The organism is Pedobacter sp. AC464, from assembly GCF_979253075.1.
On sequence record NZ_CEEDBV010000001.1, the window covers coordinates 691,632 to 749,302 of the forward strand.

At 41.0% G+C, this 57,671-nt stretch carries 37 protein-coding genes and 1 tRNA gene (1 of these 38 only partly in view); 26 read left to right on the forward strand and 12 right to left on the reverse strand.

The window, feature by feature from the left end:
* Positions 1-4: 4 nt before the first annotated feature.
* The 6 genes from AC0IWT_RS02965 to AC0IWT_RS02990 all read left to right on the forward strand — a co-directional run bounded on the left by AC0IWT_RS02965 (position 5) and on the right by AC0IWT_RS02990 (position 10,271).
* On the forward strand, positions 5-3,385 hold the full coding sequence (locus AC0IWT_RS02965) for a PAS domain S-box protein (RefSeq protein WP_471795917.1): 3,381 nt from the start codon (positions 5-7) through the stop codon (positions 3,383-3,385).
* A 3-nt stretch (positions 3,386-3,388) separates the two neighbouring features.
* On the forward strand, positions 3,389-3,796 hold the full coding sequence (locus tag AC0IWT_RS02970; RefSeq protein WP_056872159.1) for a response regulator: 408 nt from the start codon (positions 3,389-3,391) through the stop codon (positions 3,794-3,796).
* Between the two features lie 22 nt (positions 3,797-3,818).
* Positions 3,819-4,214, forward strand: a complete 396-nt coding sequence (locus AC0IWT_RS02975; RefSeq protein ID WP_471795918.1) for a LytR/AlgR family response regulator transcription factor — start codon at positions 3,819-3,821, stop codon at positions 4,212-4,214.
* 354 nt (positions 4,215-4,568) lie between these two features.
* On the forward strand, positions 4,569-5,651 hold the full coding sequence (locus AC0IWT_RS02980) for an efflux RND transporter periplasmic adaptor subunit (RefSeq protein WP_471795919.1): 1,083 nt from the start codon (positions 4,569-4,571) through the stop codon (positions 5,649-5,651).
* 23 nt (positions 5,652-5,674) lie between these two features.
* Positions 5,675-8,845, forward strand: a complete 3,171-nt coding sequence (locus AC0IWT_RS02985) for an efflux RND transporter permease subunit (protein ID WP_056872162.1) — start codon at positions 5,675-5,677, stop codon at positions 8,843-8,845.
* A complete protein-coding gene (locus tag AC0IWT_RS02990; RefSeq protein WP_471795920.1) occupies positions 8,838-10,271 on the forward strand; it encodes a TolC family protein in 1,434 nt (477 codons plus the stop codon). The genes AC0IWT_RS02985 and AC0IWT_RS02990 overlap by 8 nt, the downstream gene beginning before the upstream one ends.
* 202 nt (positions 10,272-10,473) lie before the next feature.
* Here AC0IWT_RS02990 and AC0IWT_RS02995 read toward each other — a convergent pair whose 3' ends face one another.
* Positions 10,474-10,698, reverse strand: coding sequence for a hypothetical protein (locus AC0IWT_RS02995; RefSeq protein ID WP_082491654.1), 225 nt, complete (start codon positions 10,696-10,698; stop codon positions 10,474-10,476).
* Positions 10,699-10,917: 219 nt separating this feature from the next.
* On the opposite strand from AC0IWT_RS02995, the gene msrA reads away from it, so the two are divergent.
* The 5 genes from msrA to AC0IWT_RS03020 all read left to right on the forward strand — a co-directional run bounded on the left by msrA (position 10,918) and on the right by AC0IWT_RS03020 (position 13,522).
* Positions 10,918-11,406, forward strand: coding sequence for a peptide-methionine (S)-S-oxide reductase MsrA (gene msrA, locus AC0IWT_RS03000; RefSeq protein ID WP_471795921.1), 489 nt, complete (start codon positions 10,918-10,920; stop codon positions 11,404-11,406).
* Positions 11,407-11,501: 95 nt separating this feature from the next.
* Complete coding sequence (locus AC0IWT_RS03005; protein ID WP_471795922.1) at positions 11,502-11,660, forward strand: hypothetical protein; 159 nt, start codon at positions 11,502-11,504, stop codon at positions 11,658-11,660.
* Between the two features lie 442 nt (positions 11,661-12,102).
* Positions 12,103-12,369 carry a hypothetical protein gene (locus AC0IWT_RS03010; RefSeq protein ID WP_471795923.1) on the forward strand — a complete coding sequence of 89 codons (267 nt, stop codon included), beginning with the start codon at positions 12,103-12,105 and terminating at the stop codon, positions 12,367-12,369.
* A gap of 122 nt (positions 12,370-12,491) precedes the next feature.
* Positions 12,492-12,579: transfer RNA gene (locus AC0IWT_RS03015), tRNA-Ser, on the forward strand.
* Positions 12,580-12,697: 118 nt separating this feature from the next.
* Positions 12,698-13,522, forward strand: a complete 825-nt coding sequence (locus AC0IWT_RS03020; RefSeq protein WP_471795924.1) for an ion transporter — start codon at positions 12,698-12,700, stop codon at positions 13,520-13,522.
* A gap of 5 nt (positions 13,523-13,527) precedes the next feature.
* Here the strand turns inward: AC0IWT_RS03020 and AC0IWT_RS03025 are convergent, their stop codons facing one another.
* Positions 13,528-13,728: a hypothetical protein gene (locus AC0IWT_RS03025; protein ID WP_056872167.1), complete on the reverse strand. Its 201-nt coding sequence runs from the start codon at positions 13,726-13,728 to the stop codon at positions 13,528-13,530.
* Positions 13,729-13,903: 175 nt separating this feature from the next.
* Here AC0IWT_RS03025 and AC0IWT_RS03030 point away from each other — a divergent pair, with 175 nt between their 5' ends.
* Complete coding sequence (locus AC0IWT_RS03030) at positions 13,904-14,074, forward strand: hypothetical protein (protein WP_471795925.1); 171 nt, start codon at positions 13,904-13,906, stop codon at positions 14,072-14,074.
* 20 nt (positions 14,075-14,094) lie between these two features.
* Here the strand turns inward: AC0IWT_RS03030 and AC0IWT_RS03035 are convergent, their stop codons facing one another.
* The 5 genes from AC0IWT_RS03035 to pxpB are packed head-to-tail and all read right to left on the reverse strand — an operon-like array spanning position 14,095 to position 20,349.
* Positions 14,095-16,662, reverse strand: a complete 2,568-nt coding sequence (locus tag AC0IWT_RS03035) for a M1 family metallopeptidase (protein WP_471795926.1) — start codon at positions 16,660-16,662, stop codon at positions 14,095-14,097.
* Between the two features lie 10 nt (positions 16,663-16,672).
* On the reverse strand, positions 16,673-17,854 hold the full coding sequence (locus AC0IWT_RS03040) for an NRAMP family divalent metal transporter (RefSeq protein ID WP_471795927.1): 1,182 nt from the start codon (positions 17,852-17,854) through the stop codon (positions 16,673-16,675).
* Positions 17,851-18,612: a 5-oxoprolinase subunit PxpA gene (locus tag AC0IWT_RS03045; protein ID WP_471795928.1), complete on the reverse strand. Its 762-nt coding sequence runs from the start codon at positions 18,610-18,612 to the stop codon at positions 17,851-17,853. Before AC0IWT_RS03045 ends, AC0IWT_RS03040 begins: the two co-directional genes overlap by 4 nt.
* Before the next feature lie 10 nt (positions 18,613-18,622).
* The gene (locus AC0IWT_RS03050; protein WP_471795929.1) at positions 18,623-19,621 is read right to left on the reverse strand and encodes a 5-oxoprolinase subunit C family protein; all 999 of its coding nucleotides are present in this window, start codon (positions 19,619-19,621) and stop codon (positions 18,623-18,625) included.
* On the reverse strand, positions 19,618-20,349 hold the full coding sequence (gene pxpB / locus AC0IWT_RS03055) for a 5-oxoprolinase subunit PxpB (RefSeq protein ID WP_471795930.1): 732 nt from the start codon (positions 20,347-20,349) through the stop codon (positions 19,618-19,620). The genes AC0IWT_RS03050 and pxpB overlap by 4 nt, the downstream gene beginning before the upstream one ends.
* 211 nt (positions 20,350-20,560) lie before the next feature.
* On the opposite strand from pxpB, the gene AC0IWT_RS03060 reads away from it, so the two are divergent.
* Both AC0IWT_RS03060 and AC0IWT_RS03065 read left to right on the forward strand, forming a co-directional pair.
* A complete protein-coding gene (locus AC0IWT_RS03060) occupies positions 20,561-20,875 on the forward strand; it encodes a hypothetical protein (RefSeq protein ID WP_056095640.1) in 315 nt (104 codons plus the stop codon).
* Positions 20,868-21,548, forward strand: coding sequence for a competence protein CoiA family protein (locus AC0IWT_RS03065; RefSeq protein WP_471795931.1), 681 nt, complete (start codon positions 20,868-20,870; stop codon positions 21,546-21,548). The genes AC0IWT_RS03060 and AC0IWT_RS03065 overlap by 8 nt, the downstream gene beginning before the upstream one ends.
* Here AC0IWT_RS03065 and AC0IWT_RS03070 read toward each other — a convergent pair.
* On the reverse strand, positions 21,545-22,261 hold the full coding sequence (locus AC0IWT_RS03070) for a DUF481 domain-containing protein (RefSeq protein ID WP_471795932.1): 717 nt from the start codon (positions 22,259-22,261) through the stop codon (positions 21,545-21,547). The two genes, AC0IWT_RS03065 and AC0IWT_RS03070, sit on opposite strands and share 4 nt — an antisense overlap.
* 140 nt (positions 22,262-22,401) lie before the next feature.
* Here AC0IWT_RS03070 and AC0IWT_RS03075 point away from each other — a divergent pair, with 140 nt between their 5' ends.
* On the forward strand, positions 22,402-23,406 hold the full coding sequence (locus AC0IWT_RS03075; RefSeq protein ID WP_471795933.1) for an LLM class flavin-dependent oxidoreductase: 1,005 nt from the start codon (positions 22,402-22,404) through the stop codon (positions 23,404-23,406).
* Between the two features lie 2 nt (positions 23,407-23,408).
* On the opposite strand, the gene AC0IWT_RS03080 is transcribed toward AC0IWT_RS03075, so the two are convergent.
* Positions 23,409-24,068 carry a DUF4142 domain-containing protein gene (locus tag AC0IWT_RS03080; protein ID WP_471795934.1) on the reverse strand — a complete coding sequence of 220 codons (660 nt, stop codon included), beginning with the start codon at positions 24,066-24,068 and terminating at the stop codon, positions 23,409-23,411.
* A gap of 62 nt (positions 24,069-24,130) precedes the next feature.
* Here AC0IWT_RS03080 and AC0IWT_RS03085 point away from each other — a divergent pair, with 62 nt between their 5' ends.
* Positions 24,131-25,663, forward strand: a complete 1,533-nt coding sequence (locus tag AC0IWT_RS03085; protein WP_471795935.1) for a SulP family inorganic anion transporter — start codon at positions 24,131-24,133, stop codon at positions 25,661-25,663.
* Positions 25,664-25,694: 31 nt separating this feature from the next.
* On the opposite strand, the gene AC0IWT_RS03090 is transcribed toward AC0IWT_RS03085, so the two are convergent.
* Entirely contained in the window at positions 25,695-26,702 is a 1,008-nt protein-coding gene (locus AC0IWT_RS03090; protein WP_056872177.1) for an SDR family oxidoreductase, read from the reverse strand.
* A 337-nt stretch (positions 26,703-27,039) separates the two neighbouring features.
* On the opposite strand from AC0IWT_RS03090, the gene AC0IWT_RS03095 reads away from it, so the two are divergent.
* The gene (locus tag AC0IWT_RS03095; protein WP_056872178.1) at positions 27,040-27,240 is read left to right on the forward strand and encodes a hypothetical protein; all 201 of its coding nucleotides are present in this window, start codon (positions 27,040-27,042) and stop codon (positions 27,238-27,240) included.
* Positions 27,241-27,246: 6 nt separating this feature from the next.
* Here AC0IWT_RS03095 and AC0IWT_RS03100 read toward each other — a convergent pair whose 3' ends face one another.
* Positions 27,247-29,829: a hypothetical protein gene (locus tag AC0IWT_RS03100; RefSeq protein ID WP_471795936.1), complete on the reverse strand. Its 2,583-nt coding sequence runs from the start codon at positions 29,827-29,829 to the stop codon at positions 27,247-27,249.
* Positions 29,830-30,054: 225 nt separating this feature from the next.
* Between AC0IWT_RS03100 and AC0IWT_RS03105 the strand changes: the two genes are divergently transcribed.
* From AC0IWT_RS03105 to ligD, 8 genes are all read left to right on the forward strand, one after another.
* Positions 30,055-39,444: an Ig-like domain-containing protein gene (locus tag AC0IWT_RS03105; RefSeq protein WP_471795937.1), complete on the forward strand. Its 9,390-nt coding sequence runs from the start codon at positions 30,055-30,057 to the stop codon at positions 39,442-39,444.
* Positions 39,445-39,480: 36 nt separating this feature from the next.
* Positions 39,481-40,482, forward strand: a complete 1,002-nt coding sequence (locus AC0IWT_RS03110) for a PorP/SprF family type IX secretion system membrane protein (protein ID WP_471795938.1) — start codon at positions 39,481-39,483, stop codon at positions 40,480-40,482.
* Positions 40,483-40,489: 7 nt separating this feature from the next.
* Positions 40,490-42,481: an OmpA family protein gene (locus AC0IWT_RS03115; protein WP_471795939.1), complete on the forward strand. Its 1,992-nt coding sequence runs from the start codon at positions 40,490-40,492 to the stop codon at positions 42,479-42,481.
* A gap of 341 nt (positions 42,482-42,822) precedes the next feature.
* Complete coding sequence (locus AC0IWT_RS03120; RefSeq protein WP_471795940.1) at positions 42,823-43,812, forward strand: DUF2235 domain-containing protein; 990 nt, start codon at positions 42,823-42,825, stop codon at positions 43,810-43,812.
* A gap of 157 nt (positions 43,813-43,969) precedes the next feature.
* Positions 43,970-44,173, forward strand: coding sequence for a hypothetical protein (locus AC0IWT_RS03125; RefSeq protein ID WP_471795941.1), 204 nt, complete (start codon positions 43,970-43,972; stop codon positions 44,171-44,173).
* Between the two features lie 290 nt (positions 44,174-44,463).
* On the forward strand, positions 44,464-49,560 hold the full coding sequence (locus AC0IWT_RS03130) for a hypothetical protein (RefSeq protein ID WP_471795942.1): 5,097 nt from the start codon (positions 44,464-44,466) through the stop codon (positions 49,558-49,560).
* Positions 49,561-49,578: 18 nt separating this feature from the next.
* On the forward strand, positions 49,579-53,577 hold the full coding sequence (locus tag AC0IWT_RS03135) for a hypothetical protein (RefSeq protein WP_471795943.1): 3,999 nt from the start codon (positions 49,579-49,581) through the stop codon (positions 53,575-53,577).
* Positions 53,578-53,823: 246 nt separating this feature from the next.
* Positions 53,824-56,547: a DNA ligase D gene (gene ligD / locus AC0IWT_RS03140; protein WP_471795944.1), complete on the forward strand. Its 2,724-nt coding sequence runs from the start codon at positions 53,824-53,826 to the stop codon at positions 56,545-56,547.
* Positions 56,548-56,598: 51 nt separating this feature from the next.
* Here ligD and AC0IWT_RS03145 read toward each other — a convergent pair whose 3' ends face one another.
* Complete coding sequence (locus AC0IWT_RS03145; protein WP_471795945.1) at positions 56,599-57,186, reverse strand: DUF4142 domain-containing protein; 588 nt, start codon at positions 57,184-57,186, stop codon at positions 56,599-56,601.
* 180 nt (positions 57,187-57,366) lie between these two features.
* Between AC0IWT_RS03145 and AC0IWT_RS03150 the strand changes: the two genes are divergently transcribed.
* Positions 57,367-57,671, forward strand: partial view of an aldo/keto reductase gene (locus tag AC0IWT_RS03150; RefSeq protein WP_471795946.1) — the 5' end (the start) only. The gene runs 532 nt beyond the window's last position; 305 of the gene's 837 nt are visible here — the first part of the coding sequence; the start codon lies at positions 57,367-57,369; its stop codon lies off the right edge, out of view.

Genomic DNA, 57,671 nt, shown 5'->3' on the forward strand with positions numbered 1-57,671 from the left:
TAAAATGTTAAAGGATATCTTTCGGGAATTGTTTCGCAAATCGCTAACGGCTGCAATGCTGATAGAGGTGGCAAGCGATTATTTTGGGGTGTTAGAGGTGACAGATTCCTACTTACAGTTAATGGGATTAAACAATCGGCTAATTTCTTCTGATTCTACACCTAACACTCTTGCTCATTTAATAGCTGATGAGAAAAGCTATAATTTAATTCTAGATCAGCTAAGGGAAGCAAAACATTCCAAACAAGTTTCAAGTTTTTCCTTTTTTCACGAAAATCAAGGCCGTGAATTTACTTGTATAGTCGAGCCTTATCATGCTGCCGGGCAGGATTTCTCCTTTATCGTGGTCTCCTTTTCATTAGTTACTGTTCAAAATAGTCAGTCATTGGTAGAGAAAACTGAGTTACCGGAGGATGAATTGATTAACAAGCGGTTTAATCACCTGATTCAAGATGGTTTAGACATGATTGCTATCCTTGATGATGCAGGAAACTACAAATATGTGGGCAATACATCACTTTCGGTCTTAGGCTTCGAGCCAGAATATTTCATTGGTCGAAATGCATTTGAATTTATCCACCCGGATGATGCAGAACAAGCAGTAATAGCGTTATCCAGCATCGCCGGGAAAAGCAGGGTTTTTCTACAGCCTTTTCGTTTCTTGCATCGTGATGGAAGCTGGCGATGGATAGAAACGATTTTAACTGACCTGCGTAAAGAGCCAACTGTAAATGGAATTGTTGCTAATTCAAGAGATGTTACCGATCAGATAGATGCCCGAAATAATGTTTTGCTCACAAACGAACGACTTCGTTACGTAACAAAGGCAAGTTCTGAGGCAATATGGGACTGGGACATAGCAACGGGCTCATTATCATGGGGTGAAGGTTTTACCAAATTTGGTTACCAGGCCGATGAGATGGAAGCTACAATCCAATCCTGGTATGCCAAAATACATCCCGACGATCTGGATAGAGTATTGCAAAGCATCCACCTCGTAATAGATAATAACGAAACAAATTGGTTTGATGAGTACCGTTTGCTAAATGCAGATGGGAGTTACTCCTTCGTAGCCGATAAGGGTTTTGTGATTTTTGATAAGAATGGTGTAGCGTTGCGCATGGTAGGTGCTATGCAAGATGTTACCAAGACTAAAAAAGAGGAACAGCACCTGAAATTGCTCGAATCGGTGGTCTTAAATACAACGGATTCGGTTGCAATTATGGAAGTTGATCCGGAAAAATTTCCAATAAGTGAAATTGTTTATGTGAACGAAGCCTTCTGTAAAATGTCTGGCTACAGCTATGATGAAATTATCGGAAACTCGCCCAGAATGCTGGAAGGCTCCCGAACAGACCAGGAAGAGCTAAAGGGATTAATCCAGAAATTATTGATGGGTTTACCTGGCGAGGCAACATTGATAAATTATAGAAAGAATGGAGAAGAATTCTGGTTAAATTTATCAGTAACACCTATAGCTGATGATAAAGGGCAATTCAATCGCTGGATATCCATTCAGCGAGATGTTACGCAATTAAAAGTTGAAGCAGTAAGACAAAGCCTGCTATCCGGAATAAGTGTATTATTTAACGACCCGGCTGATTTGAAGAAAACGACTGCTTCGGTTCTCGATGAAATTAGTAAATGTGGTAATTTTTGTACAGCCGAACTTTGGCTGCCCGATGCTAATGAAATTCAGCTTAAACTATTTGCAAGGAGCGAGGTGGATGAAAGGATGGAACGTTTTTACGAGGAAACTGCAGATTTAATGGTTTGTAAAAGGGGAGAGGGACTTGCAGGCCGCGTTTGGCACGAAATGAAGGCCGAAGATACATCCATATCGGGTATTAAAGTTGAAGGCAAACGTATTCCTGCTGCAATAAATGCCGGGATAAAACATGTTTACGGCCTGCCACTTATTTATAATGGCAAGCTCGTAGGAGTTTTAGTCCTCGCTGTAAGGGCCAGCCATAAATTGGAAGGTATGGCTATACTTTCCGATAACTTTTCTGAATTTTTAGCAGGTGAGATTAAGCGGAAACTTTTAGAACAGGAACTTGGTGAGGTATTTGAGTTCGCACCCGATATTTTAGCAACGCTCGATTATGACGGTTACTTTAAAAGGATAAATCCGGCTGCGGCAGATTTGTTGGGCTATTCGGAAGCTGAATTGCTGAAAAAGCCCGCTCAGTACTTTGTTCATCCTGCCGATAGATTTGCCACGATAAGAATGATAAAGAAGCTTAGCAGAGGCGATAAAGCAATGAGTTTCGAGAATCGTTATCTAACAAAATCAGGTCAGGTGAAGTGGCTCTCGTGGACAGCAAATGCGGTTTCAGTCGACGGATTAATATTCGCGGTTGCAAAAGACATCACAGAAAAAAAAATGCTTGCAGATTTGTTGCATAAAACCAATAGTCTGGCAAGGATAGGAAGCTGGGAAATAAATGTAGTTGATGGAACGGTCTTTTGGTCTGATGTAACTAAAGAAATAAGGGAAGCCGAGCTGGATTTTCAACCTGATTTAGACACAGGAATTCATTATTTTAGAGATGGTAAAGATAAAGATACCATAAAGGCAAAGGTGCAGGCATGCATGATGCACGGAACACCCTGGGATGAAGAACTTGAAATTGAAACTTTTAAAGGCAACTTTAAATGGATTAGAACAATAGGGCAAGCCGAAATGGTAGATGGAAAATGTTTCAGGATTTTTGGAAGTTTCCAGGATATCGATGCAAGAAAACGTGCAGAATTGTTGAACAGTGAGATTTTGGCAGAGGTTGCAGAATCAGAGAAACGATATAGCGAACTTTTCCATTTTAGTCCGCTGCCGATGTGGGTTTACGATTTAAATACTTTATACTTTCTGGATGTAAACCTCGCTGCCATAAGGCATTATGGATACAGCAGAGAAGAATTTCTCTCAATGACAATCCGTGATATCCGGCCTGAAGCTGAAATTCCGGCGCTGGAGCAGGCTTTGGAACAGATAAGAAGTGGACAATTGCTTTACAACAGAACGGTATACAGTCATCAAACCAAAGATGGCAACATTATCAAAATCGATATTCGAAGTACGCCAATGCTTTTTAAAGGAAGAGATGCAAAACTTATCGTTGCATCAGACATTACCAAAGAATTGTTGTATATAGATGCGATTGAAGAAAAGAACACCCGGTTAGAAGAAATTGCGTGGATACAGTCGCACACGGTTAGGGCACCATTAGCAAGAATTATGGCCCTTGTAGATATGCTGGGCAATGAAGCAAAGCAAAACGTAATTACAAAGGAAGACATACAAAAACACATTCAAACTTCTGCTGCAGAACTCGATAGTATTATACGGGAGATTACAGCAATGTCTGACAAAACAAATTTATAAGGAATGAGTGAGAGAGAAATTTTAGTTATTGATGATGACCCGATCATATTGATGATTCATCAGGCGGTTTTAGAATCGGCCCTGCCAGATTCTACCTGCAAATATTTTGAAGATGCCGGCGATGCACTCCTCTACATGGAAGAGCAAAAAGAACAGTGTAAAAAATTTCTGCTTCTGCTGGATATTAATATGCCAATGATAAGCGGCTGGGATTTGGTTGAAGAAGTAAGTGCCAGCGTTTTTAAGGAAAATGTTTCGGTGGTAATGGTTACTTCCTCTATAAACGAACGTGATAAACAAAAGGCAAATACCTACGATAATATTTACGATTTTATTAGCAAACCTTTGAAGGAAGAGCACCTTGAAAAGTTGAAACAAATAAAAGAAATTACCGATTTTATTGCGCAGTAAAAAATTTTAATCTCAAAATAAAATGAAACCATCTGAAAAAACAGCCTATAGTTGCGTAATTCTCGACGACGACCCATTAAGTGTTTTCCTGCTTGAAAGTTATTTAACTAATGTTGATAAGCTAGCTTTAAAGGGCACTTTTACCGATCCGGTGGCTGCAATGGCGGCATTTCAAAATTTTGAGCTAATCGATTTCCTGTTTCTTGATATTGGGATGGAGGTATCTGGACTAGATTTAGCAAGGATGCTGAAAAAAAAGGCCAGGTATATTATTTTTGTAACCGGGCATGAAGAGTACGCTGTGAAAGCCTTCGAAAATGGTGATGCATACCTGATAAAACCTGTTGACTTCGATACTGTGCTAAAAACGATTAATAACCTGATTAGTAAAAACCTGACCAGGAACCGTTTAAAATAACAAGACATGTTTATCAAAATTATTATTATTGATTAAGCGTCGTCGTTTGCGCTTAATCGTATGTCTTTAAACCTACCTCATCTGCATTAAAACATTGTTCCCAAATCTGCGACAATTTCTTCAAAAATTTACTTTTAAAAACACTTTTTACGCTAAACCTAAGTGTAAAATTTACACCTGAATTTTAACTTCATTATAACTTCATAATTCTATAGTTATTTCGTATCAGAATTAATCAACGGATAGCCCTAGTTTATTGAAGTCTCTCGTCTGCACTTGCAGTATCGTCTTTTGTAGATTAACTATCTGAAGGTTAATAAGAAAAATAAATCAGATAAAACTATCAGTAAAAAGATGAAGAGAAATGTCATGTTCCTTGGCCTGTGTGCTTTACTCTACGTAACAGGTTGTACCGAGAAAAAAGAAGAAAAAGAAGAAGTAGCAACATATGCGGTAACTTCGCCCGTAAAAATTGATACCTCTTTTACGAAAGAGTATGTTTCGCAAATTAAATCTGTGCGAAATATCGAAATCCGTGCCCTTGAAAAGGGTTACCTCCAAAACATTTATGTAGATGAAGGGCAGCATGTGCATGCGGGGCAGGTTCTGTTTAGAATTATGCCTAAAATGCTTCAGGCTGAACTTTTGAAGGCACAGGCAGAAACTAAAGCTGCAGAAATTGAGCTTGAGAATACAAAATTACTGACCGATAAGAATGTTGTTTCTAAAAATGAACTTGCAATGGCAAAGGCAAAACTGCAGGGCGCTAATGCAGAAACAGCGATGGCCAAGATGCATTTGGCATTCACAGAAATAAAGGCGCCTTTTGATGGCACCATCGATCGCATTCCTTTGAAATTGGGAAGTATGGTAGATGAAGGCGCTCTGTTAACCAGTCTCTCCGATAACAGTCAGGTTTTCGCTTATTTCAATGTTTCGGAACCAGAATACTTAAGTTACCAATCGGCTGCAAAGGCCAAAGGACAGCAGGAGGTAGGTTTGTTACTTGCAAATAATGAGATGCTAAAATCGAAAGGTAAAGTAGAAGTTATTGAAAGTGAATTCAACAATGAAACGGGAAATATAGCCTTCCGTGCCAGGTTTAACAATTCGGATAACTTGCTTAGAAATGGCGAAACCGGGAAAATTCAGATGGTTGTGCCTTTAAACAATGCAATTGTTATTCCACAGAAAGCAACATACGATATCCAGGATAAAACATATGTTTTTGTTGTAGATAGCAAAAATAAAGTTCATTCAAGAGCAATTACTGTTGCCAGCGAATTACCTGATTTGTATGTTATAAGCGATGGTTTAACACTTGGCGATAAAATATTGCTCGAAGGTGTACAGAAGGTTAAGGATGATGACAAAATCGCCTATAAATTCCAGAATCCCCAAGAAGTTATCAAACAGTTAAGATTGAAAACCGAATAATCTTAAACCCTCATACTTAATTTATGTTTAGCAAATTCATACAAAGGCCCGTCCTTTCTATAGTTATATCGCTTGTAATCGTGTTTCTTGGTGTGCTGGCAATTAGCTATCTGCCAGTTACGCAGTTTCCCTCTATTTCGCCACCTAAGGTTAATATTACTGCAGAATATCCTGGAGCGAACAACGAATTATTAATAAAATCAGTTGTCATTCCGTTGGAGCGGGCCTTAAATGGTGTTCCCGGTATGAAATATATTGCATCCGATGCAGGTAATGATGGCGAAGCGTCTATTCAGGTAGTGTTCAATCTGGGTACCGATCCTAACCAGGCATCATTAAACGTTCAAAATCGTGTGGCTGCGGTAACGAATAAACTTCCTCCATTGGTTGTTCGGGAAGGGGTTAAAATTACCCGGGAAGAATCTAACATGTTGATGTACATTAACTTGTATAGTAAAGACCCGAAAATGAACCAAAACTTCCTATACAATTTTGCAGATATTAATTTACTTGCAGAGCTAAAAAGGATTGATGGTGTAGGTTTCGCCGATATTCTTGGTGACCGGGATTATGCAATGCGTATCTGGCTAAAACCCGACCGCATGCAGGCCTATAAAATTTCTGTTGATGAAGTGATGAAAGCGCTTGATGAACAGAGTTTAGAAGCATCGCCCGGTAAAACAGGTGAGAGTTCTGGAAAAAGATCGCAGGCTTTTGAATATGTTTTAAAATATTCTGGCCGATTTAACACCAAAGAAGGTTATGAGAATATTGTTTTAAGGGCAAATGCCAATGGCGAAATGCTGCGCTTAAAAGATGTTGCCGATGTAGATTTCAGTGCTTCTGCTTACAACCTATATTCAACATTAAACGGAAAGGCTTCGGCGGCAATTGTGTTAAAACAATCGTACGGAAGTAATGCAAGCCAGGTAATTAAAGATGTTAAGGCCAAAATGGCTGAGATTAAGGCAAGTTCGTTTCCTAAAGGATTGGATTATGAAGTAAGCTACGACGTTTCGAAATTTCTGGACGCATCGATAGAAAAGGTTATCCACACACTTGTGGAAGCATTTATTCTGGTAGGCTTAGTTGTATTTCTTTTCCTTGGCGACTGGCGTTCTACCGTTATTCCGGCTATTGCGGTTCCGGTTTCCCTTATCGGAACATTTGTATTTATGTCGTTTTTTGGAATCACGCTGAATTTAATAACCTTGTTTGCACTTGTGCTTGCAATTGGCGTTGTTGTGGATGACGCGATTGTTGTTATTGAAGCTGTACACGCAAAAATGGAAAACGATCCAAAATTGTCTGTACTCCGGGCAACACAGGAAGCAATGAAGGAAATAAGTGGTGCCATAATCGCCATTACCTTCCTTATGGCATCGGTTTTCATTCCGGTAACATTCATGTCCGGGCCGGTTGGTATATTTTATCGCCAATTCTCCATTACCATGGCAACCGCGATTATCCTTTCAGGTATTGTCGCCTTAACCCTTACGCCGGCTTTATGTGCCATCATGTTGAAAAATAATCATGGTCACGCTAAAAAGAAAACCATTGTAGATAGATTTTTAGATGGGTTTAACCGCGGTTTCGCGAAACTATCGGGCAAATATGAACTGGTTTTAACAAAGGTTGTTAGCAGGAGATTAGTAACCTTCGGGGTTTTAATCTTATTCTGCCTGGGTATTTGGGGCTTGAGTGGCAGCGTACCGTCAGGCTTTATTCCGAACGAAGATCAAGGTATGGTTTATGCAATTATTCAAACCCCGCCCGGATCTACTTTGGAACGTACTGACCAGGTTGCAGAGCGGTTACAAAAAATGTGTGAAGGCATTGATGGCGTGAAATCGGTATCTTCTCTCGCCGGTTATGAAATCCTGACAGAAGGTACGGGCTCAAACTCGGGAACCTGTTTGATAAACCTTAAAGACTGGGATGAACGTAAAGGTTCTGCTCAAGACATCATTAAGGAACTCGAAGAAAAATCTAAATCGATTCCGGGTGCAACAATCGAATTTTTCCAGCCACCAGCAGTTCCGGGTTATGGTGCGGCAGGAGGTTTTGAACTTCGTTTGCTGGATAAGGCGGGTAGTGGCGATTATAAAAAGATGGAAACAGTTGCTAACGATTTTGTTCGCGAACTTAATAAACGCAAAGAGCTATCCTCTGTGTTTACATTTTATAGTGCCAGTTTTCCACAGTATATGCTAAATATTGATAATGATATAGCACAGCAAAAAGGAATTACCATTGATAACGCAATGAACACGCTTTCTACATTTGTTGGCAGTAATTATGAAACCAGTTTCATCAAGTACGATCGCCAGTATAAAGTTATGGTGCAGGCTTTGCCACAATACAGAGCTTTACCCGAAGACATTTTAAAATTATCGGTTAAAAATGATAAGGATGAGATGGTTCCGTTTTCAGCTTTTATGAAAATGCAACGGGTTTATGGCCTTTCAGAAATCACAAGACATAACATGTATAATGCTTCCGAAATTAGCGGTCAGTCTGCACAGGGTTATAGTTCCGGAGAAGCCATTGCCGCTATAACTGAAGTTGCCAAAAAGACTTTACCAAGAGGTTTCGGTATCGATTGGGCGGGTATTTCTAAAGATGAGGTATCGAGAGGTAATGAGGCAATATACATCTTTTTAATCTGTCTTGGCTTCGTTTACCTGGTGCTGGCGGCACAATACGAGAGTTTTATATTACCGCTTTCTGTAATTTTATCGCTTCCCGTTGGGATTTTTGGTGCCTTCCTTTTCCTCAAAATTCTAGGTCTGGAAAACAACATTTATGCGCAGGTAGCCATGGTAATGCTGATTGGTTTGCTGGGTAAAAATGCCGTGTTGATTGTTGAGTTTGCCACACAAAGGCAGGCACAGGGTGCCACGGTTCTAAAAGCAGCCATGGAAGGTGCAGGTGTTAGGTTTAGGCCAATTTTAATGACTTCGTTTGCCTTTATTGCCGGTTTAATTCCACTGATGATTGCCAGCGGCCCTGGTAAAATAGGAAACAGAACGATTGGTTCTGCCGCGGCTGGTGGTATGCTTTTCGGAACCATTTTCGGTGTCGTTATCATCCCAGGATTATACTACGTATTTGGAACAATTGCAGCAAAACATAAGCTGATTAAAATTGAAGAAGAACATCCATTAACTGAAGAAATAGAAGATAATGTTTAAAAGAAATATTTATAAGTGCGTTGGCCTGTTAATTATTTGCGCTACGTACTCGGCATGTAAAGTTCCTGATTTTGCACAACGCGATGAGCAAAAAAACCTGCCAATGGGTTTCAACAACTCATCTGACAGTACAAATACTGGCAAAATACAGTGGAAACAGTTCTTTACCGACCCAAATCTGGTTAGTTTAATCGATACTGCATTGAAAAATAATCAGGAATTAAATATTACCCTGCAAGAGATTGAAATCGCTAAGAATGAAATCAAAGCCAGAAAGGGCGAGCTTTTACCAACTGTGGGCTACAGGGTTGGTGCCGGATTAGAGAAAGTTGGCCGCTACACTAGTTCTGGCGCTGGTGATGCATCTACCGACATTACGCCTGGGAAGGAAGTGCCCGATGTGCTGCCTGATTATGCTTTCGGTTTGCAGGCAAACTGGGAAGCTGATATTTGGCACAAACTACGCAATTCAAAAAAGGCTGCGGTAAATCGCTACCTTTCTACCATAGAAGGCAAAAACTTCGTAATTACCAACCTGGTTGCAGAAGTGGCCAATGGCTACTATGAGTTGCTGGCTTACGATAACCAGCTGGCTATCGTAAAACAAAACATCGCCTTACAAACCAATGCATTAGAGTTGATGAAAATTCAAAAGCAGGCAACACGGGTAACTGAACTGGCGGTAAGGAAATTTGAGGCGGAGGTGTTAAATTCAAAGAGTTTGGAGTTTGATATTGAACAGAACATTACAGAAAGTGAAAATAAGATTAACTTTCTGCTGGGTCGCTATCCTCAGCCAATCGTTCGGGATAAAACAAGTTTTACGGATTTGGTTCCCCCAACAGTGCAGGCAGGTTTACCTTCGCAGTTATTGGCAAACCGCCCGGATATAAAACAGGCAGAATTCGATTTAGCAGCAGCGAAATTAGATGTAAAGGTTGCTAAAGCCCAATTTTATCCTTCATTGGGCATTTCTGCCACAATTGGTTACCAGGCCTTTAATCCTTCGTACCTGTTGAGAACGCCCGAATCTTTAGCTTATTCGTTAGCAGGGGATTTGGCTGGGCCGTTGATTAATCGTAATGCCATTAAAGCTGAATATTTAACAGCCAATGCAAAGCAACTTCAGGCCGTGTTCAATTATGAAAAAACGGTGCTAAATGGCTATATCGAGGTCGCTAATCAACTTTCGAACATCACTAATCTTCAAAAAAGTTACGATTTGAAATCGAAACAAGTCCTTGCTTTAACACAGTCAATCGATATCTCAAATGATTTGTTTAAATCCGCAAGAGCAGATTACTTCGAAGTTTTAATGACTCAGAGAGACGCGTTGCAATCAAAACTGGAATTAATAGAAACTAAAAAGCAACAACTCAATGCTGTTGTAAACATCTACCATGCACTTGGCGGTGGCTGGAACTAATAAAAACGTTTATTATTCAGCAAAGGATGGCTCTTTCAAGCCATCCTTTGTTATTTAATGGTAGAACTAAAATCGAAATGCTTAAAACGCAAGTTTGTTAGCTCGCAATTTCCGGCCTCGGTTGCTAAGGCAGCAAACTGTATTAGCTTGAAGAGTTACAAACCAATATTTTTAGATCAGCTTAACGCTAATCACTTTCTTTTTAAAGCGGCGGACTATAAAATACCTCAAGAACGGTACAGTTAAAACCAAGCTTTTTAAATAGGGATATGATTACCTCATTAACGTTTTCCTGCGAATCTATGCGCAAAATCTTATCGCAGTCGTATAGGTCCAGGTTCCAGTTCACGTTTGGAAAGTTAAGCATTGGCTTTAGCTTGTGCAGTTCAACTTCAGATTGCACATTGGTTTTAAATACAGAAATCATAAGCTTTGGTTTTACTTCAGGAAAGCTTCTTTCATGAAGATTTACCTACGTAGACGAATCAAAAGAGAAAATACTTTAAAATTTAAAATTTATTTAAAAAAAACAAATGAGGAAATAATATGTAGAGTAAAATGTACCCGGAAGGCCATGTATTAAATTACAATTATGTTGCCTTTGCCGATTATAATCCATGTAACTTTAAGATTTAAAAGAAAACATATGAATACAGAAAAAGCGATACTTGCGGGCGGTTGTTTTTGGGGCGTAGAGGAATTGTTCAGACAACAGCCAGGCGTAGTTTCAACAGTTGTTGGATACACCGGTGGCGATGTGCCCAATGCAACTTACAGAAGTCATGGCACGCACGCGGAAGGAATAGAGATTATCTTTGACCCAGCGACATTATCCTTTCGGAAATTGCTGGAATATTTCTTTCAAATTCACAACCCAACCACAAAAAACAGGCAAGGTAATGACGTTGGCATGTCTTATCGCTCTGCTATTTTCTATTTAAATGATGAGCAGCGGGATGTTGCAAACGCCTTGATTTCAGAGATGGATGCGTCTGGGAAATGGCCTGGAAAAATTATTACTGAGGTTGTTCCGGCTGGCGATTTCTGGAATGCGGAAGAAGAGCATCAGGATTACCTGCAGAAAAACCCTTACGGCTATACCTGCCATTATGAGCGCCCCGAATGGACCTTGTAAACTTATGAAACTACATTAAACTTTTCGCACCAATAACTGTCAAAAACATACACACAGCGAAAGACTGAAGTTATTGTTTACTAAACGGTTAGGTTATGAAAAGAATAGTAAATCTATTACTCTTATTAGTTATGGTAATTAATTTGAGTGCATGCGTAGTTAGAACCAGAGCACCAAGAGCGCATTGGGTTCCCGGACATTATAATGTTGGGCCACATGGCGGGCGTTACTGGGTTCCGGCACATCGCTACTAATCCGCGAAGCAAAATAGCAACACAGTGATGTTGCTATTTTGCTTTACCAGCCATTAGTTCTGAACAGACAAATTTAATTTGCAATTATCGAAGCAATCAAATACATTTGGATACAGAAAAGCGTAATAGAGGGTAGCATCGTCTATCGTATTAACCGACTTTTTTCTTAACCTTTTTTATAATGAGTTAGGAGAAACTATAAGCGAACCTAATACAGTTCTTTATTCGTTAATCTTATTCAATTTTGTGGATTGCCACAGCTTAAAAGTGATGCCTTGGCTGACCTTTTGTTAAACAACCCACGCCATTTTAGCCCATTGCAAAAGCAACGGGCTTTTTTTTTGAATAATTGATTTTTGTCAATTCATTTTTAACAACAATTCAGTTTTTGAGTGGGTTTGTAGCGCATCTAGCCGTATTTTTATGGCTATAATGCTCAATCATGGACGAAGTAATCGAAAATCAAAAAATCAAATCGTTTTTTAAAAAAATTGAACTGGAATGGCCCGGCAAAATCGACAGAATAAGCTTTAAAACACAGGATCTGGTCTTTATTCATTTGCAGGATGAGATTTCTCCTGCCGAATTTGCTGAAAGCTTAATGCCTAAAGTAAATTTGTTTGTAGATTTCTGCGGCCCTTTAAAAATTTGCTTTTTAAATATCGATGGAGAAGGCAGCAGTAGCCTGGTATTTAATCGGGTTGCTTAATAACGGAAGCAAAATTGATTAAAGCCATTTAATTTCTCTGGTTATCTTTCAGTTAGCTCAAAATAGTTTCGAAACTAAGATTTTAATTTGCTATTGCAGTCTGAGTTCGTATTTTTGCCGATGGAAAGCTGGCAGAGTGGTCGAATGCGGCAGTCTTGAAAACTGTTGACTGTCATAGGTCCGGGGGTTCGAATCCCTCGCTTTCCGCCAAAGGGAAAAAATTCAAACGAGTTTTTTCCCTTTTTTCTTTTAGAATTTTCCAGAGCTTAATAGCCAATAAACACAAACGCTAATTTAATTTGTTGTCTGTCAAAACTGATGTTTAAAAATGGATGCATCGAAAATAGACCAGCAACGATTTCGGTTGCATGAAATTATTTATGAATCGAACACAAAAGCAGGTAAAGCTTTTGACGTAACCTTGTTGTTCGCGATTTTTGCGAGCATTATGGTGGTTATGCTGGATAGCGTGGTAAGCATACACAAACATCATGGCAACCTTTTTAATATTTTAGAATGGGTTTTCACGGCGCTTTTTACAGTTGAGTATTTTCTGCGTTTAATCAGCATTAAAAAGCCATGGCAGTATGTTTTCAGTTTCCTGGGTTTGATTGATTTAATCTCGCTGATTCCTTCTTATCTGAGTATTTTTATCCCCGGAGCGCAGGCGCTACTGGTGTTTAGGGCGCTTCGTTTACTGCGGGTTTTCAGGATTTTTAAGTTGGGTACCTTTCTTACCGAAATTAATTTTTTAACGACAGCATTAAAAGGCAGCGTTCGAAAAATAAGCATCTTTCTGTTAACAGTACTAACGCTTACTGTAATTTTAGGCTCGATTATGTATTTGGTTGAAAAGCGGGAAAACGGCTTTTCAAATATCCCCGAAAGCATTTACTGGGCAATTGTTACCATTACAACTGTTGGTTACGGCGACATTTCTCCGGTTACGCCTATTGGAAAGTTTGTAGCGTCAGTGGTGATGCTGATTGGTTACGCAATTATTGCCGTACCCACCGGAATTATAACACATGATATTGCATTGGCCGCCAAACAGAAAAAGGAACTTCCCGAATCATGCCCTTCCTGCGGTAGGGAAGGACATGAAAATGATGCGTTGTTTTGTAAGTTTTGCGGTTCGTCGCTATACAGATAACGTGTTTAAGATTTCTTCCGGGCTTTTTTTACATCCGAATTTTCTCCGAGAAGTAATGTTGCCATCAGCTCGAATTTTTCCGGATTTTGGTTGTATTCTTCTTCTATCGTTTGCCATTTCTGAAGTTCAACCTTCGCATTTTCAACTTCAACTTTTAAAAGCTCTATTTTATTTTGCAATAACTTGCTAATGTTTTGATTTGCCATGTTGCAAAATTAATAGCTTCCAACTGCATTAATTATAGTAAGTAGTTATAAAAAATGTAAGTAGCTGTTTTACAGTATTAAAAAAAACAGGATTTAGCTGCTTGCCAGTGTAACAAAATTTTATCAAACAAAATTTAAAATAGCTTGTCTTTTTTATGTACGAAAACTAATAACCATGATAAATACATTCGACTTTTCTAGTTATTTAAAAGGAACAAAACTTGCTGCCGATAATGTAAAAATGCAGGTGATACAGGAAAATCAGGCTGATTTAAAAGAACAGCGGGAACGATTGTTAAAAGGTCTTTTAGACCATTTGAATAATGAAACCGATTCAATTGAATAACATTGCTTTGTTCCGCACAGCTAATTCTTCAACAACTTCTTTGCCTTAAATAAATTGTCTGTAGACTGCAGAATTTTATCTTTAAGCTTTGGGTTATAACCCGGGTGAGTTTTTAGAAAGTCTGTAACAACCTGTTCAGCTTCTGCCGACTGATAACTGCCAAATGTTGCAGATAACCAGGATTGCGGAAAGAAAATATCACCGGTTTTCTGGATTTCTTCTAATAGTTTAAGGCTTTCTGGCAAATATTTTATTGAGGTATTTTGTCTCAGCGGATGGTGCAAATAAGAAAGCGCAGTAGTTACAAACGACTCTTTTGCCCTGTTTTTTCTTTCTTTTAAACTGAAGAAAAAACTATCTCTTACGGCCTCCACCGAAGAAAGGGCTGGTATCAAAAACATTAGCCTGGCTTTTCTGTCGGTGTTCGTAATTCTTTGCAATTGCTGGTTTAGAACGTTTTTGGCTGTGTCAGCTTTTAATGCAATCGATAAAGCCAAACCCGTGTAATCTTCATCAATCAATTTTACACCCACAGGTGCTGTTTGCGTTTCCCAAATGTTATAGATTTTTTTAGCTGCTGAAGCGCTTAAATAAATATTCTGATAAGTATTAAATAAAATCTTTTTGTTATTGGGGGCAGTCTGATGTTCCATTGCCTGCCAAATCGCGTCTTCCAAGGTTTCGCTCAGCGCAAGGCGATCACTCGTCCGGGTAAAGTTCCAATATAAATTTGTTAAATAACCAGTTAAAAGGCGCAAATTCATTTCATTTTCCTCCTTCAATAAACCGATTGTTAAAAATCTTAAAAGTCTCTTGGGATCTAACGATTTGCCTGCCAGCGTGTTCTCGTACGCATTTATATAAACTGATGCACGCTCCAAAGGACTTTTAAGTTCATCGAAGTTTTCCAACATCATCATTTCCTCCGGGAATATTCCGTAACCCATTCCATTGGCATTAAAGAGTACAAATGATGGCTTCGCTAAACCTTTTGCTTCAATTAATTCAATAGATGCATTTTTTATATTAACAGAAATCGTTTTACTGTAGGTGGGGTAGAAAAGTTTAACACTAAATAGCTGAGGCCAGATTCTTGCGTTTCCGCTCTCGGGCTTTTGAGAAATCGTGAAACTACTTATTTTATTATCCTGATAATTTATGTTGTAGTTAAAAACCGGCCGACCGGGCAAATTCACCCAGACTTTATTCCATTCTTCTAAATTAGTTTTACTGTATTTGTTCAGGATAGCAATAAGTTCTGTCCAGTCGGCATTGTTGTAGCTGTATTTTTTTAAATATTCTCTGATGCCTTTCTGGAAATTTTCTTTGCCCATAATCTGCTCCAGTTGTCGCATCATAATCGGTGCTTTGTGGTAGATGATGTTGCCGTACATAGAACCTGCATCCTGCAAATTATCCAACTCTTGCCTAATCGGATTTGCACCGGCAGTTCTATCGATACCATAAGCAGCAGGGTAGTGGTCTTGAAGGAATTTTAAATCGAAGGTATTTTTACCCATCAGGTTTTCGGTAACTTTATCGGCCATAAAATTTGCAAACACCTCTTTCATCCAAACATCATTAAACCACCTCATGGTAACCAAATCGCCAAACCACATGTGTGCAGTTTCATGCGAAATCAGGTTTGAGCGTGAAATAAACTGATCGCGGGTTGCGCCCTCATCTAAAAACAGTGCTGATGATTTATATTGAACTTCCCCAGGATGTTCCATTCCCCCGAACTGAAAGTCGGGTATGGCTGCAAAGCCAATTTTTTTAAATGGAAAGGGTATGTTTGTCCAGTTTTCTAAGAATTGGATTGCGTCTTTGTGCGCAATAAAAACTGAATCTACACTGAGCCTGATCTTTTTGTCGTCAGTTTCTCTGTGAAAGAATTCCATAGACCGGTTACCAAATACCTTTTTTAAAGAACTAAATTTTCCGGCAGCAAATGAAAAAAGATAAGTTGGAAGTAAATCTGATTTATCGAAACTGTAAATATTACCCAAACTGGTAGAAATTGAGTCTTTTTTATTGCCGTTTGCAAGCACTTTCCAATCTTTTGGCACCGTCAAACTTAATAAAAACCGTGCTTTCAGGTCGGGCTGATCAAAACATGGAAAAACAGTTCGGGCATGGTCTGGAACAAATAAAGCGTATAAGTAATCAGAATTTCTATTTAGCGATTCATTGCCTGCGATGAACTGAACGGCAATATTGTTTGATGATTTTCGAAGGTGTTCTTTATCAATTATCAGATGCTCCTGTTCCAGTCTAATTTCACTCGGTTTACCGTTAACGGATACACTTTTGATGTGCGTTACGTCCTGCTTAAAATCCAGCTGTAGCAACGGGGGCAAATCCTCCAAATTAAAAGTGATTTCTTCATTGGCCAAAATATCAGCGCTTTTGTCGGCAGGGATGTTGAAATGAATTTTGTATTGAAGATCGCTAATCATCGCTTTGCGATATTTTGCCAGTGATAAGGAAACCCCAGTTGTAACTGGCGGATTTGGTAGTTTTTGAGCGGATAAACCTGAACTTAGCAGCACCAGGGCGAAAAGGAAACAGATAAAAAATTTCGACATAAATTTAAAATTATGGAGTCAACATTTGGGCAATTGTGCCGTAGCCCATCCAAATCATGGTTAAAACCACTGCGCCGCCGGCAACTGTGAGCCAAAGTGGTTGTTTATAGCCAAAAACAATTTTTGTGCGATAAGCAGCAACCAACATTACGCCGAGGGCAATTGGCAGGATTAATCCATTTATTGCGCCAACGGTCAGTAATACCTTTATCGGCTTTCCAATTATCACAAAAATAAGGCAGGAGATTAATATAAAAACGATAATAATTTCCCGGTTGTACTTTAAGATTAACGGGTGAAAACTTTTAATGAATGAAACCGATGTGTAGGCAGAACCAACAACTGAAGATATTCCTGCTGCCCAAATAACGATACCGAACACTTTATAACCAAACTGGCCGCTCGCCAGTTTAAAAACCGATGCTGCGGGATTTGCGGGGTCTAAATGTGCACCAGTGCTCACCACACCAAGCGCTGCAATAAAAAGGAGCAATCGCATTACCGAAGCCAAACCAATTGCACTTAAGGCACCTTTGTTTACCGCAGACAGATTTTCGATACCAGTTTGACGGGCATCCAGTAAACGGTGAGCACCCGAAAAGGTAATGTAACCACCAACGGTACCGCCAACAATTGTGAGTACAGCTGTAAAACTGAATTGTGTTGGATTTACGGAGCGAATTGCGGCTTCTGCAAGCGGAGGATTGCTGACCCAGGCGATAAATAAGGCAAGAAAGATTTTCAGGATGCCCATGGTTTTAGCAAATGCATCCATCGCTTTGCCCGCTTCTTTGTATATAAATATGCCGATAGCAATAATCGCACTAATTACGGCACCCTGGCCAACACTTATGCCAAACAGTACATTTAAACCTAAGCCAGCGCCGGCAATATTCCCAATATTGAACGCAAGGCCGCCCAAAAAAACAAGAAAGGAAAGAAAGTAGCCCAATCCCGGAAAAACTTTGTTCGCAATATCCTGGGCGGGTTTATCGGCCACCGCAATTATACGCCAAATGTTCAACTGGGCAATGGCATCGAGCACAATAGATAACAAAATAACAAACGCAAAGCTGGCACCCAGCTGTTCCGTAAAAACGGCAGTTTGCGTTAAAAAACCAGGCCCGATGGCTGATGAAGCCATTAAAAAAGCCGCACCAATTAAAACACTCCAGTTGTATTTTCTTTTCATTTTTTATGCGACTGAATAATAATACCGGCAGCCTTTAATTGTTCAGAGATTAGTTTTGCAAACTCTACTGCATGCTGCCCGTCGCCGTGGAGGCAAAGCGTTTCTGCTTTTAAAGCTATTTTCTGGTTATCTGTCGCGACAACACATTGGTCTTTCACCATCATCAAAACCTGGCTCAAAGCCACGTGTTTATCCGCAATGATTGCGTTCTCTTCACTTCTAGCCGTAAGTTGTCCGTTGGGTTGGTAGGTGCGGTCTGCGAAAACTTCCGATGCCGAAGGCAAGCCAATTGCTTCGGCGGCTTTTATCATTTCGCTACCTGCAAGGCCGTAGAAAATCAAACCCGCGTCGAAATCAAAAACGGCCTGGGCAATTGCTTTTGCCAAACCAGTATCAGTGGCCGCCATGTTGTATAATGCGCCATGCGGCTTTACGTGATTGAGTTTTCCGCCGGCAGCTTTAACAAATCCGTGGAGCGCACCAATTTGGTACAGCGTAATTTGATAAGCTTCAGTTGCGCTAATTTTCATAGCCCGTCTGCCAAAACCCTGCAAATCCGGTAAGCCTGGATGTGCGCCGATCGCAACCCCTTTTTTTATGGCCAGATTTACCGTTCGCTGCATCACTTGCGGGTCGCCTGCATGGAAACCGCAAGCAATGTTAGCCGAGGAAACGTAATCCATTAAAATCTCATCGTTAGGCATAAAATAATTGCCAAACGCTTCGCCCATGTCACAATTTAGGTCAATACTCTGCATCAAAAATAGTTTAGCTTAAGAATTTGTTTTTAACCGCGAGTTTAATTTTTTGTAATATTTTTTCCTGCTGAATATACAGCATTTCTGCTTCATCAAAACTAATTTCGGTAAAACGGATGTTGTCGTTTGGTTTTAACTGAGCGCAAAGCGATAGGTCAACTGCGGCAACTTGTCCAATTCTTGGATAGCCACCAGTTGTCTGGCAATCGGCCATCAACAAGATCATTTCGCCATTTCCGGTAACCTGAATTGTGCCCGGACAAACCGCTGTACTTAACAATTCATCTTGTTTACGCTTTGATATTTTATCGCCCGAAATTTGAATTCCCATTCTGTTGCTATTTATACCGACGAAAAAATCTTTAGAAAGAAAGTTTATAATAGAATCAGGGGTAAACCAGGTAAATTCCCCGGCAGGAAAAACCCTTATCGCTTTTTTATCGGAAGGTAAAAGAGAGGAGCGGGGAATGAACCACGCAGGCCAGGAAATTTTAGGTCCTTTAATACTTGCTATTATTTTTTGCGATAAGGAACTGAGATTTTCGCCTCCCGATAGCCTGTCGCCAATTTTTAAACATCTACCTTCCAAGCCCCCGAAACCACCAAGTAAGTAGGTGCTTTTGCTCTCAAGCACATCTGGCACTTCAAATCCTCCGGCTATTGCTAGGTATGTTGTTGCGCCTTCGGGATTGTTTATCAACTTAATTATGGTGCCGGCTGGGATAAAAACCGGTCGTTCTGACGGTATTTGTACGCTATCAGCTACCAGCATTGCACCATCTCCGGCGTAGGCAATTACAAGATCCGTTTCTGCTTTAAACGCTGCCGCGGCATAAGTAAATTCGATTGTTGCAGAATCCTCCTCGTTCCCTAAAGCAATATTTGCAATCCGGGCAGATAAATTATCCATTGCGCCGGAGATAGGTACAGCCTGGGCAAGGTAATTTTTCCGTCCGCCATCTTGAACCGTGGTTAATATGCCTGGTTTTAAAATGCTTATCGTCATCATTTCTCCAGCGCTTTAAATTCTTCGAAGTTAACCGATTTAAATTGCACCTCGTCGCCTGCTTTTAAAAGCGAAGGCTGTGAACGGCCTGAATCGAACATTTTCAATGGCGTTTGTCCGATGATTTGCCAGCCACCCGGCGTTTCCAAGGGGTAAATTCCAGTTTGTTTTCCAGCAATTCCGACACTTCCTGCTGCAACTTTTGCTCTGGGGACTAATTTTCTGGCGGTTGCCAGTCGTTCATCCATTCCACCCAGATAAGCAAAGCCAGGTACAAAGCCAATCATGTATACCTTATAAATTTGACGGGTATGGAGGTCGATAACTTCATCAACAGATAATTTAGCATTCCTTGCAACCTCATCTAAATCCAAACCATAACCGGCAACGTAGCAAACAGGTAGTACAATGCGTTTTGGAGTAAAATTCCGGCCATCCAACTTACTATTATCGCTCAGCGACTTTAAATAGTGCGATACCTTTTCAAAGCCGTTGGCGCCAAATAGCTCACTACTACTACTTACCTCTAATAGATTGTAAAAAATACTTAACGTGGTATAACCCGCAACACATCCCTTAAAACCTGGAAAAGGATTAGCTTCGAGCAGCAAATTGAAGCGGGCGATTTTAGCAGCTGTTGGTTCGGCAATTTCGCTCCCGAAAGTAAGCGTAACTGCGTGCTCGCTTAGCGGATAAATCTTAAAATCAAATTCAGAGAATAAAGTCGACAATGCTATACATTAATGTTTCCGCTCTGAATATATAAATTTCAATCCTTTTTAGGTGCAATTTTATTTCATTAATCAACAGTAAGTTACCGCACCGAGGGTAAATTTATATCCTAAATATTTGCTTGCTAAAAATATTAGTATATTTTTGCCGTTGTAACAGTAGTTTATTTGTTGATGCTATTGTTCCAAGAAGATTAATTGAAGATTATATATGACGGTTACCGTACTTGCCATTACAGAAACTGATTTTGTACCGGATATTTCGCTTTCCAAAATAATGAATGAACGACTTAAGCAAGCCGCTGCCGAACTGCAGGATATTCATTTGCAGGCTATGCTTTCTGTTGGGCAACCGAAAGATGATCTGGTAATTTATATAAGTTACAATCCAAAATATACGATTCGTTTTCGCGTGGTAAATGATGTGCCGGAGGAAGTTGAAAATTTTGTAGCCTACACCTGTGGTAATCTTGGCTATATAAAATGGAAAACCAATGTGGTGAACATTTTTAAGGGAAATGAATAGGAGTGAAGAAAATCTTATTACAGAATTTCCGGATGATGCTGCGTTAAGTCTGCCACCGCTTTGGGTTCCGGAGAAATATCATAAAGAAAGTGTATGGCATAGAAACTGGAAGAAAGCTTTTCCGCTGGAGTACAGGGAAAAAAGTTTTTGTTGCCAAACCACAGGCGAGTTACATCGTGCAGATGTGTATACACCTTGCGGCACCGCAATAGAGTTCCAGAACTCGCCAATAAGCGTTGCTGAGATGAAGAGCAGGGAAGCTTTTTATCCAAAGATGATTTGGATACTGAATGGAAAAAAATTCAAAGGCTTTAAGATTTTAAAGAACCTGCCTCACCCGGATGATCCAAAATTAAAAGACTACGAATTCAGAAAAAGCGACCACCTTTCTATGGTTAGGAAGGCTGATGTTTTAAGGGCGGTTGAAGTACCGAAGGTTTTAAATTTCTACCATCCAGAAATAAAGGGTGTAAGCATTACCTCAAATTTTTATCATTTTTGTTGGAAACAGCCTCACGCTGTATGGTTTTCCGCAACAGCGCCAATAATTGTTGATTTGGGAGGGCATTTTTTATACCGCATGCGGGTGAGAAAGCAACTTTCCGGCGATTATCCGTATCTGGAAATGATTAACCGAAAAACTTTTATAGAGCGCTATGTTTGTTTTGGTTAAAAATATTTATCTACACTTAAACCGTAAGTTAAATTTAAGTTTTCCCGCCCGGTAATGTTTAACTTGTTGTAATTTAAGGCTGTTGTTAAACTAATCCACTTTCTGATTCTAAGGCCTAAGGTTGTTGCAGAACGAATAATGTAATCGCCTTTTCTGGCATAAGAATTTTGCAAAAAGTGGCTTCCATCTATTGTGATGATATCTTTAATTAAAAAATGATATTGCAACCTTAGCGAATTTCGAAGTGTTGTATAATTTTCCAGTTCAACCAAACTGCTTTTATCAAACAAAATTCCATTACTTAAATTGATGTACGCATTCGGTTTATCGATAAAGTTGTAAGCGATGCCAACACCGGCAAGTAATTGGTTTTTAATCTGCAGGGAATAACTGGTGTTGTAATTAGCCAAACCCCAGTAGTAAAAATGCGGGAAGGTTTTGTACAGGTTAAAGTTCATCGTTGTTGAGAAATCGTTGTTGCTTAATGCACTGTTTTGCTTACCGTAAAGCCATGTGCTGCTGCTGTTTAAAACGATACTTTTCTTCTTCAGAGCAAAATTCAGATTGTTATTTAGAAGGTATGCGTTCTCGTTATTTGTTCGGTTTACCGAACCCGATGATGACAGCACGATGTGGTAATTGGTAGAATCCGTAAACTGGCCGAAGGCGTTTGAACCCACAATGAAAAGCAAAAAACTCAAAAGTAACTTCATACCTCCTTTAACAGATTTTTTCTGCCTGATGTTTGCTAATTAATCAAACTAAGTACGAACTGTTTCCATACCGTCATTTGTTTTACGATAACCTTTGAATGGATATATAAACAATATTTTTGTCCTTTATTATTCCCAATATGTTAGAAAATACCTTAAAAAATATACCTTATTCAGTTCTCGATCTTGCCACTGTTTTAGACGGCCATACTGCTGCAGATACCTTTAAAATGAGTTTAGAAATTGCACAGCAGTCAGAAACTTTGGGCTACAAAAGATATTGGTTTGCCGAGCATCATAACATGGCTGGAGTTGCAAGTTCTGCACCGGCGGTTTTGATAGGTTTTATTGCCGGTGGTACGAAGACCATTCGCGTGGGTTCTGGAGGAATAATGTTGCCGAACCATGCGCCGTTAATTGTTGCAGAACAATTCGGAACACTTGCGTCACTTTATCCAAACCGAATTGATTTAGGCCTTGGTCGGGCTCCGGGAACGGATCAGGTTACGGCTTTAGCCATCCGGGGCGAAAATTTTAATGCTGCGCATAGCTTTCCACGTGATGTAGAAAAACTCCAACAATTATTTTCCGGAGATAACCGCACATCAAACGTTCGGGCAATGCCAGGTGAAGGTCTTGAGGTGCCTATATGGATTTTAGGATCGAGTACAGATAGTGCAAGGTTAGCAGCCGAGAAAGGCTTACCTTATGCCTTCGCAAGTCATTTCGCTCCCGCATATTTTGAGCAGGCAATTACAATTTACCGGAATAATTTCAAACCCTCTCCATTTTTGCAGGAGCCTTACGTTATGGCCTGCGTAAATGTTGTAGCCGCCGATACTGATGCGGAAGCGGAGGTTTTGTCTAGTTCGGTAAAAAGAATGTTTCTAGGCGTAATTACCGGCAGGCGGGAACTGCTTAAGCCGCCCGTTGAAAATATCAACGCGTATTGGGATCAATTAGAAAAAGAAGCCGTTGAGCAAATGTTGTATTATTCATTCATTGGAAGCCAAAGTACAATTAAGGCCGATTTGGAGCGCTTCATTTCAAAATTTGGCGTAAATGAAATCATGACCACATCGCATATTTATGATCATGACGCAAAGCTTCGTTCCAACAAATTACTTGCTGAAATTTTTCAATAAAACTAATTGGCGGAAAACTTTTTAAGCTGTTCCAGTTGATTTTTCGCGAACATTTTAAGCTCCGGGTCGCTAGATTGTGCTTCTTTTTGGTAAATCGAATTTAATTGCGCTAAGCTTTCCTTCAAATTAGCTAAATATGCGCTGTCGAATTTAGAACCTGAAAGGGAAGCTAGGCCCGATGTTGCAGCTGGAGTAGCTGGCAAGTTTTTTGGACTTCTTGTTCCATTATTGCCAGCTTCGCCGGTTCCAGATTGATTCCGGCTTGTATCCCGCATATTTTCAGGCGCCGAATCTATCCGGCCATCAGGGCGCATGCCACCTAAAGGCTTGCTCATGGGTAAGGCAACATTTTTTCTTTTTGCCAGCGCCCTCAATTCAGTATTACTTTTTGTAAAGTAATCGGCAAGTTTTTTAGCCAGCGTTTTAGTTTTATTTGTACCCGAATTTAGCGCCAGGCCTGCTGCCTCCATTTCTTTAATGTTTATGGCGTATGCAGTAGAAATAGTATTCACACTATCCTGCTTGTAAATAATTTTAACCGGTGAATATTCAACGCGATTTTTGGCCTGCGTTTGCCCTGCCGAAAGAATTAATGCAATGCCTGCAGCGAAGAAAGTTGAGTTTTTCATATCCTTAAGATGTTCTAAGATTATAACCTTCATATGTTTAAAAAGTTTTGTGATGTTAAAATCCATTGGTTAATTGGCTTATCTTTGTAGCTTCTATGAAATCGTACCTTAATTTGTTTGATTTTAAACAAAAAGTTAATTACAAAAATGAAATCCTCGCGGGTTTAACGGTGGCAATGACGATGATGCCGGAATCTTTGTCCTTTGCAATTCTGGCTGGTTTTCCGCCACTTGTTGGTTTGTATGCGGCGTTCATAATGGGCCTCATCACATCCATTTTTGGGGGGCGGCCAGGTCTCATTTCCGGCGGGGCAGGAGCCACTGTTATTGTGTTAATTGCTTTGATGAAATCTCACGGACTTGATTATGTGTTTGCTGCAGTTATTTTAGCTGGGGCAATACAAATCATAATTGGGCTGTTCAAGCTAGGAAAATTTATCAGGCTTGTTCCACAACCGGTTATGTATGGTTTCGTTAACGGACTTGCTGTTATCATTTTTATGGCGCAGCTGCAACAGTTTAAAACCGTTGTAAACGGTCAGGTTAGCTGGCTTGCGGGTCCGGCATTGTTTATCATGCTCGGTTTGGTTTTGTTAACCATCGCAATTGTTGTCTTGCTGCCAAAAATCACGAAGGCAGTTCCACCATCATTAGTCGCAATTATTGTTGTTTTCCTTATCGTCTTTTTCTTTAACGTAGATACCAAAACTGTTAAAGATATCGCCTCTGTTAGCGGTGGGTTTCCTCCATTTCACATTCCGAAAATTCCTTTCGATTTTGATACGCTTAAAATAATTTTTCCTTACGCAATTATTATGGCGGGCGTAGGTTTAACTGAAGGGCTGCTTACGCTTAATCTTGTTGATGAAATAACCGCTACAAAAGGGAATGGCAACAGAGAATGCGTTGCTCAGGGTACTGCAAATATTGTTAACGGGTTTTTCTTTGGGATGGGAGGTTGCCCCATGATTGCCCAGACACTTGTCAATTTATCGGCGGGCGCAAGAGCGAGATTATCAGGTATTATAGCTTCGTTGACAATTTTGTTGATTATACTTTTTGGGGCGCCAATAATCGAGCGTGTACCCATGGCGGCACTTACCGGCGTAATGATAATGGTTGCGATTGGTACTTTTGAATGGGTTAGCTTTAGAATTATAAATAAAATGCCTAAACAAGATATCTTCACTGGCATCATCGTTGCCGCCATCACAATTTTTCTGCATAACCTTGCACTGGCAGTTCTAATTGGTGTAATTATCTCAGCTTTAGTTTTTGCATGGGAAAGCGCAAAGCGAATTAGGGCCCGGAAATACCTGAATGATGCAGGCGTAAAACACTATGAAATCTACGGTCCGCTATTTTTTGCATCCGTAACTGCATTTAATGAAAAGTTCGACATCGCCAAAGACCCTGACGAGGTGGTTATTGATTTTAAGGAAAGCAGGGTTGCTGATATGAGCGGAATTGACGCGTTAAATAAACTCACAGAACGATATGCTAGCGTTGGAAAAACGTTGCATTTAAAGCACCTGAGCAATGATTGTAGGCTGCTTTTAAAAAATGCAGAAGCCGTTATTGATGTTAATATTATGGAGGACCCAGAATACCTTGTTGCCGTAAAATAGTTAACGTGCCGCTTTAAGCGGCACGTTAATGCTAAGGCTGGCCACTGCCACCAGCAGCACCATATATTTGTCCGGTAGAAAAACTTGCATCATTTGCAGCGAGTTGCACATAAATAGAGGCCAACTCTGCAGGCTGCCCTGGTCTGCCTAGCGGTGTTTCTTTACCAAACTCTTTTAACTTTTCTGGCGTTGAGCCGCCTCCCATTTGTAATGGCGTCCAGATAGGACCTGGCGCTACACCATTCACCCGTATTCCTTTTGGTCCCAGTTGTTTCGCCAGCGATTTAACGTAGTTAGTTGTTGCGGCCTTGGTTTGGGCGTAATCATATAAATTGCCAGATGGATCTGTTGCCTGAACAGACGTAGTGCCAATGATAGACGACCCGGGTTTTAAGTAGGGAAGTGCTGCCTTTATAATCCAGAATGGTGCATAAATATTTGTTTTAATTGTCCAGTCGAACTGCTCACTTGTAATATCCATAATCGAATCGTGCGTTTGCTGTCTGGCTGCGTTGCTTACCAGAATATCAAGTCCGCCTAAACTCTTTGCAGCTTCATCCACCAGTCTTTTGCAGAAAGATTCGTCACGTATATCGCCGGGAATAGCAACCGCTTTTCTGCCGGCTTTTTTAATTAATTCAACAACTTCTCTGGCATCGGGCTCTTCTCTTGGCAGGTAATTTATCGCAACATCTGCACCTTCACGGGCATACGCAATTGCTGCAGCCCGTCCCATACCCGAATCTCCTCCCGTAATCAGGGCTTTTCTGCCTGCCAACCGACCAGAGCCTTTGTAAGTGGTTTCGCCATGATCTGGTTTTGGGTTCATCTCGCTGGTAAGCGCAGGCCAGGGTGCGTTAACGTGTTGAAATGGCGGCCTTGGATATTTTGTTGTCGGATCCACCAAGCCATCTGCAGCAACAGAAAATGCTCCGGTTCTGGCCGAGGCATCAAAAACCGGGGTAGCGGCCACAGCAGCCAAGCCAAGACCAAGGCTTCCTATTGCCTTGCGTCTGCTAATTTTATTTTCTTCTTTCATGTTTTTGTTTACTAGATGTACTTAAAAAACCTATAAAACCATTTAAGGTTTAATAATTCGAAAAAAAATCCCTATAAAAGTTTTTTAAAAAAAATAAAACTATCTGTATAACAATCCGTTATTATGCTGTAAGAATTTAGTCAGTTCGTAATTTTGAAGGATTGATTAAGTTTTAAGTAGCCCTTCAGCTGAAAAGCAAAGGGCTTTGTTTGTATTATTGCCAAATAATTCACCTGATCCTTTAATCAAAAAAGTTGTGAGTTGTATTATAGCGTATACAAATTAATATTACAATTATTTTTATTATTGCGCCAAATTACAATTTAGCTTTTGTTGTATGCTTAGGAAAGGTACTATCACATCGATAGAAAATGATGGAAGAGGGATTATTACTGATGAGAATGATCAGGAAATTCCTTTTGAATTTGAAAGAAATATGTTGCAGAGTATAAAAGGAGCAACCGTAAGTTTTGATATAGAGTTGGGAAATGCAGGCCTGGTTGCAGTTGGAATACAGCTCATTATAAATCAAATGTAACTAAACTCAGGTTTGTTTGTAAGATTTAAGAATACTGAAAGTGTGATCAAAGTCGCTGCTGTTTACGTTTGAAAAATCGGGCATATTTAAATTGCGAGCCTGTAAAAAGTTGAGTAGATCTTTAATGTTTTGATTAATACTCTCGGTTTTATTGGAGCGCTTAAGCGCATCTATTTTAACTAAGCGAAGGGCAATTTCAGAAACATAAAGCTCGTTAGTATTTGTAATATTCAGTCCTTTATCTATTTCTGTTAAGGCACCTTCATAATTTTTGGTTTGGTTAAGAAAGTTTGCTTTTGCAATATGGTATGCAGATTTTATATATGGCGTGTAATAGGTATTGCTTTCATTAATGAGTTTATCGAGGTATTTTATTAAACGCTGCGCCTGTTTGTGCTGATTCAGTTTGATGCAGATTTGAACAGAAAATATCAACAGAAACGACGAGAATATAGACGATCGCAAGTAAAAAATTTTTGGATATTTGGTTATAATCGCTTGTAAAAACCGCCCGCACTCTTCATAACTTCTATTGGTAAATAGTACTAAAACAACCAATCTATAAGTTATAATTTCTACACTTGTAATTTCCTCATTTCTTCTAGGCTCACTGTTATATATTTCTTCACACAGGTGTAAAATCTTTGCATCAAGTGTTTTGCTCTTGTTAAGCTTATTGTTCAGTACGTTAGATAAATACAGAATTAAGTCATAAGGATTTATTGGAAACATATCCTGCATGGTTTTGCTGTGTCTTTTTAAAACGTTCATGTTCTTAGTTAGGGCATTTCTGTCCATATCTATCACACAAACGCTGCATTCAATAACGTTCAGCAAAATTTGAATTTCTTCTTTAAAAACTTTCTCAGAAATTCTTTTTATCGTTTCCTTGTAGTTTTTACTAACAAGCTTTCCTAAAACTAAAATATCTATGAAATGTATATCAATAGTCTGGGCGTTAAAATTTCCGTCTCCCTTCTCCAGCTCAAACAGCGCCACATCGCAAATAAAATCAAACGCATTGTTTTTTTCATCATTACTGAATGGTAGCCTAAAAATATGTTTAAGCGCCTGAATTTCATTTCTGTTCAGACAGAAACGGATGCTCCAGTTTAGCATAAGTGCCCTTAGCTCCGGCTCCAATTCGTAAACACTCAAAATTTCTTCAAAAAAAGCCTTGTCTGGCTTAAAGTTTACTTTTTCGGTAAGCTCCATGAACAGAAAATAGGTGTATAAATCATCGTTTAAAAACTTGATTATTTCCGTTGGAATCGATGTTGTTAATCTTTTTTCTTCGATAAGAATCCCGTCATAAATCAACTCCTGATAAGCTTCCGGATAGCTTGAAATGTAATTTAAGAGTTTCTCTTTGGCAACGCGGTGACAAACATTCCCTTTAGAAATGGAATTGCTGACTTGCTTCAGGATGAAAATTTTCTCAGTACTGTTTTTTGACAAAAATATTTTCTTCTCCAAAAAATAGTTTATCAGTTCGAGGCATAACAGGTAATTATCAAGCCTTATGGTGGTATGCTCCTGTTTTAATTTAAAATAAACCTGCAGCCAGAATGGAGTTGAAAATTGCTTAATAAGCCCCGGATGTAAATCCCCCTCATCGATTTTTCTTCCTTCTATGTGGCTGAGCGTATAGAAAATCTCCTCTTGGTTTAACAGCGGTACATTTGTGCCATTTTCATCATCGAAAAACAAACCTTTGTACCACGATTTGGTTAAAAATGCAGAGCCCGTAATGGCTGGTTGCATATTAATCCAAGTATTTACCCTCAACCCAATAACAATCTTCAGGAAATCGCATTCCGCAACACTGAATAGAAAATCAGTGAAAACTTCAAAATATTTATTTTTTGATAAGAAGTGGTCTGTTCCATCAATAATTAAAACAAAGCGACCCTTTCGTTCTCTCGGGTTTCTTTTGAAATAGGCAATAAGTTCTGATATACCAGCAAATTTAAACTCTTTTAGAAACCATTCCTTTAACGATAAATCGTTCTGAATAATTTCATTTATCGTTCCTGAATTAATTAACAGAACGATGTCGTTTTTGTAAATGGCGTGTTCACTATAGAAAAAATGCTCTACCAAATGCGCTATAAAAATCGATTTCCCCTGACCAGGTTGCGCATTAATAGTTGTAAACTGGTAAGGTTTATTTAAAAAGTAGTCGAAATCAGCGTATAAAAAACTTCTGTTCGCTGTGGCGATGAAGGGGACGCCCGAATTATTTTTTTTCGCGATAAGCGATATATCCGTAACCGCCTGACATCTTATCTTGAGGTCAGACCAGACATCATTTACATCTTCGATTTGATTTTTCTTGTCTTTACAAAATGAATCCCAATCGGTGTAGCCGATATACTGGGCAAGACTGTTTAAAGTAAAGAGGGAAAATTTATGCAAAGTTTGGGCAAAACCAAAGAAGCGTTTAACGGTGGTTTCGCTAACGTAGTTTTTTGTTTCCTTAAATACGAGTTCAGATATCGTCTTACAATGTCCCGGGTCTATATTTCTCAAACCCGATTTTATAAGAACGAATTTCCTGAGCTGGGAGAGCAATTCGTTTGTATTCATTTTAGAGGATAAAAAGCTAATGTCACCAAAATTATGCATTAGCAGAAATCATTTACGTAACAAAGTTCCTATGAACAAAATGAATGAAAAATTCTGAAAAACAATGAACAACAATGGATAAATCCTATTGCAATATGCTAACGTAGATTTGACAACGAATGCCAAACCACCCTTTAGAGGGATGTGCTATTGAGATTCGAAGAATCAAACCTAATAACGCTTGATATGATGAAATTCGCTACCCTTCAATCCCGTTTCGGGAAATTTTGCATTATCCAACTAGTTGCAATCATCTCATTACTAACGCTTACAAACACTGAATCGTATGCCCAAACAAAAATTTATGCAAATACGGTAAGTAAAGTTAGCGCCAACGGCCAATCTTCTTTAACGGGCTGTGGCTTACTTAATGCCTTCGGATGTTTTGATACACCCACAGTCGATAATGCTATAAACGCAACAACGGCTGATGAAACCACTTTTGCAACGGTAAAATCTTCGGGAGGTTTAGCACTCGGAATAGGCGCTTATGTGGGCGAGATTGAATTGAAGTTTCCAAATACGCTTCCTGCGGGCACAACATCATTTATTAGGATCGATGCCGATCCAACTTTGCTAAACCAGTTACTTGGCGGTAACCTGGGTGGTCTGCTTTCTGGCGTGGTAGGAGGTGTTGCTTTGGGTAACCACTCCATCGAAGCGGGGGCAAGAAATGCTGGCGGAACAACTGTTCTTAGCGGTTCAAGTACCGGGTCTTTTACATCGCCAAACTTACGGTTGATTAGAGACGGGCAGGGCTTTTTCTACTTTGCGTTAAGGCCGTCACAAGCTTACGACAGGGTTTACGTTCGTGATGCAACAAGCGCTTTATTATTAGGTACATTAAACAATACAAAAGTTTTTAATGCTTTTTACACATCTGGCGTCGATGCCTGTTCGCCTGCATTTGCGACCGATTTTGAAGGTAACGGCTTAACTGTAGATGCTTTAGGTTTAGGTAAAGCCGGTGTAACCAATCCAAGTTACGCCATAGATGCAAGCGCCACAAATTATTCGGAATTAAGCTTAGGTGCACTGGGTGTGGCCGGTTCAATTACCCAGAATTTTTATTTTAGTACACGATCAAATGCAGGCGACGATTTCAATTTGAGATTTAGTACTTCTTCTGCGTTGTTAACTGCAGGGGTGTTAAACAGGATTACCGTTACAGCATATAGCGGCAGCAATTCGGTATACTCAGCTTCCGCCTCGGCACTTCTAAATGTTGATTTGCTTGCACTGTTAACCAACGGCCAGCCAGTTACCGTGCCATTTTCGCCAGGCGTTCCTTTTGACAGGGTAAGTGTGACACTGTCATCTCTGCTAAATGCAAATTTAACGCAAACAATCCGGATTTACGGACTAACGAAGTCGGCAGGCAGACCAACATTCGTTTTACCTGCTAGCAATAATGTGGCAACATGTTTTAACGCTCCTGCAACTTTAGCTGCTACAACTCCAAACACAAACGAGTTGCGCTGGTATGATGTAATTGAAGGAGGAACTGCTTTAGCCACAACCGCTTATAATGGTACATTCACCACGCCAGCACTATCAGCCAATAAGGTTTATTATGTAGCTGCCAGGCGTTTGGGTTGCACAGAAGAGTCGGTAAGGGTTCCGGTTAATGTTACCGTAAACCCGGCGATTACCTTTAACACAACAACACTTTCCAATGCTGCTGTTGGCTCTTCGTATACGAAACAAATTGATGCAGCCACCGGCGGAACACCTGCTTTTACTTATGCCTTAAGCAGCGGTAGCACGTTGCCTTCTGGCTTAAGCCTTTCTTCTGCAGGCGCAATTTCCGGAACGCCATCACTTAGCGGTAATTATACCTTTTCGGTAACCGCTACCGATGCCAAAGGCTGCACAGCGATTTCTAATTATACGCTCACAGTTACTGACGCACTTGCGCTCACAACTGCACCTTTACCTGCTGGCGTAACAGGTACTTCGTATCCTGCGCAAACAATCCCTTCTGCAACCGGCGGCACAGGTCCTTATGCGTATACAGCGGTTAATCTGCCTCCAGGTTTAACTTTTAATCCTGCAACCCGGGAAATTACCGGAACACCAACACAAGCTGGTAATTATGATATCCCGGTAACGGTAACAGACGCGAACGGGAGTAGCGTAACAACACTTTATTCTGTGAAAATTACTGATCCATTATTACTACCTCCTGCCACGCTGGCAAATGGTGCAACAGGTCAGGTTTATACACCACAAATTATTCCAGGTGCAACAGGTGGTACGGGTCCTTATACTTACACATCTGTTAATCTGCCTCCGGGACTAGGTTTTAACCCAGCAACAAGAGAGATTACAGGAACGCCAACTTCTTCCGGAACTTTTACCTTCCCGGTGACCGCTACAGATGCTGACGGCAAAACTGTAAGTACAAATTATAGTATTGCTGTAATTGATCCGTTTTTATTACCAGCCGCAACCCTTGCCAGTGGCACAGCCGGAACTGCCTATCCAGCTCAAACCATTCCATCGGCAACAGGTGGGGTTGGGCCTTATACTTACCAGGCAACCGGAATTCCTCCCGGACTAACATTTAATGCCACCACAAGAGAAATAATTGGAACACCAACTCAGGCGGGAAATTATACCATTTCTGTAACTGCCACAGATAGTCAGGGAAGAACGGCCTCTAACACTTATCCGTTGAGCGTCTCGGGCGTTCTATCGCTGCCGACAGCAACCTTACCAAGCGGTGTTGTTGGAACCGCTTATTCAACGCAGACTTTGCCACCAGTAACCGGCGGTACTCCACCATATACCTACATTGCAAGTAACCTGCCTCCGGGATTAAGTTTTAATACCGTTACCAGGGAAATTACGGGCACGCCGACACTAGGAGGAACCTATGTGGTTTCTTTAAGCGGAACAGACGCCAATAACAATAAGGTTAATACAGATTACACAATTGTGATCAATGTAAACCAGCCTGTTGTAGCCAGTGTAGCTGTTTGCGCAGGAAGTTCGGCTACTTTGACAGTTGGCAATCTGCAAACTGGTGTTACTTATAATTGGTATGGTGCAACAGGTAGCACACCACTTGTAACAAACAATTCGGGTGTTTTTGTTACACCAGCCATTAATTCTTCAACTACTCTTTATGTTGAAGCAATTTCAGGAACTGCAGTCAGCACCAGAACAGCGGTTAACGTTACGGTTAACCCACCGGCAAATCCAGCGGTTGTAACCACCAATAACCAGGTTGTAAATTCGGGTCAGAGTACGGTATTGTCGGCAACAGCCGATGCCGGTAACTCGATAAAATGGTACGCTGCAGCCACAGGAGGAGCCCCATTGGCCACAGGCTCTAACTTTACCACGCCTGCATTAACAGCCACAACCACCTATTATGTTGAAACCACAAATGCAAATGGTTGTGTAAGTGAAGCGAGGGTTCCGGTAACCGTTACCGTTATCAGCGGAGGCGGAAATACCGCTTGTAACACTGCGAACAATCAAAATACAGGAATCACTGGTATTTGCCTGTTATGCAGTATTAGTGGTGCCGGAAATTCTACCGATGTAAATCCAAATAATTTTACAAGAATTAGTCTGGCAGTTGGCGTATCCTCAACAGGATATCAACAACTGATATTTCCTTCAGCAGGGGTAGCAACGGACAGTATCCGATTAGATCTGGGTTTGCCAACCGGATTGCTGGATTTATCACTCTTGAGCAATGTAACCGTAAATGTTATGAACGGGCAGACAATTGTTTCCAGCAACCAGTTAAATTCATCAACACTTAAACTAGCGCTTTTAGGTGGAAGCAGATTTACTGCTACACTTGCAGCTGGTGGCGCTTACGACAGGGTGGAAGTGCGTTTCGGTGGTTTGGTTTCAGCGGTTAGCAGCCTTGATATTTATGGAGCAACTGTTATTTATCCAAATCCAACGCTTACAAGTGGTTCTCAAACAATTTGTTCAGGAACTACAGCAACACTTTCAGCAACAGCAAATGGAGGCACATCTTTAAGCTGGTTTGATGCGCCAACCGGCGGAAATCTGCTTGCATCCGGCGGAACGTTTACAACGCCAACCCTAAATGCGACAACTACCTATTATATTGAAGTTACAAACGGAAATTGTGTAAATACAACCCGATTACCGGTTGTTGTAACGGTAACACCGGCCGTGGCTTTACCTGTATTAGCACCGATTGCGAATGCCTGCATCGGCTCATCAGCAACTTTATCTGTAAGCAATCCAGACCCTGCACAAACATACAGATGGTATTCGGCGGCTACGGGTGGTACTTTACTCTTTACCGGAAGTACTTTTGTAACGCCAGCTTTGAATGCTGATATAACTTATTTTCTCGAAGCTGCCAACGGAAGTTGCGTTAGTCCAAGCAGAGTTCCTGCAGCAGTAACAGTAACTCCAAGACCGGCAATTCCGACAGTAACAGCTTCATCATTGAACGTAAACGCTGGTCAAACCGCAACGTTAACCGCAAGTTCAAATGAAAGCGGCGTTACCTTTAACTGGTACGATTCACAATCATCCACAACACCAGTTTTCTCGGGTTCAACTTTTGTAACGCCTCCAATAACAACAACCACCAGCTACTATGTCGAATCTGTTTCGGTATCTGGCTGTGCATCTTCTAGCAGAGTACAGGTTACAATAACCATAAATGGTACTGGTACGCCAACTATAATACCTTGTGAAGCTGCCGCAACTCAAACCAACGGCGTTTCGGGAGTGGCTTTGCTTGCCGGTGTTTTCAATGCTGGTTTAGCAATTGATAACGATGCGCAAACTGCATCCTCACTCGTTATGCCGGTAGGTGCGATTGGCGCAACCGTTTATCAAAACTTATATTTTGGAAGTTTGTCTAACGTTGGGGATACATTGAAGGTATTAGTTTCATTCCCACAAAGCCTGGCTTCAGTAGGCGTGTTAAATAATATTTCGATTACCACTTACAACGGTGCAAATTCGAATAATGATGCTGTACTTTTAAATAGCGGGCTACTTAACGTTAGGCTTTTGAACGATAACACTCAGGCCCTGATTACCCTGATTCCTACCAGTCAATTCGACGGCGCAAGATTAAGTTTAAATTCAGGGGTGTTGGGAGCGTTAACCTCTGTAGACCTTAACTATATGCAGCGTGCTATATTAGCACCGAAGGTAGCTTCTGCAAGCGTTTCGGGTTGCGCTGGTTTAACAACAACATTGTCGGTTTTAAATCCTGTTGCGGGTGTAACTTACAGATGGTTTGATGCAGCTCAAAATGTTTTGGCAGATGGGCCTACTTACACAACCGCAGTTTTAACTGCTGATACTAGATTTTATGTAGCAATAGTTTCTGCCTCAGGCTGCGTAAGCGCTAAAACAGCAGTCGATGTTACCGTTCAACCATTGCCTGCCACGCCAGAATTATTGGCTCCAACCGTGAGCGCTTGTGCTGGAAGTTCCATCGTGTTACAGGTTAAAAATCCTGTTAACGGAATAGTCTACAGGTGGTTCGATGTAAATGGTAACAGTGCTGGAGCCGACGGGACAACTTTAACCGTTACGCCATTAACAAGCACTACCTATACCGTAGAGGCCGTAAACAGCTGCGGAACAGCATCAGCCAGAGCTACGGCTACGGTAAATATCGGGGCAATCCCTGATGCGCCTGTAATTACACCGGCATCTGCAACAATTGTTTCAGGTACACGTGCGTTTCTTACTGCAACAACATCAATTGTTGGTGCGACAATTAACTGGTACAGCGATTCCGGAATGCTCAATTTGGTAAATACCGGCAACACATTTCTAACACCAGTATTAGCAGCAAATACAACTTATTATGTAACAACGACCGTTTCAGGATGTGGTACAAGCACACCTGTTCAGGTAACTGTTGTTGTAACACCGGCAACGCCAGGCACTACGCCATGCGGAATTGCTACCGTAACAGCAGCTACCGGAGTAGATGGAGTAAATATCGGAGCCGCAGTCTATAATCAAGGCTCTGCTACAGATAGCGATTTAAACACCGGGTCGACCCTGTTTATTCCTGCCGGAATTTTGAATACCTCAGTTTATCATCGCTTAGCTTTCACTGGCGGCTTATCAAACGTTGGAGATACTTTAAGAATAAAAATTTCATCACCAGGTAATTTATTATCTGCAGCTGTACTTCCAAATATTACTTTAACAACCTATAGCGGAAGCACCAGTAATAATGATGGTGTAACATTAAACAGCCAGCTTATTCAGCTTAATTTAGCTAATAACGGCAGCGAAGCAACTTTAATTTTTGTTCCTGCCAAGCAGTTTGATGGTGTAGAATTAAGGCTGAGTTCCGGATTGGTGGGTATACTAAATTCTATTGACTTTAATTATGCGCAGCGTTCTATTGCAGCCCCTGAAGTAAGTGTTGCGAGCGCTACTGCTTGTTTAGGTTCGTCGGCTGTTTTAACGGTAAACAACCCTAAACCAAATACAACTTACAAATGGTATCAGGGAACAGTTTATCAGGCCAATAAAGATGGCGTAACGTTTTTAACGGATCCAACACTTGCCGCCGGAACTTATGATTTCTTTGTAACCGCTACAGGTAACAATGGTTGCGAATCTGCGCCTGTAAAAGTTGTCGTTACCGTTTCTGCACCTCCTGCAGTTCCTGTTACCGCTACAACGAATCCTGCGTCAACCTGCTTAAATTCGCCTGTTACCTTAAGTGTACAACCTGTTGCAGGAATAATTTATAAGTGGTATGATGCAGCAACAGGAGGTACTTTACTGGTAAGCAACAGTAATACATTTACAACGAGCGCAAGTTTAGCGGCAGGTACTTATGTTTATTATGTGGAAGCGTCATCGGCTTCAGGTTGCTCTAATGCGGTTAGAATACCGGTAACCATTACCGTAAATCCAAATGCTTTGGCATCAGATATCAGCATTACAGGCAATACATCTTTGTGTACAGCCGGAACCACAATATTAACCGCGAGCAGTACAACGGTAACCAATCCGGTATTTACGTGGTATGGCGATGCCGCTTTAACCAACCAGTTATTTGTTGGTCCTGCATTTACCACACCTCAAATTTCAGGCAATACAAATTATTATGTTACTGTTAGCGGAAGTAATCGCTGTGCGAACACCTCAGGTAATGCAGCAGTGGTGTTAATTAGCATTAACCCTGTTGCTACCGCTTCAGATATCAATGTTACCGGCGCCAGTACAATTTGTGCAGGTTCATCGACCACGTTGGTAGCAAGTTCTGCTATTCCAAACGCTGTGTTTACCTGGTATAATGATGCGGCTTTAACCAGTGTAGCATTCACTGGTGCTTCATTCCAAACGCCATCTTTATCAGCCGAAAAAATTTATTACGTAACTGTAAAGGGTGATGGCAGATGTGAAAATTCGCCGGCCACAGCGAAAGCCGTATTGGTAAATATAAATGCGCTATCAACTGCGGCAGATATTAACGTGACCGGGTTGAATATCATCTGCAAAAATTCTACAGCAGCTTTATCTGCATCTTCTGGTACAGTTACCAATCCGGTGTTTACCTGGTACACAGATGCTGCTTTAACGAATGTAGCGTATGTTGGCTCTTCATTTACAACACCTGCTTTAGCTGTTACAACAACTTATTATGTAACTGTAAAAGGCGATAATAGTTGTGCAAACGCACCGGCCGACGCGAAGGTTGTAACGGTTACTGTTAAGGATTATGCTACGGCCGCCGACATCACTTTGAACAACTTAAACATTTGTTCGGGTAATTCTGCAACCTTAATGGCATCGAGCGTTACAGTAACACAACCGGTATTTACCTGGTATAGCGATGCATCGCTAACTGTTCCGGTGTTTACTGGTCCAACTTACAACGTTTCGGTAACAACCACCACAAGTTTTTATGTTACCGTTAAGGGCACAAATAAATGTGAAAACGCTGCGGCGGATGCTAAAGTAGTTACTGTAAATGTTAATCCACTGGCAACCACAACAGATATAATCGTAGCCGGAAATACAAATGCCTGCGCTGCTTCTTCAGCAGTGTTAACGGCTAGCTCAACAACGGTAACCAATCCAGTATTTACCTGGTACAGCGACGCCGCTTTAACAAATGTTGCTTTTGTTGGTGCAGTATTTAATACCCCAGCATTAACAACGAACACTACATATTACGTAACCGTTCGGGGCGATAATAAATGTGAAAATGCAGCATCAACTGCGAAAATAGTAACGGTAACGGTAAACGCTGCGCCTGCAAATCCGGTAATCGCAGCCGCTGGAACTACTGTTTGTTCGGGTAATGCAACAACGTTGAACATTCAGAATCCTCAGGCGGGTGTAACTTACCAATGGTACGATGCCGTTTCCGGAGGAAATCTTTTAACAACCGGTACAAGCTTCACAACGGGTGTATTAAATGGTTCTGTAAGTTATTATGTAGAAGCAATTGGTGCTGGCGGCTGTGTGAGTTCATCGGCAAGAACAATGGTTATGGTAACCGTAAATCCGCAACCATTTGTACCAATTGTTGCAAGCAACTCAGTAAGTGCCTGTGCCGGAAGTACCGCTACACTTTCCGTTACAAATACGCAACCAGGCGTTACCTACAACTGGTACACAACACTCACAGGCGGAGCCATTGTAGGCAGCGGAAGTACATTTACAACACCTGCTTTATCTGGCAACGTAACCTATTATGTAGAAGCGGTATCCGGAACCTGTACATCGGCTAACCGTACGCCGGTTGCAATTACCGTTTCGCCGCTGCCAGTTGCACCACTTCTGGTTAGTGCCACAAACGGCCTTATCTGCTCAGGAAGCACAACAATACTAAATGTAAGTTCTCCTGATGCAGGTTTAACTTACCGGTGGTACAACGTTAGTTCTGGCGGTACAGTTTTGGGTCAGGGTACAAGTTTTATAACTCCGGCGCTTACCACAACAACTATTTTTTACGTGGAAAGCGTAAGTGCAGCGGGTTGTAGCAGTGCCACCCGAACTGCTACAACGGTTACCGTTCTGCCGGTTTTGGCTGCGCCAGTTGTCAGGGTGCAAACAACTACACCTGCTAGCGTAACCTTTGCGTGGAATCCGGTTGCTAATGCTACAGGATACGAGGTATCTATGGATAATGGCTTAAGCTGGCAATCGCCATCAAATGGTGCCGCTTCAACAAGTCATGTGGTTACAGGTTTAAAACCTGATCAAGGTGCTGTAATCCTGGTTAGAGCGCTCGGCCAGATTGGTTGTCAAACCAGTGCAAATTCAATCCCGGTAACAGGAAAAGCATCAAATCCGATAGGAAACGACATTTACATTCCTAATGCATTTACTCCAAATAATGACGGTAAAAATGATGTATTCTTAGTTTACGGTACTACAATCGCATCGGTTAAAATGAGCATTTACACACAGTGGGGTCAATTAATTTATCAGGTAAATTCTACAACTACCGGCTGGGATGGAACATACAAAGGCGTTGCACAACCAAGTGGCGTTTATGTTTACATGATCGAAATTGAATCAAACGATGGAACGAGAGTAATGAAAAAAGGAACAGTAACGCTAATCAGATAATTAACAGATATAATTTACCGATATAAACTACATGCCATGAAAATTCTATCACCTCTAAAAATATATGCTACAATGCTTCTGCTTAGTGTTTTTACACTAAACTTGAAAGCGCAGACCGACCCACATTTTTCGCAATATTATGCATATCCGTTATGGCTAAATCCGGCTTTAACTGGTGTTATCGACGGTGATTACCGAGCTTCGGTTAATTTTAAACAACAATGGGGTGCACTTTCGAACTCCTTTTTAACTGGCGGCGCATCATTTGATGTTGCGCCAACGAAAAATTTCGCTTTTGGTGCAACAATTTTAAATCAGCGGGCAGGCGAGTTGGATTTCAATTATTTAACTGCGCTGGTTTCAGGTTCTTACCGGTTAAGATTTGGTTTAGAAGGTTTGCAAATGGTGAGTTTTGGCTTGCAGGCGGGCTTTGTAAACAGAAGTTTCGACTTGTCGCAGGGAAGATTTGGCAATCAGTTTAATCCTGTTTCAGGTTACGACGGCGGACTTTTGAGTGGCGAAACCTTTTCTTCGACCTCCTCATTTGTACCGGATATTAACGCCGGCATAATGTATTTCGACGGAAACCCGAACCAGAATGTTAACGTTTTTATTGGCGCAAGTGCAGCACATTTAAACCGGCCGATTGAGCGGTTCACAGACAACAGCACGCGTACACCAATCCGGTTTACCGGTCATGGTGGCGCCAGAATAAGGGCCTCTGAAATACTTGACGTAGTTCCAAATGCCTTGGTAATGTATCAGGGAAACACCAATGAAGTTTCTTTAGGTGCCTATGCGCAGTTGATGGTTAACAACCAATCGAACATCTTGTTCGGTGGAAACTACCGCATTAAAGATGCGGCGATTGCTTTTGTTGGCTTACAATTTAAAAACATGGTTTTTGGTTTAAGCTACGATGTTAATACCTCAAATTTTAACCGGGCATCAAACAGTAACGGCGGTTTAGAATTATCAATTTCACTCATCGGTCGTAATGGTATCATCGGTCCTAATTTCTTCTGTCCTCGTTTATAATCGTATTATGAAAAAATTGATCCTCTTCCTGATTACAATTTCAGCAATATCTGCTGAAGCACAGTATGTTGTTAATTACAAAAAAGTTGCTGATGCTTATTTCCAAAATAGGGATTACTATGCAGCTTCAACTTTCTACAAAAAAGCTTTAAAAATAACTTCAGATAGCTCACAAATTGTTTTGCCATATGGTAATGAAACAAAAAAGGGGAGCGATGATAAAGTGATTGAAGATTACCAGAGTTCACTCTATAACCTGGCTGAAGCCAGCAGGTTGTACCGGGATTTTTCTGAAGCTGAAAAGTATTATTCGATTGCCAGCACGTTTTCCAATCCAAAATACAAAAGGGCAATGTTTTACTATGGTGAAAGTCTGCGGGCAAACAAGAAATTTCCGCAGGCCATAACTTCTTTCGAAAATTTTATCCAGAAAAACAGTTCGGATGAGTTGATAAAACAAGCCAGGCTTGAAGTTCTTTCCTGCAAGTTTGCGGTTAAAGAGATGAAGTATCCAAGGTTGGTGCAAATGAAAAGATTACCAAACGATTTAAATGGGTTAGGTTCTAATTATGCACCTTTTAAAATGGGCAGCGAATTTTATTTTACCTCATCAAGGCCGGTTTCCGTATCAGGAAAACCTGAAGTAGTAAAGGCGGTAAAAGGGGAAACGGTTGTTTCCACCAAAGCGAACCCATTCATTAATAACATCTACCAGGCGAAGAAAAACATCGATGAAGCGGAAGTGGGTGTAAAAAAAGTCGATATTAACTTTCCGAAAGATATGGAGGTTGCCGCAGTTACCTTTAATCCGGAAGGCACCGTAGCTTACTTCACCGCTTGGAGAGAACAAGAAAAGTATGCGATTTACTCCGCATCAAAAGTAAATGAAAAATGGTCTGACCCGCAGCCATTAGGCTTACAGATTAACAGTAAAGATCACAATTCTGCCCAACCTTTTGTAACGAAAGATGGTAAATTTCTGATTTTTTCTTCAGACAGAGCTGGCGGGTTTGGTAAATACGACTTATGGTACGCTGCAATCCGTAACGATGGCTCTGTAGGCAATGTTGTAAATCTGGGTGCCACCGTAAACACCGAAGCGGATGAAAAAGCACCGTACTACAATACCACTACTAAAACGTTAATTTTTAGCAGTAACGGGCGTGTTGGTTTCGGCGGACTTGATTTTTTTGAATCCAAGGGCGATTTGATAAACTGGACTGCACCTAAAAATATGGGCTATCCCTTAAATTCATCAAAAGATGATGTCTATTTCACTGCTGCAAACGATGAAGGCAGCAAAGGTTATATCAGTTCTGACAGGGAGTCTTCATGTTGTTTAGAACTTTTCGAAGTCAAAATAGAATATGTTACCATTTCCGGAACCATTACTGATTGTAAAACAAAAGCAACCTTGAGCGGCGTTTCGGTTAAAATGATTGATCAGGATGTTGAAGATAATTTAGTGACGGATAATTCCGGGCGTTATCAGTTTAAAATTGATCGCCGGAGACCGGTTAAACTAAATTTTGCCAAAGAGAATTATTTCGCATTAAATAAAAGTTACACATACGAAGAAATTGCCAAAGCCGATACGCTGATGAACGTCGATTACTGTCTGAATTCATTCAAAGTAAATGTGCCAATCGTTTTAGATAACATTTATTATGAGTTTAACAGTGCGGAATTAACAGAGCCATCAAAAAAAGTGCTTGATGCCTTAGTTTTAATTATGGAAGATAATCCTGAAATGGAGATAGAACTTGGTGCCCATACAGATGATGTCGGGACGGCAGTTTATAACCAGGATTTATCAGAAAGAAGGGCGAAATCTTGCGTTGATTATTTGGTAAGTAAGAATATAGCGCAAAACAGAATGACATCCAAAGGTTATGGAGAAAGTATCCCTGTTGCGGCGAACAAGTTTAAAAACGGCAAAGATAATCCGGCTGGCCGTGCCAAAAACAGAAGAACAGAATTTAAGGTAACGAAGAAATAGCGTTATCAATCCATAGTTTAGTACGAAAGGCAGGCGCTTTACAGCTCCTGCCTTTTTTAACGTCTGCTGATTTGGTGAAGTATCACCTCGAATCATTATTGCTCTAAAAAGCCCGAAAAGGCTCCGTACCGCCCTTCAAAATAAAGAAGCATCTTTTGGTCGATATCCTCATCGAGCAATTCATAAGCAGCTACGTTTTTTGTTTTTGTTGCAACACGGAACATCGCTGTAGCAAATCACTTTTGTTGCCTGCTTCTTCATTACAAGAAATATTTGGATATAACAGACTGATTACATTAACTTTAGGGTAAAATCATCTAATCATCCTTATTAACTACTCAATGAAAAGAATTATCATTTGCTGCGATGGTACCTGGAATAGTCCCGGAGATACAGAAGACGGCGAGCCCATAAAAACCAATGTTCAAAAACTGTTCGAGGGTGTTTGCAACATCGATGAGCAGGGGATATTCCAGATAAAGCATTACATAGAAGGCGTGGGCACTTCTGGCAGTAAAACCAGGCAGATTTTAGATGGTGCAACGGGTTGGGGTTTAGATCACAACATTATCAGTGCCTATAAATTTTTGGTTTGGAACTATGTTAAAGGCGATGAAATTTATCTATTTGGCTTCAGTCGGGGTGCATACACGGCAAGAAGTGTAGCCGGACTAATTAGAAATTGCGGCATAATAAGAAATGATGATTTAGGCTTGATTAACGAAGCTTATCACCATTACAGAAACAGGGGCGAGGGCGATTGGAGCCCTGACGGTAAAAATGCAAAAGCATTTCGTGCTAAACATAGCGTAGAAACTGCCGTAAAATTTATTGGCGTTTGGGACACAGTAGGCTCTCTAGGCATTCCATTAAGTATTTTTCGGCTATTCAATAGCAACAAATATAAATTTCATGATACTACGCTAAGCAGCTACGTAGATTATGCTTATCATGCGCTGGCGATTGATGAAAAAAGAAAGAGCTTTAAACCAACGCTTTGGTCGCAAAGTAAGAATGCCCACAAGCGTGAAATTCCGCAGGTTATGGAGCAGCGCTGGTTCGCGGGTGTACATTCTAACATTGGTGGCGGTTATCCCGATGCCCGGTTAAACGATATTACACTCAACTGGATAATAGAAAAAGCAGCAGCGGTAGGCTTAGCCATAGATAAGGCTTATTGCGAAACCCATGTTCACCCGAGTATTGATGGTAAATTATACAATTCTTCTGTTTTTCCATTTAATTTATTCGGTCCGGTTTACCGCATAATTAGCTCAAAAGAAAATTATTGTGCAACAATAGATGCTTCAGTAAAAAAAAATGGGCGTTGAATGAAAAATACCGCCCGAAAAATCTGATACACGTTATGCATACGCTCGAGCGAGACGGGCGTTGGCCATAATTTATTTAACAATTGTTAAAAACTTTTGAAATCTTTAAGTGTTTAATTTTCGAGTTTTATAAAACATAACAATTAAACGCCTTAACATGGAAGCTATTTTAACTGATGCTGAGTATAAAAATGTTATCAATCGCATCGCTGCTCTTGCAAACACTATGAGTGAGTTAAACCTTGGTAATAACCTTTCAGAGCTGAATAACTTAAGGCAAATGGCGATTAATTATGAACTTACCAAATATGATTTGACCCTTCGCATCAATCAGGATTACGCTTGGTCGGTGGCAGGTTAAACAACTTGTCGTTTTTATACCTCTCAAATTCTAACGCCCGTTTCCAAAGAATACCGTAAATCGGGTATTCCTTCCTATAGATTTTTATTGCAGATTTACATCGTGTATTTGTATAATTACATTGCAGGATCTTAAATTCAGATTATTGTAGCGGCTTTCTTCTACCAAAGCCCGGTTGTGCGCTTCCTGCTTTTTTGCTTTATCCTTACTTACGGCGGCACATACACGATTGTTTCTTTTTTCATTGCGTTTAATTTTTAATTGGCACTTGTGCCATAATTAATCCTGAAATGGCTAAAACTATCTCATTAAAGAGCCGTGTAACGCTCATACACGATTTAAAAGCACAACCCGAAGTTCATGCGGCAAAGATTGACACTCTTCTAAATCAGATTAAAAAATCTGATGTATCTCCGCTAAGTGTAAGGCCCCTTAAAACGGAAAGCAAAACGCAGATCACCGAGAACATTCGTAAAAGTGTGTTCTTGAGTGATTTTGTAGAATCGAAAATCCCTAAAACTGATAATGAGCAGTTAGTTGTTCGACGGGAAACCCCGTTTTCTGCCTTAAGCAACATTACCATTCCATCCGGTGCTGCTTCGCCCGGTACCGCATTTTCACCACTAGGTGGCCTGGCGTCGCTTGCTTCGGCGTCAAAAACTTTAGGCCCATTCACGGCTAACGATGGGCGTTTGGTGTGGTACGATTTTTTCAACTACGAAAAACTAATACCCGTTTATTTAAATGGTGAAGCAAAACCATTAATGCTGATTCCTGTAAAATTGTCGTTGATTAGCAGGCCAACTGGAACCTATTCGCTTACAAAAGGAAGCATCTGGTTGAGAGCCGATTTATTTGCAGCCGGTGCAGGCAGCTCGAAATACACGGGATTTAAAATCACTTCCGGCAAAATAATTTTTTCGAAGACGACCGCTATCGCTGCTGATTCGATAAAGATTACTCCAGAGATATCTTTTTCACTAGAGTTAAACCTCGACAATGCGTTTACCCCAAAAGGAAATGGTGTTTATGGCGCTGACTCAAGAAATGCGGATATCAAAATGCCAGACCTGTTAACAATGACTTATTCTGCGAAAAAATTCACCATCACAAGAATTGGCGATGCGGGCTGGCAGCTTTACGGCGACCGCAGAAGTTTTACATATACCAATAAACAAGCAACTTTTAGTGCCCCGCTTGATAAGCTTTTAATTCCACTCGATACCGGCAATTTATCATTTAGACCAGTTGATGTAAAGTCTACATTTTTTCAGCTCGATGGCGAATCGTCAGTAAAAGCTTCGTTTTGGTCGTTATCGTTAAACGAACTTGATGTAACTAAACCGTTTTCGATCCGAAATAATGGGGCTCTTGCGCTGTTTTGTAGTCAGGGCCTTAGCTGCAGCTGGCAGGGCATTGATAATCGTTTGCCTGTAGAACTTTTAAGCCCGTTTATTTTTGCAGAACAGGGTTTGTTTCTTATCCACGAACTTAAAGCTGATTTTAAAACAATTGAAGAAAATTATAAGCTTTGGGATATATCAGCAGGGCGAGAAATAAAAGCGGGCTTAAAGCTAAGTTTTAACCGTAAGAAAAAGTTTGATTATACCTGTTTTGAAGAAGGTATTGAGGGGATAGTTGCTCCGGCGGATGCTTACACAGATGCCGATAAGCCTTTACAAGTGGATGGAACTGCGGTAGCGCCAAAAACTAAAGACAGCATTTACTTCAAATACATTTCTGAAGCATTGGCGCAAATGGTGGTTATCGATCAGGATATGCTCTATGAACAAAATGCGGTTACTGAGAATACAGAAAATCTGATTTCTCCCGGAAAATTTAAGGAAATAAAAAAGGCAGATTTAAGATATCGATTTGCTTTGGAGAATGCTTATTTGTTGTGCACGCCTCCTGCAGCGCTGATGCTTATGGGAAGCTGGGATGCTGAAAATGTTATAACTAAAGGCAACCTGACAATTCTCTACGGCTTAACCGACCTCATTCCGACCTTGCCGCATCCCTATACTTCAGAATTTTTGTATCAACCAAGTCGTGCGGCCGCTACTTTTCGCGATGCCGCAACTTATAACCAGAGTATGGCAGGTTTGTTAACCTCAACCTGCGAGTGGGTGCAAAACGAATCTGGTTTGGCTCCTGTACAAGTCGATTTTAAATTGACCTACAATACCGCTCAAACCATTCCGCCAATGATACAAACGCCTGCCAACAGCGGGGCGAATGTACAAGCCGCATCTGCAATGGTTTCAACTGGTGTAATGCATCTCGACAGGATGAATAATTCTGCGATGCTTAGAACACCACGGATTTTTTCTTTACTGGATTTGAGTACCAATTATGATCTGCTCGGCATTTCAATGTCGTTTAATCAGGTAAGGGTTGTCGCCGAAGGCTATGCAAAAGTAAAACAAACGGCGGAGCAGGTGGTTACCATCGAAAAAATGAATTTGCGTTCGCCAATGGCAATGCTAAACGGTTTTACGCTGCCACACATTACCTGGGAACCCTTAATTAACCTTACACCACCGGATGATGGAACATATCCAAAACTTGGCATATTGGGCTTTAGCGATCAGGGTCCGGCAACTGTATTTACGCAGTTGGATAGCAGGGCAATTGACATTGACCCTTTAAAATACATTCAGCGTTTCAGGAGAAACCTGAAGCCTGATGATGTAGTTGCGAATGCAGATGTAACTCCCCTTAATCCCCTGCAAAAGGACGGCAACTTGAGAAGCTCTATATTATTTGCTTTACCAAACGGAAAATTCTCGATTGCAAATCTGGTTCCTTTTAATGCGCAACAAGCAACGGTAAACAGCCGCCACCTGGATTTCATCATGCCTGAGTTCGAGGTTAAGGAAGTAAAGCTTGCGGGAGGCGTGCAATTTCGTCTGGCTGCAAATAAACCACTGGAAGAACTAAACCCGCCAGAGATGCAGGGTATGACCGGGCAAATGCGCAACCTGGTTGATGAATGGGGCAATTCGCTTCCTCAGAGTATTTTGGGTGAAAGCGTACATAAAATTTTTAACCGGAGATTTGGGGAGTCTGGAAGTATTAAAACCGGAATTCCATTAACACACATCGATTTTTCGGGTTATGGAGCGAGTATGTTTAGCAACTGGTTGGCACCGTTATCAAAATTTGCATCCATTGCCCAGGTAAAGTTCGATGTTATGCGTGGACGGCTGTCGCACGAAATTGTACAGGCGGTGAGCATGCTTTATCCCTGGGGAATTTGTGTGGTGCGAACCGTTACTTTTTTCAGGCGCAACAATGCAATAATTTACCGGGAAGACAGCGGCTGGCAGGCAAAAAGTGAAGGTACTTTCGATTTTTCGTTCGAAACCATGGCAGATGCAGCAGGCAATAACGCCAAGTTTGAGAATCCTTACTTTTTTTATCCGGGTTTGGTAGGCGGTTTATTTAATGTCCACAACATCAAAGAAATTGCCGGCGAAACCATAAAAATAGATTACACACCGCAAAACGGTGAGTACTGGAAGTCCAACCCATCCGATTTTGTTCACCGGACGCAAGCTGGAACGCCGGTTCGTGCTGAATTTATTGCAGTTACTTTCGACGCCGATGCGAATCTCGATATAGACGGCAAAGGAACCTACGTTTTGCAAACCGGAAAGCAATTTAAAGGTTACCTCCAATTAGGTCCTGAAGGTGTTCCCGTCCCGCAAAGGGTATTCAGGGAGCTGATGATTAAAGCTCAGAATTCTGTTGGCGGCAATGTAGATTGCGTACTTAATTTAGGGGCGAGCGAACAATCTATCCAGGTTAACCGTGTCGATGTATCGGCTTCTTTCAGAAACAACAATACTAATGAAATAATCTTTGTGGCTGCCGCAAGAGGTTCTGTTCAGTTACCTGCCGATGGGAGCTGGAGTGTAGTCGAGCTCGATAAAACTTCTGGCGATGTGTTACCTCTGGCAAATAAAGGAAGTGTGCCGGTGATACGTGACGGTTTACGCGACCGGGCAAATCCGCTTTTTAAGGTAGCCGGGCCGAAAAGTATTTCTAAAATTGCTTTCCCAGATGCTTTGCTGAACAATGTAACAACTTTCGCCAAAAGATATGGCTTTGTACAAAATACCGGCACACAGAAACTTTTAATGGCCGATCCAAATTACGATATAAACAAGATAGGGTCATTGTTAACCGAGGCGCCGTTACTGGCAGACAGTTTCAGGCTGCTGAATAGTAAAGGCCCGTTTCCCAATTTGAGTAATGCGATTACCATTGAGAATGTTACCACTGCGGTTACTAAGATTCTTCCCAATGGCTTAGCGAAAGAAATTCTGGGCTTTAAGGTGCCAGATAATTTTACTTTCGATGTGATTGGTTCTGAAGGTTCGCCTTTCAGGATGTACATTAAATACAAGAGCGACCCTAAAACAGGGCCTAGCTCGAACACTATGGTAGATTACGTAACGAACTCAGAAGCCGCTTTAGCTAAATGGAAAAACGAGCTGGGCAACATGAGTATCGTGGTAGATTTGGCATCATTTAAATCACTAATGACAATCAGCGGCGATTTTAAAGCGAACGCATCTGTAAACCCTGATTTTGCATCAGGCACAGCGCCCCAGTTAAGGCTTGCAGAGCCGCTCGAGAAGTTATATCAGATTTTGGAGTTTCTTGATAATCTCGACCCAACTCAGCCAGTTGATGCCATTAAGAAAGGCTTAAAGATTGCCATGAGTAATGCAGCCGATAGCTGGGACTACAAATTTAAAGCTTCGAAGGAGATTCCTTTTGTAAAGTTTCCGTTTGACCCTATTAACTATAATTCGCCAACAACGCCTTTAAAACTTGATGCATACTTTAAAATTGGCTGTTACTTTAATCAACCTATAAAAATTCCAAAAACAATTGATCAGGTGATGCCTTCGGCAGGGGCCTTTCTGGAACTTGGTGCCGATTTAAGGGTTATGTGCGTTTCTTTAGCGGCGGCAACAATTTATGCCACAGGCAGGGCAGAGGTTGGCTTAGCTGCCGATTTAAAAAGTTCGCCAACGCTTTATTTTAAATTTGGCTTCGGCGTAGAATTATGTGTTGGTTTGCCTGTAATCGGTAGTGTTGCCGTAATGTATATGGTTGGCGTCGATATGTCTCTAAATACCGAAGAACTTGTTGTAGGCGCATTTATTTATTTTAGAGGTCGGGCAGAGATTTTCGGTGGCATTGTTACCGTAACCATCCAGATTGAAGCGGCAGGTAAAATTCAAAAACCATTAAATGGTGGCCCAACCAGTTGTATTGCAATGTGCACCTTCGCCCTCGACATCAGTATTTTTTGGGTTATCGACATCAATTTCTCAGAAACCTGGGAAGAAACACGTCAGATTGCTTAAGGCTTTATCTTAATTATTATGGAACCAAATCTATGTATTTTAACCTTCCCTCAATATTATAAAAACGGAAGAATTACTTTCAATATCGTTATCATTCCAAGAAATTTAAATCCTTTATTGCCATTGCAGGCAGGCTTACCGGCATTTGCAGATGCAAAAATTTTAGTTAAGGCTATGGTAATAAACAGTTTGGAAGGTTTGCCATTGTCGGGCAGTGCGGTTCAATCATCTTCGCTAATCATCGAAGATCAGATTACATCAAGCCGGGAAGTTTGGGAAGCCTTAAAAGTGCAGATGGAGGCAAGCGATGGCATGAAAATAACTGATGCAGAATCGGCGAAAAGCGAACAAAGGTCTGCTCATGCGATTGATAAGTACAAAAACGTATCAATAAAAAAATATTTGCCTGAGAGTTACAGAGCTTCTTTTAATTATGTGCGGGCGAGGAGTAAGTATGCGTTAACAGGTGACGAGTATAGTTGCGCTGTTAAAAATAAAAATCCAGAAAATACTGATACAGGCTCGCATAGAGATGCACTTTCCTGGGGGAAAGTAATTGCCCTTTGTTTGCGCAACCCGGCTTTGGCACAAAAAGCAGGCTTAATTTATAAAGCCTCCATCGCAGTAAACGATCCTGCGGGCTTATTTGAAAAAGGGGGTTGGCTTTATTGTGGATTTGCTTCGGGCAGCCCTTTTGAAGGGCTTGACGACATGAAGTATGCAGCAAGAATACCTGCATTGAAAGGGCTGGAAGAGCGAATTTTGTTTTCTGCAGTTCAATTCCCGGTTTCAGCTGTAGCGAACAACAGCATTGGTTACGATGAAGTTTTGCGGGATGCGATTGTATATGATGATGGCTTTGCCAAAATTGTTCATGCAAATCAGCCTGTAAACCAAGATTTGCTTCAGGAAAAGGATAATTCAAATCCGCCTTTAAAAGATATCGGAATCCGTTTAGGATGGGACGATGAGCAAATTGCCGTTTGGTATAATCGGCAAATGCTTAAAAAAGAAGAGCAGACTGACGCACCGGTGGATACGCCGCTAGGCGTTTTCGGCTATAAGGTGGATGTTAGAAAAAAAGGCGACGAACTCTGGCTTTCTCAAAACAGCCTCGTGCTTCAACAAAATACGGCTCTAAAAAACGGCCAGTTAGTGATTTCTAAGGCTGGCGAAATTATCGAACCAGGAATTGAAATACACCCTGCTGCACATGGAGATTCGCAGGGCTCGGGCTTTTGGTTGCCAATGTACTTTAGCAGTTGGATTGGCAAACCGGTTACAATTGCCGATAAAGAAGCTGAAGATATTAATATGCTCCGGCCGGATAAGATGATTGAACCCCGCCCGGGAATCAAAAATTCGATAAATTCAATTCCGAAAAGAACTTTCCATCCTTACCTTGCCGACCCCGCTAACGCTTTGGCCCTTGTTTATGGCAATGATTATCAGTTTAGGGTTAGGTTAATGGATATCTCCGGTGGCGGCCCACCAGCGGCTGCAAAAGCATTAAACGGTGGAGAAAAGCCTGTAGCAGATTTGCATTTTAAAAGGCATATTGCTGCCGGCGCTTTAAAAATTCTCAATATTAATGATGTTTTTGACAAACTTCCTGCAAAAGAAGTTAAGCCAATTATCGACACCAGTATTCTTCAAAATCTTATCACTGCAGACCATCCGGTTTTAAAAATTAAAAGACCATTGCTGGGCTACCCGGCAGTTGTATTTACCGGAAAATATACTGATGCAGTTGGCAAATTGAGCGCCATCTTAAACGATTTACCGACCGGCGAGAGAAAATCTGTCGACATTGGTTTGTGTGACCCAGACGTTGATTGTTTGAAAGTTAGGGTAGAGGTTAAAAGTCTTGAAATGGATAATGGCCGTTCAGAAAACGGCAAGGAATCGTTCATCATCTTATATGAGAAAAAGTTTGCTTTCGAGGCAGCTGAAAATAACTACGACCAGGAGTTTCCGGTAACAGTTGTTTACAAGGAGTACGATGTCGTCGATTTTACCGGGGCATTTGATGATACAGGAAGCGAAAGTGAATTGGTTTTGCCAACTTCCAGACACATCCGCTTAACTTTTACACCAATTATTTCTGCTGCCAATAATGACTACGCCGACTCAAGTATCTTGGAAGGTAAAAAGCTTATCTTAACTGCCTATCAGGCATCTAAAACTGAATTAAATCTACTCTCGAAAATTGATGGTGGTTTTAAGGCGCTTTATCTTCAGCCAGAAAACGCTGTTGACCAAAACCAGGTTAAAGTATACAAAACAATGGTTACGCTTAATTTGGTTAAAAGCAGCACGCCTGTAGAATTGAGTCGCCTCGCTGATGCATTTAACCTGATTGCGCACAATTTAACGCTTGAAGGCGAAAAAGGCAAGCGCCTGCAGTTTGGATGTTCAAAAATGTTGCGGCATTCACTGGCTCCCGATTCCTCATCGATTTCATTTTCATCGCTTGGCGAACTTTTTAACCACTGGATGATAGGTGTAAACTTCTCTCTAAACCGGGATTGGGCCTGGGATGGGTTGGAACGCGAAAGCTTCTCCGTTTTTCGTAAATGGAAAAGAAAAGGAGATATAAATTTTAGTGAGGAAGTGCTCGCCGGAACAATCAACGTTTCAAATACGGTGGCAATTAATGCACTAAGCGATCCGGAACGGAGCTATTCGAGGTTGCTGTTTTTAGATGCATTTGATCCAAAAGAAGCTGCAACACCATTTCCTGCCGAAATTATTTTGAGTTACAGAATTGAAACTCATTTTAAGAGAGATGGCCGTCCGGCACGTGCAGATCTCGATATAACCGACCAGGAATTGCATTTGCCGGTAACGATAATTCCTGCGCAGATTCCAAAACTGATATCAGCAGGGATTGCCCTTTCACCCTATATCGCCGACGAACAGAAATACGCCTCTACAGAGTCGAGACAGCGGTTTTTATGGTTGGAAATGGATACTCCGCCAATTGATCCGAACGACACTTATTTTGCCAGGGTACTTTCGAACGCACCAGACCCTTTACTGAGTCTGGTTACGCAGAAGTTAATGACCTACGACCCAGTTGACCCGCCATTGAACATCAACGATGAAAAAGTAAGAGCGATTGTTGCGGGCATGGATAATGATTTTGCTGGTATGGGTGCGATGCAGGAAATGCTTAAAGGCGATGATGCTTCCGGTAAATCGAATTTTTATATGCTGCCGCTGCCTCCCGGATTAAATGCCGACAGTGATGAACTGTTTGGTTTTTTCAGTTATGAAATTCGGGTGGGACACAGTAAAGATTTATGGAGTACAGCCCATGCAAGATACGGCCGACCCCTGAAAGTAAACGGCGTGCAACATCCGGCTCCAAACTTGAATTGTAACGTGTTCAGAAGGAAAATACCAGTCTTTTCTAGAAGCATAAAAGAGAAAGTGCTGACCAGCAGAGGCGAAAAGATCAGTAAGATTCCATCGCGATTGGTGACAACTGCTCCGGTTAAAACTACATTTTTAAATGAAATTGTAATCACCGCACCCTTTGCAACTGCCGTCCTCAATGGAGAAAACGTGACTGCAAATCCACCGCAAACATCGCTTTGGTATATGCTTTATACTCAAGTCCGTCAGGCAGATGGGGCGTCATACCGAAACCTTTTATTAAGTTCAGGCAACATGGCATATGTTCCACCGAAACGTAGGGTTTTAGGAAAAAATGAACTTGCCTTAAAAAGTGAAGGAACTAAAACGGGCATTGCAGTTTTGAAGTTGGAAGAGGTACAACAAAAACTTTCAGAATTAGGCCTATCAGCTGAAAGCAGTTTGAGTGTGCTTTGCGTTGAAATGTTTCCTATGGAAAATATGTGGCAAACTGAAGATGCAAAAAATCGTGCCCTGGCTGAAAGCGCTGCGGCCCGGCAACTTCTAAACCCGCTTACTACGGGTTTGGGATCGTACCGAATTTATCGAACGTCTGCATTAGTGCCTGTTGCTGATGTTTGCTGCGATGATTGTTAAACAACTTAGGAGCCCGCGTAACGGGCGCCAGGTTAGCTTCGGGCCATTATTTACCAGCAAACGACACAAGTAATTTAAGCTGCATGAACGATAGTAGCTACGAGGGTGTTTCTCTATACTCCAACGCTTCATAATCTGGTAAAGGTAATTGCATATAGCGACCGTATTTTTTCACAGCTTCGCTTTAATTCACGCTCAAAACCTTTTTTGTGAAAATACTGTTTTACAAAGAAAAACAGAACAGTTATGAGTCTTGAAAAGTATGTGGCCAAACGAGATTTTTCGAAAACGAAAGAGCCAAAAACCGGCAGAAGCGTCGACAAAGAAAAACTTCATTTCGTTATTCAGAAACATGATGCTTCAAGGCTTCATTACGATTTCCGGCTCGAAATGCGGGGTGTTTTAAAAAGCTGGGCTGTTCCGAAAGGGCCATCTACCGACCCAAAAACAAAACGTCTGGCCATGATGGTCGAGGATCATCCATATGATTATAAAGATTTTGAAGGAATTATACCTAAGGGCGAATACGGTGGTGGAACCGTAATCGTTTGGGATGAAGGAACATATGAACCAATAGAGGAGATTGAAGGAAAAAAAGCTCAGGAAAAGCATCTAATTCATCAACTGAAAGAAGGTTCGCTGAAAATTAAGCTAAAAGGGAAGAAGCTTAAGGGCGAATTTGCCTTGGTTAAAACGCATGGCATGGGCGAGAATGGCTGGCTGCTGATAAAACATAAAGATGAATTTGCTTCGGTTAAAGATATAACTAAGGAAGACAAATCGGTTTTGTCTGGAAAGACCATTGAAACGATGGAACACACATCTGAAAAGGTTTGGAAAGAGGGGCACGAAGAAAAGATCAAGCCTGTGAAAAAATCGAAAACCAAAAAAGAAACTACTCCGGATAAACTTGAAAAAAAAATTGAAGCAGATGAACCGGACGATGATTACAATATCGAAACGGCTCTAAAGAAAATAAAGAAGTCTGCTATTCCGGAGGGGATGAAGCCAATGCTGGCAACTTTGGTGGATGAACCTTTCGATAACCCCGAATGGCAATATGAAGTTAAATGGGATGGTTACCGGGCCCTTGCCTTTGTAAATAAAGGCAATGTTGACCTGCTGTCGAGGAACAATAAATCCTTCAACGATAAGTTTTATCCCATTTATGAATTGCTCAAAACCTGGAAAATTGACGCTGTTGTTGATGGTGAAGTTTTGGTGTTAAATGATAAAGGCGTTTCAAATTTTGGTGCTTTACAAAACTGGCGCAGCGAAGCTGATGGAGAACTTGTATTTTATGTTTTTGATTTGCTTTGGTACAACGGTAAAAATTTGATGGATTTGCCTTTAAGTGAACGACAGGCCATTTTGCAACAGGTTTTGCCAGCTGATGATGACCGCATACGAATCAGTAAGGTTTTCAAAGCAAGCGGTATCGACTTCTTTGCAGCCGCTGAAAAGATGGGTTTAGAAGGTATTATCGCGAAGAAATCAGACAGCCTTTATAGCCCGAACCGACGCTCTAAAGACTGGTTGAAAATTAAGGTTCATAAACGGCAGGAAGTAATAATAGTCGGTTTTACAAAAAATGAAGACACTTCCAAATCATTCAGCTCGTTACTGCTTGGCGTTTATGAAAATAAGGTGCTGCAATATGTTGGCAAAGTTGGAACCGGTTTTTCTGATAAACTCCAGAAAACGATGATGGCTCAGTTTAAGCCGTTGATAATTGATAAAAGCCCGTTTGATGACATTCCTGACATAAACAAGCCATCGCGTTTTCGTCGGAACCCGCCGAAAGCTAAAGCGACCTGGTTAAAACCTGAGCTGGTTTGTGAAGTTGCCTTTACAGAAGTGACAGACGATGGGGTATTTCGACACCCTTCATTTCAAGGGATGCGTGAAGATAAAAAGGCTAAAGATGTTGTAAGGGAACAGGAGGTGGAAACCGAAGCAATAGTGGAAGGGGATAAGGATGAGCAGAAACATGACAACCACGCCCAGGCAATAAAACCACCAAAAGGTAAAGAACCAAAAACCCTGCTTAACCCGAAAGATGAAACCCAGGTTAGGAAACTGAATGGGCATGAATTAAAATTTACGAATCTAAGCAAAATATACTGGCCTGAAGATAAGGTAACTAAGCGTGATATGTTTAATTATTACTATCAGGTAGCCGATTACATATTACCGTATTTAAAGGATAGACCACAATCATTAAATCGTTTTCCCGGAGGCATACACGGACCGAGTTTTTATCAAAAGGATGTTAAAGGAAAAGCTCCCGATTGGGCGCAAACATTTCCCTATGAAAATGGGGAAGGAGAAAAGAAAGAATACCTGGTTGGTACCAACGTTGATAGTTTGCTTTGGATGGCTTCACTAGGTTGCATTGAAATGAATCCGTGGTTTAGTAGGGTGCAAAGCCCGGATAACCCTGATTATTGTGTTATCGACCTTGACCCCGACAAGCAGAGTTTCGACCAGGTTGTAGAAGCGGCGCTAGAAGTGAAAAAAGTGCTGGATGCGATAGATGTGCCTTGCTATCCAAAGACTTCTGGTTCTACGGGGATTCATATTTACATCCCTTTGGATGCGAAATACAGCTACGACCAAAGCCAGATGTTCGCGAAGATTATTGTTACATTGGTTAACAAGCAAATTCCTGATTACACTTCGCTTGAGCGGATGATTTCTGCAAGGAAAGGGAAAATGTACCTTGATTTTTTACAGAACAGACCAGGAGCCACTATTGCGGGGCCGTATTCTTTAAGGCCAAAACCTGGGGCAACAGTTTCTATGCCACTACACTGGGACGAGGTTAAACCTGGACTAAAAATGAGCGACTTCAATATCACTAACGCAGTGGACCGGTTGCGGTCGGAAGGGGATTTGTTTAAAGGCGTTTTAGGAAAAGGCATCGACCTTAAAAAGGCAATTGATAAAGCAAAGCAAATTTTTGGGTAAAATAAAAGCCCTTTCTGAACAGAAAGGGCTTTTAAGCATTTTCACGAAACACTATTTCATGCTATCGTGAATTTTATTAATCATATCCAAATGTGCCTGAACAATAGGTGCTGTTTTCGCAGCAAAAGCTTTTAATTCCGCATCCTTGCCATCTTTTGCTTCATCCTGCATTAATTTCAGCGTTTTTTTATGGCCATCCACCATTGCGTCTACATAATCTTTGTCGAAATCTTTGCCGGTTTTCTTACTTAAATCATCGGCTTTTTTCTTGTGCTCCGCATCAACATCAGCAGGCAATGTAATATTTTTTGTTGCTGCTATCGACATTAGTTCCTCGTTTGCTTTTCCATGGTCGTTAACCATCATGTTTGCAAACTCTTTAACTGAAGCATTTGTGGTTTTTTCAAGGGCAAGTTTTCCCAAAGCCACTTCTGCCAATCCTCCGTTAGCTGCATCGGTAGCAAACTTAGCATCTGCCTCTTCAACTGCAATTCCGCCTGTGCTGGCTGTGTTGGTTGTTGTGTCTTTGCTTTTGTTAATGCTATCTGCATTTTCCTTAGCATCTTTAGAACCGCTGTTACATGCCTGAAACGCCAATAATGAAGTGGCAAGCATGCCTGTGTACAATAATTTTTTCATAGGATTTTGTCGTTTTTTCTTTTTACAACAAACATTGGGGCAATATGGTTTTGCAAAGTTATCTTTAACAGACACTTAGGGAATTTGTTAAATTTTTATCACAAAAAGTTAAGCGTTAAACAATACCAATAGTCCTTCGTTTATTGCAGTACAATTAAATGTCGTAGTAATAATTTAGTTATGATGAACATACAAAAGACTTTCAAAATTGGCGATTTAGAGATCAATCGCCTAGGATATGGTGCCATGCAGTTAACCGGAAATGGTGTTTTTGGCGAAGTAGCCGATAGAGCTAATGCGGTTAAAGTTTTACAGGCAGCAGTTGCGGGCGGGGTAAACTTTATTGATACAGCAGAGGCTTATGGTCCAAAACTGAACGAATCTTTAATCGCTGATGCGTTATTTCCTTACAAACAGGATTTGGTAATCGCAACCAAAGGAGGTTTTGACCGCCCCGGTCCAAATAATTGGGTACCAAACGGTTC

Excerpts from the sequence above, each read along its gene's own strand:
- AC0IWT_RS02965 (WP_471795917.1), top strand. The coding sequence starts at position 5 with ATGTTAAAGGATATCTTTCGGGAATTGTTTCGCAAATCGCTAACGGCT.
- AC0IWT_RS02970 (WP_056872159.1), top strand. The coding sequence starts at position 3,389 with ATGAGTGAGAGAGAAATTTTAGTTATTGATGATGACCCGATCATATTG.
- AC0IWT_RS02975 (WP_471795918.1), top strand. The coding sequence starts at position 3,819 with ATGAAACCATCTGAAAAAACAGCCTATAGTTGCGTAATTCTCGACGAC.
- AC0IWT_RS02980 (WP_471795919.1), top strand. The coding sequence starts at position 4,569 with ATGAAGAGAAATGTCATGTTCCTTGGCCTGTGTGCTTTACTCTACGTA.
- AC0IWT_RS02985 (WP_056872162.1), top strand. The coding sequence starts at position 5,675 with ATGTTTAGCAAATTCATACAAAGGCCCGTCCTTTCTATAGTTATATCG.
- AC0IWT_RS02990 (WP_471795920.1), top strand. The coding sequence starts at position 8,838 with ATGTTTAAAAGAAATATTTATAAGTGCGTTGGCCTGTTAATTATTTGC.
- AC0IWT_RS02995 (WP_082491654.1), bottom strand. The coding sequence starts at position 10,698 with ATGATTTCTGTATTTAAAACCAATGTGCAATCTGAAGTTGAACTGCAC.
- msrA (WP_471795921.1), top strand. The coding sequence starts at position 10,918 with ATGAATACAGAAAAAGCGATACTTGCGGGCGGTTGTTTTTGGGGCGTA.
- AC0IWT_RS03005 (WP_471795922.1), top strand. The coding sequence starts at position 11,502 with ATGAAAAGAATAGTAAATCTATTACTCTTATTAGTTATGGTAATTAAT.
- AC0IWT_RS03010 (WP_471795923.1), top strand. The coding sequence starts at position 12,103 with ATGGACGAAGTAATCGAAAATCAAAAAATCAAATCGTTTTTTAAAAAA.
- AC0IWT_RS03020 (WP_471795924.1), top strand. The coding sequence starts at position 12,698 with ATGGATGCATCGAAAATAGACCAGCAACGATTTCGGTTGCATGAAATT.
- AC0IWT_RS03025 (WP_056872167.1), bottom strand. The coding sequence starts at position 13,728 with ATGGCAAATCAAAACATTAGCAAGTTATTGCAAAATAAAATAGAGCTT.
- AC0IWT_RS03030 (WP_471795925.1), top strand. The coding sequence starts at position 13,904 with ATGATAAATACATTCGACTTTTCTAGTTATTTAAAAGGAACAAAACTT.
- AC0IWT_RS03035 (WP_471795926.1), bottom strand. The coding sequence starts at position 16,662 with ATGTCGAAATTTTTTATCTGTTTCCTTTTCGCCCTGGTGCTGCTAAGT.
- AC0IWT_RS03040 (WP_471795927.1), bottom strand. The coding sequence starts at position 17,854 with ATGAAAAGAAAATACAACTGGAGTGTTTTAATTGGTGCGGCTTTTTTA.
- AC0IWT_RS03045 (WP_471795928.1), bottom strand. The coding sequence starts at position 18,612 with ATGCAGAGTATTGACCTAAATTGTGACATGGGCGAAGCGTTTGGCAAT.
- AC0IWT_RS03050 (WP_471795929.1), bottom strand. The coding sequence starts at position 19,621 with ATGATGACGATAAGCATTTTAAAACCAGGCATATTAACCACGGTTCAA.
- AC0IWT_RS03060 (WP_056095640.1), top strand. The coding sequence starts at position 20,561 with ATGACGGTTACCGTACTTGCCATTACAGAAACTGATTTTGTACCGGAT.
- AC0IWT_RS03065 (WP_471795931.1), top strand. The coding sequence starts at position 20,868 with ATGAATAGGAGTGAAGAAAATCTTATTACAGAATTTCCGGATGATGCT.
- AC0IWT_RS03070 (WP_471795932.1), bottom strand. The coding sequence starts at position 22,261 with ATGAAGTTACTTTTGAGTTTTTTGCTTTTCATTGTGGGTTCAAACGCC.
- AC0IWT_RS03075 (WP_471795933.1), top strand. The coding sequence starts at position 22,402 with ATGTTAGAAAATACCTTAAAAAATATACCTTATTCAGTTCTCGATCTT.
- AC0IWT_RS03080 (WP_471795934.1), bottom strand. The coding sequence starts at position 24,068 with ATGAAGGTTATAATCTTAGAACATCTTAAGGATATGAAAAACTCAACT.
- AC0IWT_RS03085 (WP_471795935.1), top strand. The coding sequence starts at position 24,131 with ATGAAATCGTACCTTAATTTGTTTGATTTTAAACAAAAAGTTAATTAC.
- AC0IWT_RS03090 (WP_056872177.1), bottom strand. The coding sequence starts at position 26,702 with ATGAAAGAAGAAAATAAAATTAGCAGACGCAAGGCAATAGGAAGCCTT.
- AC0IWT_RS03095 (WP_056872178.1), top strand. The coding sequence starts at position 27,040 with ATGCTTAGGAAAGGTACTATCACATCGATAGAAAATGATGGAAGAGGG.
- AC0IWT_RS03100 (WP_471795936.1), bottom strand. The coding sequence starts at position 29,829 with ATGAATACAAACGAATTGCTCTCCCAGCTCAGGAAATTCGTTCTTATA.
- AC0IWT_RS03105 (WP_471795937.1), top strand. The coding sequence starts at position 30,055 with ATGATGAAATTCGCTACCCTTCAATCCCGTTTCGGGAAATTTTGCATT.
- AC0IWT_RS03110 (WP_471795938.1), top strand. The coding sequence starts at position 39,481 with ATGAAAATTCTATCACCTCTAAAAATATATGCTACAATGCTTCTGCTT.
- AC0IWT_RS03115 (WP_471795939.1), top strand. The coding sequence starts at position 40,490 with ATGAAAAAATTGATCCTCTTCCTGATTACAATTTCAGCAATATCTGCT.
- AC0IWT_RS03120 (WP_471795940.1), top strand. The coding sequence starts at position 42,823 with ATGAAAAGAATTATCATTTGCTGCGATGGTACCTGGAATAGTCCCGGA.
- AC0IWT_RS03125 (WP_471795941.1), top strand. The coding sequence starts at position 43,970 with ATGGAAGCTATTTTAACTGATGCTGAGTATAAAAATGTTATCAATCGC.
- AC0IWT_RS03130 (WP_471795942.1), top strand. The coding sequence starts at position 44,464 with ATGGCTAAAACTATCTCATTAAAGAGCCGTGTAACGCTCATACACGAT.
- AC0IWT_RS03135 (WP_471795943.1), top strand. The coding sequence starts at position 49,579 with ATGGAACCAAATCTATGTATTTTAACCTTCCCTCAATATTATAAAAAC.
- ligD (WP_471795944.1), top strand. The coding sequence starts at position 53,824 with ATGAGTCTTGAAAAGTATGTGGCCAAACGAGATTTTTCGAAAACGAAA.
- AC0IWT_RS03145 (WP_471795945.1), bottom strand. The coding sequence starts at position 57,186 with ATGAAAAAATTATTGTACACAGGCATGCTTGCCACTTCATTATTGGCG.